Annotated in this window: 54 protein-coding genes, 3 tRNA genes and 2 pseudogenes (1 of these 59 cut by a window edge); 31 read left to right on the forward strand and 28 right to left on the reverse strand. The window is 41.0% G+C overall.

Annotated elements, in window-relative coordinates; all coding sequences use genetic code 11:
• Positions 1-591: the 3' portion of a metalloprotease PmbA gene (pmbA, locus tag B8983_RS03135; RefSeq protein ID WP_143736078.1), read on the forward strand. The gene continues 774 nt to the left of window position 1, outside the view; only the last 591 of its 1365 coding nucleotides appear in the window; its start codon lies off the left edge, out of view; it ends in the stop codon at positions 589-591.
• 9 nt (positions 592-600) lie between these two features.
• On the opposite strand, the gene B8983_RS03140 is transcribed toward pmbA, so the two are convergent.
• From B8983_RS03140 to fdxA, 4 genes are all read right to left on the reverse strand, one after another.
• Positions 601-1134, reverse strand: a complete 534-nt coding sequence (locus B8983_RS03140) for a dihydrofolate reductase (protein ID WP_200806863.1) — start codon at positions 1132-1134, stop codon at positions 601-603.
• 6 nt (positions 1135-1140) lie between these two features.
• Complete coding sequence (locus tag B8983_RS03145; protein ID WP_084282589.1) at positions 1141-1935, reverse strand: thymidylate synthase; 795 nt, start codon at positions 1933-1935, stop codon at positions 1141-1143.
• A 39-nt stretch (positions 1936-1974) separates the two neighbouring features.
• The gene (locus tag B8983_RS03150; protein ID WP_084282591.1) at positions 1975-3048 is read right to left on the reverse strand and encodes an NAD(P)/FAD-dependent oxidoreductase; all 1074 of its coding nucleotides are present in this window, start codon (positions 3046-3048) and stop codon (positions 1975-1977) included.
• Positions 3049-3170: 122 nt separating this feature from the next.
• Positions 3171-3494: a ferredoxin FdxA gene (fdxA, locus tag B8983_RS03155; protein WP_084282593.1), complete on the reverse strand. Its 324-nt coding sequence runs from the start codon at positions 3492-3494 to the stop codon at positions 3171-3173.
• Between the two features lie 160 nt (positions 3495-3654).
• On the opposite strand from fdxA, the gene B8983_RS03160 reads away from it, so the two are divergent.
• Positions 3655-4647: a 2-hydroxyacid dehydrogenase gene (locus tag B8983_RS03160; RefSeq protein WP_084282595.1), complete on the forward strand. Its 993-nt coding sequence runs from the start codon at positions 3655-3657 to the stop codon at positions 4645-4647.
• On the opposite strand, the gene B8983_RS03165 is transcribed toward B8983_RS03160, so the two are convergent.
• From B8983_RS03165 to B8983_RS03185, 5 genes are all read right to left on the reverse strand, one after another.
• Positions 4648-4965 carry a hypothetical protein gene (locus tag B8983_RS03165; RefSeq protein ID WP_084282597.1) on the reverse strand — a complete coding sequence of 106 codons (318 nt, stop codon included), beginning with the start codon at positions 4963-4965 and terminating at the stop codon, positions 4648-4650.
• A 66-nt stretch (positions 4966-5031) separates the two neighbouring features.
• A complete protein-coding gene (moeA, locus tag B8983_RS03170) occupies positions 5032-6357 on the reverse strand; it encodes a molybdopterin molybdotransferase MoeA (protein ID WP_084282599.1) in 1326 nt (441 codons plus the stop codon).
• Positions 6354-6959, reverse strand: coding sequence for a molybdenum cofactor guanylyltransferase MobA (gene mobA / locus B8983_RS03175; protein WP_234986870.1), 606 nt, complete (start codon positions 6957-6959; stop codon positions 6354-6356). The genes moeA and mobA overlap by 4 nt, the downstream gene beginning before the upstream one ends.
• Positions 6959-8080, reverse strand: a complete 1122-nt coding sequence (gene moaA, locus B8983_RS03180) for a GTP 3',8-cyclase MoaA (RefSeq protein WP_084282601.1) — start codon at positions 8078-8080, stop codon at positions 6959-6961. Before moaA ends, mobA begins: the two co-directional genes overlap by 1 nt.
• A gap of 27 nt (positions 8081-8107) precedes the next feature.
• Positions 8108-10735 carry an Rne/Rng family ribonuclease gene (locus tag B8983_RS03185; RefSeq protein ID WP_084282603.1) on the reverse strand — a complete coding sequence of 876 codons (2628 nt, stop codon included), beginning with the start codon at positions 10733-10735 and terminating at the stop codon, positions 8108-8110.
• A 500-nt stretch (positions 10736-11235) separates the two neighbouring features.
• Between B8983_RS03185 and B8983_RS03190 the strand changes: the two genes are divergently transcribed.
• The 3 genes from B8983_RS03190 to B8983_RS03200 all read left to right on the forward strand — a co-directional run bounded on the left by B8983_RS03190 (position 11236) and on the right by B8983_RS03200 (position 13896).
• Positions 11236-12183 carry an RluA family pseudouridine synthase gene (locus B8983_RS03190; protein WP_084282604.1) on the forward strand — a complete coding sequence of 316 codons (948 nt, stop codon included), beginning with the start codon at positions 11236-11238 and terminating at the stop codon, positions 12181-12183.
• A 33-nt stretch (positions 12184-12216) separates the two neighbouring features.
• Positions 12217-12876: an HAD family hydrolase gene (locus B8983_RS03195; protein WP_084282606.1), complete on the forward strand. Its 660-nt coding sequence runs from the start codon at positions 12217-12219 to the stop codon at positions 12874-12876.
• A gap of 81 nt (positions 12877-12957) precedes the next feature.
• Positions 12958-13896: a S49 family peptidase gene (locus B8983_RS03200; protein WP_084282608.1), complete on the forward strand. Its 939-nt coding sequence runs from the start codon at positions 12958-12960 to the stop codon at positions 13894-13896.
• A 14-nt stretch (positions 13897-13910) separates the two neighbouring features.
• Here B8983_RS03200 and B8983_RS03205 read toward each other — a convergent pair whose 3' ends face one another.
• Together B8983_RS03205 and B8983_RS03210 are read right to left on the reverse strand one after the other, a co-directional pair.
• Positions 13911-14663, reverse strand: coding sequence for an SAM-dependent methyltransferase (locus tag B8983_RS03205; RefSeq protein ID WP_084282610.1), 753 nt, complete (start codon positions 14661-14663; stop codon positions 13911-13913).
• On the reverse strand, positions 14656-15267 hold the full coding sequence (locus tag B8983_RS03210; RefSeq protein WP_084282612.1) for a Maf family nucleotide pyrophosphatase: 612 nt from the start codon (positions 15265-15267) through the stop codon (positions 14656-14658). The genes B8983_RS03205 and B8983_RS03210 overlap by 8 nt, the downstream gene beginning before the upstream one ends.
• Positions 15268-15283: 16 nt before the next feature.
• Between B8983_RS03210 and B8983_RS03215 the strand changes: the two genes are divergently transcribed.
• The 17 genes and pseudogenes from B8983_RS03215 (at position 15284) to nagZ (ending at position 30403) form a co-directional block, all read left to right on the forward strand.
• Entirely contained in the window at positions 15284-15889 is a 606-nt protein-coding gene (locus B8983_RS03215) for a YceD family protein (RefSeq protein WP_084282614.1), read from the forward strand.
• Between the two features lie 65 nt (positions 15890-15954).
• Positions 15955-16134: a 50S ribosomal protein L32 gene (gene rpmF, locus B8983_RS03220; protein WP_084282616.1), complete on the forward strand. Its 180-nt coding sequence runs from the start codon at positions 15955-15957 to the stop codon at positions 16132-16134.
• Positions 16135-16250: 116 nt separating this feature from the next.
• A complete protein-coding gene (plsX, locus tag B8983_RS03225) occupies positions 16251-17351 on the forward strand; it encodes a phosphate acyltransferase PlsX (RefSeq protein ID WP_084282617.1) in 1101 nt (366 codons plus the stop codon).
• 19 nt (positions 17352-17370) lie between these two features.
• Positions 17371-18357 (forward strand): beta-ketoacyl-ACP synthase III, encoded by a 987-nt coding sequence (locus B8983_RS03230; protein WP_084282619.1) that lies wholly within the window; start codon positions 17371-17373, stop codon positions 18355-18357.
• A gap of 92 nt (positions 18358-18449) precedes the next feature.
• Positions 18450-19394, forward strand: coding sequence for an ACP S-malonyltransferase (gene fabD / locus B8983_RS03235; protein ID WP_084282621.1), 945 nt, complete (start codon positions 18450-18452; stop codon positions 19392-19394).
• A gap of 23 nt (positions 19395-19417) precedes the next feature.
• A complete protein-coding gene (gene fabG / locus B8983_RS03240; protein ID WP_084282707.1) occupies positions 19418-20176 on the forward strand; it encodes a 3-oxoacyl-ACP reductase FabG in 759 nt (252 codons plus the stop codon).
• Positions 20177-20232: 56 nt separating this feature from the next.
• Positions 20233-20472, forward strand: a complete 240-nt coding sequence (gene acpP, locus B8983_RS03245; RefSeq protein ID WP_084282622.1) for an acyl carrier protein — start codon at positions 20233-20235, stop codon at positions 20470-20472.
• A 3-nt stretch (positions 20473-20475) separates the two neighbouring features.
• Positions 20476-21720: a beta-ketoacyl-ACP synthase II gene (gene fabF / locus B8983_RS03250; protein ID WP_084282623.1), complete on the forward strand. Its 1245-nt coding sequence runs from the start codon at positions 20476-20478 to the stop codon at positions 21718-21720.
• 45 nt (positions 21721-21765) lie between these two features.
• A pseudogene (locus B8983_RS03255) lies at positions 21766-22935 on the forward strand (Do family serine endopeptidase); the annotation flags it as partial.
• A 97-nt stretch (positions 22936-23032) separates the two neighbouring features.
• A complete protein-coding gene (gene lepA / locus B8983_RS03260; RefSeq protein ID WP_084282627.1) occupies positions 23033-24841 on the forward strand; it encodes a translation elongation factor 4 in 1809 nt (602 codons plus the stop codon).
• Positions 24838-25716, forward strand: a complete 879-nt coding sequence (gene lepB, locus B8983_RS03265) for a signal peptidase I (RefSeq protein WP_084282628.1) — start codon at positions 24838-24840, stop codon at positions 25714-25716. The genes lepA and lepB overlap by 4 nt, the downstream gene beginning before the upstream one ends.
• A gap of 20 nt (positions 25717-25736) precedes the next feature.
• A complete protein-coding gene (gene rnc / locus B8983_RS03270) occupies positions 25737-26513 on the forward strand; it encodes a ribonuclease III (protein WP_200806864.1) in 777 nt (258 codons plus the stop codon).
• Between the two features lie 2 nt (positions 26514-26515).
• Entirely contained in the window at positions 26516-27421 is a 906-nt protein-coding gene (gene era, locus B8983_RS03275; RefSeq protein ID WP_084282632.1) for a GTPase Era, read from the forward strand.
• Positions 27422-27424: 3 nt separating this feature from the next.
• Positions 27425-28141: a DNA repair protein RecO gene (gene recO / locus B8983_RS03280; protein WP_084282634.1), complete on the forward strand. Its 717-nt coding sequence runs from the start codon at positions 27425-27427 to the stop codon at positions 28139-28141.
• Positions 28142-28143: 2 nt separating this feature from the next.
• Positions 28144-28902: a pyridoxine 5'-phosphate synthase gene (pdxJ, locus tag B8983_RS03285; protein ID WP_084282636.1), complete on the forward strand. Its 759-nt coding sequence runs from the start codon at positions 28144-28146 to the stop codon at positions 28900-28902.
• A complete protein-coding gene (gene acpS, locus B8983_RS03290) occupies positions 28899-29303 on the forward strand; it encodes a holo-ACP synthase (RefSeq protein ID WP_084282638.1) in 405 nt (134 codons plus the stop codon). Before pdxJ ends, acpS begins: the two co-directional genes overlap by 4 nt.
• Positions 29304-29317: 14 nt before the next feature.
• Complete coding sequence (gene nagZ, locus B8983_RS03295) at positions 29318-30403, forward strand: beta-N-acetylhexosaminidase (RefSeq protein WP_084282640.1); 1086 nt, start codon at positions 29318-29320, stop codon at positions 30401-30403.
• 150 nt (positions 30404-30553) lie between these two features.
• Here nagZ and efp read toward each other — a convergent pair whose 3' ends face one another.
• Both efp and earP read right to left on the reverse strand, forming a co-directional pair.
• Positions 30554-31114 carry an elongation factor P gene (gene efp, locus B8983_RS03300; protein ID WP_084282642.1) on the reverse strand — a complete coding sequence of 187 codons (561 nt, stop codon included), beginning with the start codon at positions 31112-31114 and terminating at the stop codon, positions 30554-30556.
• Between the two features lie 33 nt (positions 31115-31147).
• Complete coding sequence (gene earP / locus B8983_RS03305; protein ID WP_084282643.1) at positions 31148-32260, reverse strand: elongation factor P maturation arginine rhamnosyltransferase EarP; 1113 nt, start codon at positions 32258-32260, stop codon at positions 31148-31150.
• On the opposite strand from earP, the gene uvrC reads away from it, so the two are divergent.
• The 4 genes from uvrC (at position 32259) to B8983_RS03325 (ending at position 35145) form a co-directional block, all read left to right on the forward strand.
• Entirely contained in the window at positions 32259-34157 is a 1899-nt protein-coding gene (gene uvrC, locus B8983_RS03310) for an excinuclease ABC subunit UvrC (protein WP_084282645.1), read from the forward strand. The two genes, earP and uvrC, sit on opposite strands and share 2 nt — an antisense overlap.
• Positions 34158-34183: 26 nt before the next feature.
• Positions 34184-34756: a CDP-diacylglycerol--glycerol-3-phosphate 3-phosphatidyltransferase gene (gene pgsA, locus B8983_RS03315; protein WP_084282647.1), complete on the forward strand. Its 573-nt coding sequence runs from the start codon at positions 34184-34186 to the stop codon at positions 34754-34756.
• 133 nt (positions 34757-34889) lie between these two features.
• Positions 34890-34965, forward strand: a tRNA-Gly gene (locus B8983_RS03320).
• 106 nt (positions 34966-35071) lie between these two features.
• A tRNA-Cys gene (locus tag B8983_RS03325) sits at positions 35072-35145 on the forward strand.
• 455 nt (positions 35146-35600) lie between these two features.
• On the opposite strand, the gene B8983_RS03330 is transcribed toward B8983_RS03325, so the two are convergent.
• From B8983_RS03330 to B8983_RS14445, 5 genes and pseudogenes are all read right to left on the reverse strand, one after another.
• Positions 35601-36404 carry an amidohydrolase family protein gene (locus B8983_RS03330; RefSeq protein ID WP_084282650.1) on the reverse strand — a complete coding sequence of 268 codons (804 nt, stop codon included), beginning with the start codon at positions 36402-36404 and terminating at the stop codon, positions 35601-35603.
• 3 nt (positions 36405-36407) lie between these two features.
• Positions 36408-37385, reverse strand: coding sequence for a quinone oxidoreductase family protein (locus B8983_RS03335; RefSeq protein ID WP_084282653.1), 978 nt, complete (start codon positions 37383-37385; stop codon positions 36408-36410).
• 13 nt (positions 37386-37398) lie between these two features.
• On the reverse strand, positions 37399-38382 hold the full coding sequence (locus tag B8983_RS03340; protein ID WP_084282655.1) for a Bug family tripartite tricarboxylate transporter substrate binding protein: 984 nt from the start codon (positions 38380-38382) through the stop codon (positions 37399-37401).
• A gap of 8 nt (positions 38383-38390) precedes the next feature.
• Positions 38391-38768 carry an enoyl-CoA hydratase-related protein gene (locus B8983_RS03345; RefSeq protein WP_084282657.1) on the reverse strand — a complete coding sequence of 126 codons (378 nt, stop codon included), beginning with the start codon at positions 38766-38768 and terminating at the stop codon, positions 38391-38393.
• 13 nt (positions 38769-38781) lie between these two features.
• Positions 38782-38829: pseudogene (locus tag B8983_RS14445) on the reverse strand (hypothetical protein); the annotation flags it as partial.
• Between the two features lie 570 nt (positions 38830-39399).
• Between B8983_RS14445 and recQ the strand changes: the two are divergent.
• The 3 genes from recQ to B8983_RS03360 all read left to right on the forward strand — a co-directional run bounded on the left by recQ (position 39400) and on the right by B8983_RS03360 (position 44386).
• Positions 39400-41247: a DNA helicase RecQ gene (gene recQ, locus B8983_RS03350; RefSeq protein ID WP_084282659.1), complete on the forward strand. Its 1848-nt coding sequence runs from the start codon at positions 39400-39402 to the stop codon at positions 41245-41247.
• Positions 41248-41507: 260 nt separating this feature from the next.
• A complete protein-coding gene (locus tag B8983_RS03355) occupies positions 41508-43448 on the forward strand; it encodes a GGDEF domain-containing phosphodiesterase (RefSeq protein ID WP_084282661.1) in 1941 nt (646 codons plus the stop codon).
• 80 nt (positions 43449-43528) lie between these two features.
• Positions 43529-44386 carry an alpha/beta fold hydrolase gene (locus tag B8983_RS03360; RefSeq protein ID WP_084282663.1) on the forward strand — a complete coding sequence of 286 codons (858 nt, stop codon included), beginning with the start codon at positions 43529-43531 and terminating at the stop codon, positions 44384-44386.
• 79 nt (positions 44387-44465) lie between these two features.
• Here B8983_RS03360 and B8983_RS03365 read toward each other — a convergent pair whose 3' ends face one another.
• The 5 genes from B8983_RS03365 to B8983_RS03385 form a co-directional block, all read right to left on the reverse strand.
• Positions 44466-46847: a penicillin acylase family protein gene (locus B8983_RS03365; RefSeq protein ID WP_159460798.1), complete on the reverse strand. Its 2382-nt coding sequence runs from the start codon at positions 46845-46847 to the stop codon at positions 44466-44468.
• A gap of 244 nt (positions 46848-47091) precedes the next feature.
• The gene (locus B8983_RS03370; protein WP_084282667.1) at positions 47092-47814 is read right to left on the reverse strand and encodes an ABC transporter ATP-binding protein; all 723 of its coding nucleotides are present in this window, start codon (positions 47812-47814) and stop codon (positions 47092-47094) included.
• A gap of 29 nt (positions 47815-47843) precedes the next feature.
• Positions 47844-49781, reverse strand: coding sequence for a branched-chain amino acid ABC transporter ATP-binding protein/permease (locus B8983_RS03375; RefSeq protein ID WP_084282708.1), 1938 nt, complete (start codon positions 49779-49781; stop codon positions 47844-47846).
• A gap of 5 nt (positions 49782-49786) precedes the next feature.
• Positions 49787-50665, reverse strand: coding sequence for a branched-chain amino acid ABC transporter permease (locus B8983_RS03380; protein ID WP_084282669.1), 879 nt, complete (start codon positions 50663-50665; stop codon positions 49787-49789).
• A gap of 123 nt (positions 50666-50788) precedes the next feature.
• Positions 50789-51997 carry an ABC transporter substrate-binding protein gene (locus tag B8983_RS03385; RefSeq protein ID WP_084282670.1) on the reverse strand — a complete coding sequence of 403 codons (1209 nt, stop codon included), beginning with the start codon at positions 51995-51997 and terminating at the stop codon, positions 50789-50791.
• A 145-nt stretch (positions 51998-52142) separates the two neighbouring features.
• Between B8983_RS03385 and B8983_RS03390 the strand changes: the two genes are divergently transcribed.
• Together B8983_RS03390 and B8983_RS03395 are read left to right on the forward strand one after the other, a co-directional pair.
• Positions 52143-52231 (forward strand) — tRNA-Leu (locus B8983_RS03390).
• A 158-nt stretch (positions 52232-52389) separates the two neighbouring features.
• The gene (locus tag B8983_RS03395) at positions 52390-53361 is read left to right on the forward strand and encodes a tripartite tricarboxylate transporter substrate binding protein (protein WP_084282672.1); all 972 of its coding nucleotides are present in this window, start codon (positions 52390-52392) and stop codon (positions 53359-53361) included.
• A 29-nt stretch (positions 53362-53390) separates the two neighbouring features.
• Here the strand turns inward: B8983_RS03395 and B8983_RS03400 are convergent, their stop codons facing one another.
• The 5 genes from B8983_RS03400 to B8983_RS03420 are packed head-to-tail and all read right to left on the reverse strand — an operon-like array spanning position 53391 to position 57610.
• Complete coding sequence (locus B8983_RS03400; protein WP_084282674.1) at positions 53391-53804, reverse strand: ExbD/TolR family protein; 414 nt, start codon at positions 53802-53804, stop codon at positions 53391-53393.
• 1 nt (position 53805) lies between these two features.
• A complete protein-coding gene (locus B8983_RS03405) occupies positions 53806-54519 on the reverse strand; it encodes a MotA/TolQ/ExbB proton channel family protein (RefSeq protein WP_143736079.1) in 714 nt (237 codons plus the stop codon).
• A 26-nt stretch (positions 54520-54545) separates the two neighbouring features.
• A complete protein-coding gene (locus tag B8983_RS03410) occupies positions 54546-55268 on the reverse strand; it encodes an energy transducer TonB (RefSeq protein WP_084282676.1) in 723 nt (240 codons plus the stop codon).
• Positions 55265-56059 carry a glutamate racemase gene (murI, locus tag B8983_RS03415; protein ID WP_084282678.1) on the reverse strand — a complete coding sequence of 265 codons (795 nt, stop codon included), beginning with the start codon at positions 56057-56059 and terminating at the stop codon, positions 55265-55267. The genes B8983_RS03410 and murI overlap by 4 nt, the downstream gene beginning before the upstream one ends.
• Positions 56060-56089: 30 nt before the next feature.
• Positions 56090-57610 (reverse strand): fumarate hydratase, encoded by a 1521-nt coding sequence (locus B8983_RS03420; protein WP_084282680.1) that lies wholly within the window; start codon positions 57608-57610, stop codon positions 56090-56092.
• Between the last annotated feature and the right edge of the window lie 61 nt (positions 57611-57671).

The raw sequence follows: 57671 nt of genomic DNA on the forward strand, positions 1-57671 counted from the left end.
AGTTTTGTGCAGGCTGTATCAGGTGGTTCTTTATACAGAAAATCGAGTTTTTTATTAGACTCACTGGGAAAACAAGTGTTTCCTAAGCATATTCAAATCGATGAGGATCCTCATCGCCCAAGGGAAACTGGTAGTACGCCTTTTGATGATGAAGGTGTCAAAACTAAACAAAGAGTCGTCGTTGATGACGGTAAGTTACAAGGATATTTCTTGTCTACCTATTCGGCTAGAAAATTAGGCATGCAAACGACGGGTAACTCTGGCGGCTCTCACCATTTAAAGTTGCGCAGTAATTTGACTCCGCTAAATCACACCTTAGATGACTTATTGAAACAAATGGGTACTGGACTTCTGGTTACGGAAGTAATGGGACAAGGCGTGAACTATGTAACAGGCGATTACTCACGGGGTGCTTTTGGGTATTGGGTTGAAAATGGACAAATTTGTTACCCCGTTGAAGAAATTACTATTGCTGGGAATCTGAAAGATATGTTTATGAATATTGCGACCATCGGTGGCGATGCCTTGGTTCGCGGAACCAAAGAAACAGGCTCAATCCTTATCAACGAAATGATGATTGGCGGTAATTAAGGAGCCAGTTTAGTTCCTAGGCGAATCACCTGGGACGCGTTGATAAGTAATAAATGAATAGGCAGGGTATGTTTTACCTGCTTGATCAGGTTGAGCCAGATGATGTTCTTGAGGATGATCTTCTTTCGCCACAATGTGCCAAGAGTTATCTAGGCTTGGGAAAAAAGCATCACCATCCACCTCAATATCTACTTCAGTAATGATCAATTGGTCGACCAGTGATAAAGCTTGCTCATAAATTTGTGCACCGCCAATGATAAACACCTCTGGTGCATCTTGGCATGCTGCAATCGCAGCTTCCAATGACGAGAAACACTCAGCACCTGCTAAATCTAGTCCCGTTTGGCGAGAAATCACGATGTTTCTTCGGTTTGGCAACGGTCGACCTAGCGAGTCCCAGGTTTTTCTACCCATTAGGATGGGGTGACCACTGGTGATTGCTTTAAAGTGCTTTAAATCGGCTGGAAGGTGCCAAGGTAGTTGGTTATTGATGCCTATAACACCAGACTTTGAGCGGGCAACAATAATGCTAATTGTCAAAATGTTGTCCTAGATGGCCACAGGCGCTTTGATTGCCGGGTGACAGGTGTAGTTAATCACCTCAAAGTCTTCGAATTCATAATCAAAAATGGAGTCAGGATGGCGCTTGATCACTAGCTTGGGCAACGGGTAGGCCTCTCTGGAGAGTTGCAAGTCGACTTGTTCTAAGTGATTCAGGTATAAATGACAATCGCCACCGGTCCAAACAAAATCACCCACCTCTAAATTCGTTTGTTGAGCAATCATGTGGGTTAATAAAGCATAGCTAGCAATATTAAAAGGTACTCCTAGGAAAATATCAGCACTGCGTTGATACAACTGACAGGATAATTTGCCATCAGCTACATAGAACTGGAAAAATGCATGGCAGGGTGCCAAGGCCATTGAGGGAATATCTGCCACGTTCCACGCGGAAACAATTAATCGTCTGGAGTCTGGGGTTTTTTTAATTTGGTCAATTAACTGACTAATTTGATCAATATGTTCGCCATTTGCAGTTGGCCAAGAGCGCCACTGGTAACCATAAATGGGGCCAAGTTCACCATTTTCTTGAGCCCATTCGTTCCAAATTGAAACACCACGTTCTTTAAGCCAATTATTGTTGGTACTGCCTTTGAGAAACCAAAGGAGTTCATAAATAATGGACTTCAGATGAACTTTTTTTGTGGTAACCATTGGAAAACCTTTGGATAAATCAAAGCGCATTTGATGTCCAAAGACCGAAAGGGTACCTGTACCAGTTCGGTCTGTTTTCTTAGTACCATGTTCTAAAACATGGCGCATCATGTGTAAATAAGAGTCCATGACTTATTCTAATTGATTAACCAATCTCTCATGGAGAAATCAATCAAAAGTAGGGGTTTCCACGCCTAAGACTTTATGTAATTTAGGCGAGGTAGTGGTGTACTGTAAATGGACTTTTTTATCAGGATACATATACTCTTTAGCCGCAAAAGCTGCCAAAGCTGCTTCATGAAAGCCTGACAAAATGAGTTTCTTTTTACCTGGATAAGTATTGATATCACCCACTGCATAGATGCCAGGAATGTTTGTCGCAAACTTTTCTGTATCGACCACGAGTTGTTTACGTTCAATATCAAGCCCCCAGTCTGCAATCGGACCGAGTTTTGGCGATAAGCCAAAGAACACAAGCAACATATCCAAGGGGAGGCGACGCGTAACGCCATCAGCTCCTGTTAATTTAATGTGGGATAACTGTTCACCATTTTGCTCAAAGCCAGTAATTTGTCCGACTTCAAATTGCATTTCATACTGTTCACAAAGTTCTTTCATCTTTGCCACAGAAGCAGGGGCTGCTTTAAAGCCGTCACGACGGTGAATCAAAATCACGCTCTCTGCTTTACCAACAAAATTGAGAGTCCAATCAAGTGCTGAGTCTCCACCACCAACAATCACGAGATTTTTACCTGCAAATAAGTCAGGATTTTTTACGCGGTAAAAGAGTTGTTTATTTTCAAACTGCTCAATGCCATCCACTTTAATCGTTCTTGGTTGGAAAGAGCCAACACCTGCAGCAATAAAGATCGTCTTTGTTAAAAAGCGAGTGCCGAGTGAAGTAACTAATTCAAAACGACCATCTTCCTGCGGGGTGACTTCAACCACTTCTTGATTGAGATGAAAGGTTGGACCAAATGGTTCGATTTGCTTTAACAAATTATCCGTTAGCTCCTGACCCGTACAAACAGGGACGGCAGGAATGTCATAAATTGGTTTGTCTGGATAGAGTTCTACGCATTGACCACCTACGACAGGTAAAGAATCAATGACATGGGCCTTGATTTCTAAGAGACCTAATTCGAACACCTGGAAAAGTCCGACTGGACCTGCGCCAACAATGACAGCTTCAGTTTCGATTAAATCAGTTGAATTGAATGGAGAGGTGTTGAGTTCTGACACGAAATATTTCCTAAATAGACAAAATAGTAAACAATTTGCTTAATTTAAAGCAAATTGTAGATCTATAAATATGGGTACCTACTTAAGCCCAAATTAATATTTGGGCCGCTCGAGAAAAAGTCTTAGCGAATGAGTAGCGCAAGCTTATTTTTAACATCCTTAAACTCTTCAGCTTCCGGCAATGAGCCCTTCGATTTAGTAATCGATTTCCATTGACGGGAAAGTTCAGTATTGATTTTAATAAACTCTTGCTGATCGCCAGGAACGTCATCTTCGGCGTAGATTGCATTCACAGGACATTCTGGAACACAAACGGCACAGTCGATACACTCGTCTGGGTCAATCGTTAAAAAATTAGGACCTTCTCTGAAACAGTCGACCGGACAAACATCTACACAGTCGGTATATTTACATTTGATACAAGCTTCGGTGACAACGTAAGTCATTTGATGTATAAAGTGTGTTAAAACGATTATTTTAGCTGAGAAAATTCTATTTTCGTAAAATAACGGCTAAATTTGTTATACATTGTGGTGATTTAGATATTCCCCCACCTTGATTAAAAGTCAATTCCAATTAAAACCCTTTATTTGAAAGTTAAAAATCATGAATTCTAGTAATGCTCGCCCCAAAATTCTAGTTGCTCGTAGGATTTTCCCTGAGGGAATTGAGCGACTTGAAGCCGTTTGTGATGTTGATTATGTCGATCAAATAGAGCCACTATCGAAAGAAGAGTTAGCCAGGCGCTTGCTCGATAAAGATGGAGCGTTAGTCACCGGTAGTGAAAGGGTTGATGCAGAGACAATAAAAAATGCTAGTGCATTAAAGATTGTTTCTAATATTGCCGTGGGATTTAACAATTTTGATGTTGAAGCGTTAAATCAACGGGGGATTATTGGTACAAATACCCCTGATGTTCTGACGGATACGACAGCAGATCTTGGGTTTGCATTACTCATGGCTATTTCAAGACGTTTGTCGGAAGCTGAAAGATGGCTTCGAGATGGTCAATGGCATCATTGGGAGATGGGGCGCATGTTGGGGGTAGATATTCATCACTCCACGTTAGGCATTATGGGCATGGGGCGCATCGGCCAAGCAATTGCCAAGAGAGGTTTGGCATTTGGAATGAATGTGATTTATTACAATCGCCGACCTTTATCTCCTGAACTAGAACAAGCCTGCCAAGCGACCTACGTAGACAAAGAGACTTTATTAAAAACGGCCGATCATGTCATGTTAGTGATGCCATATTCACCGCAAAGCCATCATTTCATTGGTGCCAAAGAGTTGTCGATGATGAAGCCGACAGCTACCTTGGTGAATATTGCTAGAGGGGGGATTGTGGACGATAACGCCTTGGTGGAAGCACTGCAACAACAGCGTATTTTTGGCGCTGGACTAGACGTTTATGAGGGCGAGCCTCATTTGCACCCAGGCTTATTAAATTTGCCAAATGTTGTCCTCGCCCCACATATTGGCAGTGCAACTGAGAAAACACGCTATTTGATGATGAATCTTGCGATTGATAATCTGTTAGCTGGACTAGCCGGCAAAAAACCGAAAACGATGATTAATCCAGAGATTTGGCAAGATTAATTAAGTGACGTCACTTAAATCTTCTTTGGGGGTAGTATGTTCAACGGGTATTTCTTTGAGATCCAATTCAATACCCCCAAACTTTCCAGCTACCCAGTTATACACTTTGCATGCTAACCAAAGAATAGAAAAGCCAAAAATAACGTTCAGAAATACCCCGTAAAGAACCACGAATAAGGGAATTTCTCCATACCGAAAATAGGCGTCAAAGAAAAATAAGCCAATAATTGGCAATGAAAAACACAGATAAACTAAAACTAAAGTTTTAGCAGTGTGAATGGGATCTACCGAAATAATTTCTCTTTTACTACTACTCATGACAACAGTCCGGTCCGTGATAACACTAGCGTTATAAAATTTGTTGTTTGAATTATATTAGAAATGTCACATTAGCATTTCTATATTTACAAAACTACCACGCTCGACGACTGAATCGTCAGCCTCTAATACAATTAAACAGTCCGCTTGACTCATCGAGCTGAGGACTCCAGACCCTTGATTCTTATGGGGTTCTACCCAAATTTGTCCACTTGAGTCGGAACTTAATCGAGCCCTTAAAAACTCCGTCCGCCCCGCACGTTTTTTTAAGTCAGTACTTAACTTGGCAACGAGCGATATTTTTTTTGTCGCTTTTGAACCACTTAAATACTCGATCATGGGGCGAACAAACTGTAAAAACGTAATCATAACTGCCACTGGATTACCTGGTAACCCAAATAAAATAGACTCTTTTTTATGATCAACAATTTTGCCAAAGGCCATTGGCCTGCCTGGCTTAATCGCTAAGGTCCAAAAAGCAACATCTCCTAATTCTCTCATCACTTGTTTGGTAAAGTCTGCCTCACCAACGGATACACCACCCGAGGTAATGATCAGATCTGCTTGCTGGGCTGCCTTAGCAAAAGTAGTCTTAAGTGCTTGCGCATCATCTTTGACGATACCAAAATCGAGTAATTGAATATTCAGTTCTTTTAATAAACCAATTAATGTAAATCGATTACTGTCGTACACACGACCAGGTAAAAGAGTTTCTCCAACTGCCGTAACTTCATTACCAGTAGAAAAAATTGCAACCTTTAATTGTTCAAAAACTTCGACGTGGCTCAGTCCCATTGAGGCTAGCATGCCCATATCGCTGGCTTTCAATCGTCTACCTTGAGAGAGAACGATTTCTCCAATTCGTAAATCTTCACCCATCATCCGACAGTTTTCTTTGGCACGAATTTTATTCGGAGCAAAAGTAATTCCAGTCTGATCAAGTTGAATCCACTCTTGTGGAATCACCGTGTCACACTCCGGTGGCAGAAGAGCACCTGTGGTGATTTGAATGGCGTGTATGGCTGGCGTAAAGTTAGAGAATTTTTGTAAACTGTCACCTGCCAGTTGCTTACCAATCACCTGTAAGTGAACTTCAGATGCGTCAGTCCTTAAAGCCTCATGATGAAATGCATAGCCATCCATCGCTGAGTTGTTGGCTGCTGGGACATTGATGAGTGCTTTGACATCTACCGCTAAAACTCTCCCGAAAGCATCTTCTATTGGAATGCTAACTTTCTTAAGGTTCAGAAGACATGCTTCTGTATAAGAACGCATAAACTCTAATGCTGCATTTAGTCCTAATGCTTTAGGATTGAATAAGTCAGAGCTATGATGGTGTTGCCAGTCCTCTTGAAAGGCGTTGAGTGATGGTAGTTGATTAGGAGTATTCATAACAATTGTTCAATGTGCATTAACTCTTCTGGAGTATTGATATTGAGAAATGCAGTTGGATCATCAAACAATACTTTTTGATGTGAAAGCTCAGAGAACCATCGATCAATCTTTCTTTGGCCAGTGCCTAAAAATAAGTTCAAACTTTCCAAAGCGGATCTTTTTAAGAGGCAAAAAACGGGATGGGCTTGTTCTACTCCGTCTTCCATCGTTACCGCATAGGTGCACTCGAGGTTGTTTTGCAACATCGCATCCGCTAATTTCTCAGCCAAATTACTCGGGAATAAAGGAGTATCACAGGGCATGACCAACACATAAGGTGTGGTTGAATGCGCTAATCCCACCTGAAAGCCGGCGAGGGGACCAGAAAAATCTTGCTTAGCATCACGCAAGGTGGGCCAACCATACTGTTGGTAATCTTCAATATGGCGATTGGCGTTTAATATGATTTGACCGACTTGATTGTGACAACGCTCAATCGTCCATGCGACGAGTGCTTTATCACGCAGCAGAATGAGCCCCTTATCTTGCCCACCCATCCGTTGAGCTTGGCCACCACACAAGATGAGTGCGGTAATCTCAGCTTTATCAATCTTCTCCACTAGCCACCTATATAAGACATTTCTACTTTTGCGTGAGAAATTTCTCCCGCTTGAATTTTTCCGCGCAGTTCAGAATAACGATCTTGTCGGCCTTGCCAAATATTAGCAATCACATTACTAATTTCTAAGTCGCTGACATTCGTTCTTAAGAGGTGTTTCAGATCAAAACCGGTGTTGGCGAATAAACAAAGGAATAATTTACCTTCCATTGAGATTCTTGCCCTAGTACAAGAACTACAAAATGCTTGAGTAACGCTAGAAATAACGCCAATTTCTCCCGCACCATCATTAAAGCGCCATTTTTGGGCGACTTCTCCAGAGTAGCCTTGAGAAACGGGTGAAATCGGGTAACGCTCATTAATCAGGTCAATGACGGATTGCGACGAAACAACTTCTGACATTTGCCAACCATTGGTGTTACCTACGTCCATATATTCAATAAAACGTAAAATCACACCCGTATTCCGAAAATGTTCAACCATGGGTAGGATTTCGTGCTCATTCGTACCTTTTTTTACTACCATGTTGACTTTGATGTTTTGAAAGCCAACCATTTGGGCTGCTTCAATACTGTCTAAAACATCTTTCACGGGGAAATCGACATCATTCATTTGTCGAAATACGTCGTCATTGATGCCATCAAGGCTTACAGTGACCCGATTAAGTCCTGCATCAAAAAGGGCTTGGGCTTTTTTCTTTAAAAGACTGCCATTCGTTGTTAAAGTGAGATCAATCGCATTGCCTGAAGGAGTCGATAAGGCACTCAACATCTGGACTAAATCCTCGATACCTTTTCTCAGTAAAGGCTCTCCACCAGTGAGACGAATTTTTTCTACACCATGGGCGACAAATAGCTTTGCTAACCGAGTAATTTCTTCGAAATTTAGTAACTCGGATTGGCCTAAATAGTTGTATTGCTTAGTGAAAATTTCCTTTGGCATGCAGTAAGAACACCGAAAATTACAACGATCGGTAACAGAAATTCTTAAGTCATGTAAGAGTCTACCTCGAGTGTCCTTTAAGAAACCCTCGGCAGGACGCAAGTTTTCAGGAATTAAAGGCAGGGTGGTAAAACTACTCTTTAATTCATCGAGTGAAGTAATAGGAATAGTTTTACTCATTTGTACAATCTTTTGAAGATTTAATCGTTATTGCAATTCAATCGTCCGCTCTTGACCACCGGTTTCAATGAGAATCATTGGCCCCACTGGTAGTTCAGCTTTCGGTTTGATTGCTCTAGGAATATGGATTGGCTTTGGTTCTGCGGCAATTTGAGCTAATACTTCTTCATGTTTAACAGGATTTGTATCCACCCAAACCAGTCCAACTTGACTTAGTACACCTTCTAAACTTTCACGATCAAGCATTGCTGGCACAACTTTTGGTAATTCTCTGACTGGCAATTGGACTTGCTCAGACTTCGGCGTCGGCGCAACGATAGCAACTGGAGTAGGTATGACTGGCGTTTCAGTTTTTACTTCGTTTGGTACAGAACTTGTTTGAACAAAGCTTTCTGTTTTTTGTTCTGTAACTACGATAGGATCATTCGCATTCTGTCCTGATGATGGGGTTGCTATGACTTCAATTGCGACAGGAGTTTCCATTCTTGGGCTATCTGTAACTGAATCGTTACTTGCTTGGACTACCTCTGTTGACGCTTCTGGGTTTGCACGGTCAGCTTTGTCACGTCCACGATTTCTATTCCTACGATTACGACCTTTGCGTTTTTCTTCACCGCCCTCATTAACCGCAGAGTCAGTGTTTTCGGTAGCTGCAATGCTAGCACCTTCAGTATTGGCGTTATCCGAAGCAGAAGCGACTGCTTGGTTTCTACGCGCATCATTTCGTGGATGTTGGTTACGACGTGTTGATTGTGAATTAGTCGTTTCTGATTTTTCAGCACCAGTTTCATTGGTAGCAGTTTCAACTTGACCATCCTCACTAAGTACCTTATTGGGACGATTTCCTTGGTTACGACCTTTACCTTTTCCTCTTCTCTGATTTGGGTGTTTAGGCTTAGGAGCCTCTACAACCTCGACTGGAGCTGGTACTACCGTCTTATTGCCACCAAAAAGTTTTTTGATGAAAGCAATCACACCACCAGAACTATTGTTCGTAGCTATTGGTTTAGAAGACTCTTTTGGTGCTGAAGCGGGAGCAGGTTGACTTGGTGTAATACCTTTTACTGCAGCAACTGGACTTGGTTTGATATCTTGGGCTCGGCGGCTCACAATCGTATCTTCTTCCATTGCTTTTGAAACTTCATCAGCAATGGCGTAACTCGCTTGAATATTATCTAAGCGTGGATCATCATGTTTGAGGCGTTCAAGTTTGTAATGCGGCGTTTCTAAGTATTTATTTGGAATTAATAAGACATTGACCTTAGAACGGGATTCAATCTTAATCACTTCAGAGCGTTTCTCGTTTAATAAGAAAGCAGCTACATCAACCGGCACCTGGCAGTGAATCGCAGCGGTGTTCTCTTTCATACTTTCTTCTTGAATAATCCGCAATACTTGTAAAGCAGAAGATTCTGTATCCCGAATATGGCCTGTACCAGTACATCTCGGACAAGTAACGTGGGTACCTTCAGACAATGCTGGGCGAAGTCGTTGGCGTGAAATCTCCATTAAACCAAATTTAGAAATTTTGCCTGTTTGTACTCTGGCACGATCATGTTTCAACGCATCTTTGATACGATTTTCTACATCTTTTTGACTCTTTGGAGACTCCATATCAATAAAGTCAATCACAATTAAGCCACCAAGATCGCGTAATCGCATTTGTCTTGCAATTTCGTCTGCCGCTTCTAAATTGGTTCTAGTAGCAGTTTCTTCGATGTCAGAACCTCTTGTCGCACGCGCTGAGTTGACGTCAATAGAAACTAATGCTTCCGTATGGTCAATGACAATTGCACCACCTGAAGGTAAATTGACCGTTCTTGAATAAGCCGTTTCAATTTGATGTTCTATTTGAAAGCGGGAAAAGAGTGGAATATCTTCTTGATATCTCTTTACCCGATTCATGTTGTCTGGCATCACTACCGACATGAAGGATTGCGCTTGTTCAAAAATATCTTCTGTATCGATCAAGATTTCGCCGATATCTGGCTGGTAATAATCTCGAATCGCACGAATCACTAGACTGGATTCTAAATAGATTAACAGGGGGGCAGAGTTTGATTGGGCTGCAGAATCAATCGCTGTCCAAAGTTGCATTAAATAACTCAAGTCCCACTGTAATTCTTGGGCATCCCGACCGATACCAGCGGTTCTAGCAATAATACTCATCCCATTAGGGATTTCTAGTTGCCCCATTGCTTCACGAAGTTCCTGGCGATCTTCACCTTCAATTCGGCGAGAAACTCCACCACCTCTAGGATTGTTCGGCATTAATACTAAATATCGACCAGCAAGCGAAATAAAGCTGGTGAGAGCGGCGCCTTTATTGCCACGTTCTTCTTTTTCTACTTGGACAATAATTTCTTGACCTTCTTTTAAGGCTTCTTTGATCGTTACTTTTTTAACGTCAACACCTTCAGCAAAATAACTACGAGCTACTTCTTTAAATGGTAAGAACCCATGACGCTCTTCACCGTAATTAACAAAGCATGCTTCTAGTGATGGTTCTATACGAGTAATAACACCTTTGTAAATATTTCCTTTGCGTTGCTCACGACCTGCGGATTCAATATCTAAATCGACTAGTTTCTGACCATCTACAATCGCTACGCGTAACTCTTCCTGTTGAGTTGCGTTGAATAACATTCTTTTCATTTCATTTCCTTAATAGAAAGTAGAAAGGGCATGTGACTAGAAGAATGTTCAACAGATACATCTTCGCAGTTTGCGAAACGCACTTTGCGAAATATAGCAAGACAGTGATGAATTGACCACTCGTCTTGCAAGTGCTAATAAATATTCTTGAATCTATTAGCGGAAGGATGCTCGCCCAGTTATCTTAATCTTGTTATTAGTAACTTGATGGCGTTCAATTAAAATCTGTTAACAACTCTTTGCTGGCAACATGCTAGCTTTCATTTCTTCTCCTCATTTCAACAAGGGAGGAGTTACCTTGGGGAAATATTTGCCTTCCCTAGCTATAATGTTATTTTTTGGTCTAATGCAGTGAGAACACAATGATCTTACAATTGATCCTGTTTGTTCTCTATCGAATACATTGCCTTGACAATAACGCTTTGATTATATGTCAAAGTGACACTGAAAAGTAAATCAATTCCAATTACCATATTAATATTAGTCTAAAAAGTCCAACTATGTCCGAAAACTCCGTCCAATTTATTACGATTACCCCCGAAGAAGAGGGGCAAAGATTGGATAATTTTCTGATGAAATGGGGAAAAGGTGTCCCCAAAAGCCATATTTATCGAATTATTCGCTCTGGAGAAATCCGCATTAACAAGAAAAGGGCGGATGTAACGAGCCGAATCGTAGCTGGTGACGTTCTCAGAATTCCACCTATTCGAGTAGCAAGCCCAGAAAGCCCAGCGGTTTTGTCAGCGGTTAGCCTACAAAATGCTGAAAAAATTGTCCAAAATTTGCCGATTCTTTATGAAGATGATGCTTTACTCATTGTTAACAAACCTTCCGGCTTAGCTGTGCATGGTGGCTCAGGCATTTCATTAGGATTAATTGAGGCACTAAGAATCGCGAAACCCCAACTGAGGTTTTTGGAACTAGTGCACCGATTAGATCGCGATACCTCAGGAATTTTGATGTTAGCGAAGAAACGGAGTGCTTTAACAATCCTGCACGAAGATATTCGTAATGGCAACATGGATAAACGTTACATTTTTGTTGCGCACGGACCATTTACAGAGGGGCTAGGACATATTGCACTTAAGTACCCATTGCATAAGTATTTGTTAGCAAATGGGGAAAGAAGAGTCCGGGTTGAAGATTTCGGTCAAGAAAGTCATACAGTGATCAAATTTTTGGGACAAGCTCAAGATGGCAAGAGTTTTGTTGGTGAGGCCCAATTAAGAACTGGTAGGACACATCAAATTCGGGTGCATTTGCAACATCATGGCTATCCAATTTTGGGGGATGATAAATACGGTGTCTTGGAGATGGATAAGCTAGTCAAAGCAAAAAGATTAATGCTCCACGCCTATAAATTGGTAATTACCCACCCTTTAAGCAAGGAGAAATTAAATATTTCTGCTCCAGCACCAAAGGGCTTTGAAATTCAAAATAAAATATAGTTTCATCATTTAGTCAAAAACAAGAGAGAAGTAATGACCTTAAAAAATAATAAATTTGAAATGGTGATTTGGGATTGGGATGGGACTATTATGAATTCCACTCCAACGATAGTAGAGTGTATGCAGCAGTCTTGTCGTGATTTAGGTATGCCGGTTCCCTCTGATCAAATTGCTAGTCACGTGATTGGACTTGGGATTATTGAGTCCATCCGAATTGCTATGCCGACAGTCGCGGAAGCAGATTATCCTTTGGTATTGGAGAGATTTAGGCATTATTACCTAGGTAAAGATCATGAACTCACGATGTTTGAAGGTATCCGAGAGCTATTAAGTGATTTGAAGGCCAATGGCCATATTCTTGCGGTTGCCACAGGAAAGCCGCGAGTTGGCCTGAATCGGTCCCTTAATAATCACCAATTAGACGATTATTTTCATGACTCCCGAACTGCTGATGAGACTCGTTCAAAACCAAATCCACAAATGCTTTTAGAGTTGATGGAAAAATGGGCAATTCCTGCCCATAAGATTGTCATGATTGGTGATACGACGCATGATTTAAAAATGGCTAAAAGCGCTGGAGTCAGTGCGATTGCCATGTCTTACGGAGCTCATTCTGCTGAAGAGTTGTTAGCGCATCAACCTTTAGCTTGTTTTAGTAAAGTTGAGGACCTTAGACATTTTTTACTCAGTTAAATACTGGGTTAGAGACCAAACGACTAATAAATAGGCAAAACCATCAAAATATTTAACATTGAGCAAATACAGGAAGAAATAATGAGTACAAATGATGCGAATTGGGAAAAAACTGCTCTTGAGAATTTGTTAAAAGAAAATTTAAAAGAGCGTCAAAGCAATCGCCGCTGGCGAACCTTTTGGCGCCTAGTTGGATTATCGCTAACGATTTTAGTGGTCTATACCTATTTTGCTCCTTTTAAAAAGAGTGCGTCAGTCCTTTCTCATCACACTGCTCTAATTAAGTTGGATGGTGAAATTTCTAGCGGCACAACCGCGAATGCTACAGATATCATGACGGCATTACAAGCCGCATTCGAAAGTCCAGAAGTCGGTGGGGTGATTTTAAGAATTAATAGCCCAGGGGGCTCTCCAGTTCAGTCCGGCATGATTTATGATGAAATGATGCGACTTCGTAAAGCGAATCCAGAAAAACATCTATATGTTGTTATCGAAGATATCTGTGCCTCGGGCGGTTACTATATCGCAGCTGCAGGTGAAAAGATTTTCGTGGATAAGGCAAGCTTAGTGGGTTCTATTGGCGTCATTATGTCTGGTTTTGGTTTTACAGGTTTGATGGATAAAGTTGGTGTAGAGCGTCGGGTACAAACTGCTGGGGACAATAAAGCGATGTTAGACCCCTTTATGAAACAGAACCCCAAAACAACTCAATCAATCCAAGCAATGTTAGATGAGATTCACCAACAGTTTATTAAAGCGGTTAAAGATGGACGCGGAACACGCTTGAAAGAGACTCCTGAGATGTTTAGTGGCATGGTCTGGAATGGCTCAAAGGCAGTTGAACTAGGGTTGGCAGATGGTTTTGGGACCGTCGACTCGGTAGCCAGAGTGGTGATTAAGTATAGTGATATTGTTGACTACACCCAGACTGAGAACGTTGCGGAGCGTTTAGCAAAAAGATTTGGCGCAACAATGGGACAGACTTTTGTGAGTGCCTTGAAACAAGTGGAGTTAAAGTAATTTCTTGTAAATAATTAAGCCTGCAGTAGAAATACTGCAGGCTTTTTTTCTAGAAACTTGATGTAAGGAGATTGACCCGCCCATGCTTTACGCCATTCACTAATCGTCTGACTGACGATTAACTCATCGGGCAGGGTTAAGTGGGTTGCAATACATAATTGCGTATTGGCTTGAAGATTCTCAATACAACTTTCGAGCATGCCTAAATTTCGATAAGGTGTTTCAATCCATAGTTGCGTTGCATGATTTTTTTTGGATTGTACTTCGATGGTTTTCAACTCCTGAGCTCTCTCTATTGGTTTAATGGCCAAATAACCATGAAACATAAAGCCTTGACCATTCATGCCGCTAGCCATTAAAGCCAGCATAAGTGAACTAGGTCCGGTGAGAGGTTTAACCGTGATTTTTGAGCGATGGGCGGCGGCAACGATTTCTGTGCCAGGATCAGCCACTGCCGGTAACCCCGCCTCGGAGAGTAACCCTAGATCATTACCTAACAATAGGGGGCTTAGTAAGTCCTTGATATCTACTTTTGCGTGGGGGCCTGACCATTCCACCATCTTAATTTCTTGCAAGGGTTTGATGAGTGGGTAAATTGTATTTACTGCTTTCAAGAATGATCTGGCTGTTTTGGCATTTTCAACAATCCAAAATTCTAATTGACTAGCTTTTTTTGCCACTTCATTAGGCAGTACATAAGGTAGTTGGATATCCCGTGGGTCATCCCCAAGGGTATTTGGCACTAGAAATAAAGTCCCTTTAGTCATGGTGTGAATTCTTCTGTTCTTGAAACAATTGAAAACCGACGGATATTAGTAAGCCCGATAACTCAATGAGGGGTAATCCAATAATCGCAGTAGGGTCGGTGGATTTAATCGCAGATAACAGGCCAATCCCTAAGCCTTCTGCTTTAGCACTACCAGCGCAATCATAGGGTTGCTCTATTCTTAGGTAGTTTTCGAGAGTAGCTTCATCAAACTCTCTGAAGGTGACCTCGGTATCTACATTTGTATAAAGCGTCGTATTAGAATTCAAGTGCATTAGACACATGCCTGTTCTAAATATGACCGTTTGTCCTTGCATAAGTTGTAATTGTGCCAACGCTCGTTCGTGAGTAATGGGCTTGCCAATGGCTGCCCCCATAAAGTCTGCCACTTGATCTGAGCCAATAACCCAAGCATCTGGATATTTTTCACTAATATGACGGGCCTTTAAGTGAGATAATCTCTCAACAAGTTGTATCGGGGATTCACCAATATTTGGCGTCTCATCAACGTCTGGAGAGTATACGGAAAAGGGCAGATGCAAACGCTCCAGTAATTCTCTCCGGTATTTAGAGGATGAAGCTAAGATTAGAGTCTGTTCTTTCATTTAAGGACTTAATTATATGAAGCAAAAACAAATTATCGCTCAAGAACTGCATTCTACTCAGAGTGCCTTGTCAAATGTAGATCTTAAAAGTGGTCAAACTTTTACGGGGAAAGGCGCTTTCGCCATTGATTGTTTCCCGCGTTTGCTTGAAGAGATGCACCAAATCCCCCACCAAGAAATGACTCAAGTGCATTGGGAGATGTTGTCATGGATTGATCTATTACCTACTGGTCAAGAACAATATCGGTTAAAAATAGTTGCTAACACCACAATTCCTTTAGTCTGTCAGCGTTGTCTGGGAGACTACCCACAGGCCATAGAAGTGAATTCGCAATTTGTCTTACTGAACACCCAAAATGAGGTAGACGATTTTCCTCTCGAGAATGATGATGAAGATGCACTATTAAACTCTTATGAGTTCAACTTATTCGAACTTCTTGAGGATGAATTATTATTGGCATTGCCGATAGTGCCGAAGCATCAAGACGAAAATTGTCAAGGGCAACTATTGAAGGTTGTAGACAATATGAATGACCAATCAGGTGAAAATATCGATTTAATTGACCCTAAGACTGGTAAATTAAACCCTTTTTTACAACTTAAGAAGCTCAAATTAAACTGAGCGATAAAATTTCTGACTAAAAGTCTCAAGTAATGCTAAAATATCGGATTGTTTAGGAGTTAAATATGGCCGTTCAACAGAATAAAAAATCCCCATCAAAGCGTGGCATGCACCGTGCACATGACTTTTTAGAAAGCCCTTCATTGGCTGTAGAGCCAACTACAGGTGAAGCTCACTTGCGTCATCACATTAGCCCAAATGGCTACTATCGTGGTCGCAAAGTTGTTAAAACTAAAAACGATTAATTCCGCTTAGCCGTTTAATTTATTTACGGTGAGAACGAATTAATGAATTCTCAAATAGAATTCATAACATCTTTAGAGCAGCTTTTTACGCTGCTTGATGTTTATCCTTTATTGCGATGACAGTCACTATCTCCATTGATGCAATGGGTGGTGACCATGGTGTCTCTGTCACTGTTGCTGCTGCTATTGATTTGTTAAAAGAGCATCCTAACTGTAGGATTCTTTTAGTTGGTCAATTGGCAGCGATACACCATGCCCTAAAGAAGATTCCTCATGATCTAAGAGATCACGTCACAGTTGTGGAAGCAACTGAGGTTGTTGCTATGGATGATTCGGTTGAAGTCGCATTAAGAAAGAAAAAAAATTCTTCGATGAGAATTGCTATAGAGTTGGTGAAAGATGGCCAAGCTGACGCAATTGTTTCCGCGGGTAATACTGGCGCTCTCATGGCAATTTCTAGATACCTCTTGAAAACACTTGCGGGTATTGATCGTCCTGCTATTGCTACTCGGATGCCTAATCAAAAGGGTACTGGAACTACGGTGTTAGATTTGGGTGCCAATAGTGATTGTGAAGCCTTTCATTTGTTGCAATTTGCGCAAATGGCAGATGTGATGGTTCGAGTCATTGACGATAAAGATAAGCCGACGATTGGCTTACTCAATATTGGTGAAGAGGTAATCAAGGGTAATGAGGTGGTCAAGCAAGCGGGTGTTCTGCTGAGAAATAGTAGTCTGAACTTCCGTGGAAATGTCGAGGGGAATGACATCTTTAAAGGCACAACAGATATTGTCGTCTGCGACGGTTTTGTTGGAAACGTGGCTTTGAAGACCAGCGAAGGCTTGGCGAGCATGATTTCTCAAATGATCAAAGAAGAGTTTGGCAGATCGTTATTTACTAAGTTTTTGTCCTTTTTAGCGCTTCCAATCCTTTTGCGGTTTAGGAAGCGGGTAGATCATCGCCGTTACAACGGTGCAATGTTATTAGGTTTAAGAGGACTCGTGATTAAAAGTCATGGTTCAGCCGATCGCTATGCATTTTATGTGGCTTTAACGAGAGCTTATGAAGCTGCTAATAACCGTATGGTTGAAAAAATTGCAACTGCCTTTGATTTGATTGAAAAACAAAAGCTTACAGAAGTTGTGAAGACAGTTCCAAACAGTGGCTCAGAGAATACATTAGCCCTGCAATCCACTCCACCGAACGCTACCACATAATTTTTAAGATCCTTTATTTATGGCTATTTTTGCAAAAATTGCTGGAACAGGAAGTTATCTTCCAGAGCATCGAATCGATAATCATCAGCTCGCCGAAATGTTGTCTAAAGATGGTATTGAGACAAGTGATGATTGGATTTTTTCCCGTAGTGGAATTAAAGCAAGACATTTTGCCCAAAAAAACCAAATGGCAAGTGACCTAGCTGTCCTCGCGGCACAACAAGCATTGACTGACGCAGGGCTTGAGCCTAATCAAATAGATTTAATTATCTTAGCGACCTCGACTCCTGATAATCTTGGTGGTTTCCCCAGCACAGCAAGTTCAGTTCAACATAAACTAGGTATTACCTCAGGATGTGGTGCTTTTGATGTCCAGGCAGTTTGCTCAGGTTTTATTTATGGGACCCATTTGGCAAACGCTTTAATTAAGAATGGTGATCATCAGCGCATCTTGGTGATTGGGACCGAAGTATTTTCAAGAATTCTTGATATGAAAGACCGTACCACTTGTGTTTTATTTGGTGATGGTGCTGGAGCTGTAATCTATGAAGCTTCTGACGAACCAGGAATTATTAGTTCGGCAATTCATTCAGATGGATCTCATCAGCAAATTTTATGTGTTCCAGGGTACATCGGTCACGGTACTATTCAAGGTTCGGCCTATTTAACGATGGATGGCCAAGCTGTTTTTAAATTGGCTGTCAAAATGCTCGAAAAAGTAGCAACGGAAGTACTTGAAAAAGCCAAGTTGACCACTACTGATATTGATTGGTTAATTCCACATCAAGCAAATATTCGGATCATGGAGGGAACTGCTAAAAAATTGGGTATTCCTCTCGAGCAAGTGATTGTTACCTTAACTGAACAAGGCAATACTTCAGCCGCCTCCATCCCACTCGCTCTCGATGCAGGAATCCGAGGTGGTAAAATTACGCGTGGCCAACATCTACTCCTTGAGGGGGTTGGCGGTGGGTTTACATGGGGCGCAGCTTGCCTTCGTTACTAATTTAATCAAGAACTAATAAGTTATTTAATCTCAAAATGAATTTCAGGGATTTTTTATTAACTTTATTTGTATAAAAGAATGGTTTTAAATAAATGACTCAAAAATTAGCATTCGTTTTTCCTGGGCAGGGATCTCAATCCGTTGGGATGTTAAATAGTTTTGCGCAAGATGTCGAAGTGCAGAAGACTATTGAGCAGGCTAGTGCGTCTTTAGGGCAAGATTTAGGCGCATTGATTCAGGATGGTCCGGCCGAAGCTTTGGCTTTAACTGAAAATACTCAACCAGTGATGTTACTTTCTGCGGTGGCTGTTTACCGTGCTTGGCTTGCAGCAGGAGGGCAAGTTCCAGATTTGATGGCTGGGCATAGCCTAGGGGAATATACCTCTTTGGTTTGTGCTGATAGTTTGGATTTCGCTCAAGCGGTGCCATTAGTTCGTTTTAGAGCGAGAGCCATGCAAGAGGCAGTACCTGTCGGCTCTGGTGGCATGGCCGCAATTATTGGCCTGAGCGATGATGTGACAAAGACTTTATGTCTTGAAATCTCTCAAGAGACAGGCTTTTTGGTTGAGCCAGTTAATTTTAATGCCCCGAATCAAGTGGTAGTTGCCGGACATACCCAAGCGATTGAACAAATAATTTTGAAAGCAAAGCCTGCTGGTGCTAAGTTGGCGACGAAACTTCCCGTCTCCGCACCTTTTCATTCGAGCCTACTACTGCCCGTTGCCGCACAATTAGAGCAATATTTAGTTGATGTGCAATTGCGAACGCCCTCAGTTCAGGTAATTAATAATGTGGATGTAATGATTGAGGAAGATCCAGAAAAGATTAAAAATGCCCTAATTCGTCAAGCCTATTCGCCAGTAAGGTGGGTAGAGACGATTGAAAAAATGGCTAATTTGGGCGTTACTCACATTGTTGAGTGTGGCCCAGGCAGGGTTTTAGCAGGACTTGTTAAGCGAATTGCTCCACAAATTAAGATTCTTGGAATTTCTGATCCACAAACAATTCAAAACGTTTTATTAGAATTGAAAAATTAATTGTTAAAATTTACAGCTAAATGATGAATAATATATTTGAAGGTCAAATTGCAGTAGTAACCGGTGCTTCACGAGGAATCGGTAAATCTATTGCCCAACACTTAGCCAACCAAGGTGCAACCGTGATTGGCACCGCAACTACAGAAGCTGGCGCGCAAAATATTTCAGAGTATTTGAAGAGCAGTGAAGCGATCTTGACTAGCGGTCTTGGTGAAGTCTTGAACGTGACAGAGCCACAAGCCTGTGAAAATTTTATTGATAAAGTCGTTAAGCAATTTGGTGGCATCAATATTTTAGTGAACAACGCTGGTATTACTCAGGATCAGTTGGCCATGCGTATGAAAGATGATGAGTGGAACTCAGTCATTGATACGAATTTAAATGCGGTTTTTCGACTCTCTAAAGCTGTTCTAAGACCGATGATGAAAGCGAAGTCAGGTCGAATTATTCATATCACCTCGATTGTTGGTCACAGTGGCAATCCTGGACAAGCAAATTATGCCGCAGCGAAAGCCGGTGTTGCTGGCATGAGTCGTGCATTAGCAAGAGAAATTGGTAGTAGAGGCATCACGGTGAATTGTGTCGCACCTGGTTTTATCGATACAGATATGACAAGAAGTTTGACTGAAGATCAGCAAAATGCATTAAAAGTTAACATCCCATTAGGCAGACTTGGTAGTCCTGAAGATATCGCTCATGCAGTGTCTTTCTTGGCTTCTGCGAATGCAGGATACATCACCGGCACGACTTTACACGTCAACGGTGGTTTATATCTAGCCTAATGACTTTTGAAAATGATAAAATAATTTTAATTTAACAACATCCCCGGAGGGAAAGCATGGATAACATTGAACAACGAGTAAAGAAAATTGTCGCTGAGCAACTTGGCGTAACTGATGCAGAAGTTAAAAATGAATCCTCATTCGTTAATGACTTAGGCGCAGATTCACTTGATACCGTTGAATTAGTGATGGCTTTAGAAGATGAGTTTGGCATTGAAATTCCTGACGAAGAAGCAGAAAAAATCACGACTGTACAGTTAGCGATTGATTTTGCATCATCAAAGGCTCAAGGCTAATCCGTGCCTTATCCGAATAACCGACGACGGGTCGTTGTCACCGGTTTAGGTCTTGTCAGCCCAGTTGGAAATGATGTAAATTCCGCATGGGATAATTTGCTTCTTGGTAAATCAGGTATTGCCACTATTTCTAAGTTTGATTCTAGTGGTTTATCGGTTCACTTTGCTGGCGAAGTAAAGAACTTCAATATCGAAGACTATATTTCGGCCAAAGAAGCAAGACATATGGATACATTTATCCATTTTGGCATCGCTGCTGGGACACAAGCCTTTAAAGATAGTGGGATTGAAGTGACTGAAGCCAATTCTGAACGAATTGGTGTTTTAGTTGGTTCTGGCATTGGTGGTTTACCAATGATTGAAGATACCCACCAAGAGTTAATCACTCGTGGTGCGCGACGTATCTCTCCATTTTTTGTACCTGGTTCAATCATCAACATGATTTCAGGGCACCTCAGTATCAATTTGAACCTCAAAGGTCCAAACTTGTCTGCTGTTACTGCTTGTACTACTGGGTTGCATAGTATTGGTTTAGCCTCTAGGTTGATTCAATACGGCGATGCTGATGTCATGATTGCTGGTGGTGCTGAGTCTACCGTTTCCCCCCTTGGTATTGGTGGTTTTGCAGCCGCTAGGGCTTTATCATTACGCAATGATGACCCTGCAACTGCTTCTAGACCTTGGGATGTAGATCGTGATGGATTTGTATTAGGTGAAGGCGGCGGTGTAGTAGTACTCGAAGAGTATGAACATGCAAAAGCTCGCGGAGCCAAAATATACGCTGAAGTTGCTGGATTTGGGATGAGCGGTGATGCCTATCATATGACGGCACCGAACATGGATGGACCTAGAAGATGTATGTTGAATGCTATCAAAGATGCTGGCGTGAATCCTGAGGAAATTGGGTACATTAATGCTCATGGCACATCGACACCACTAGGCGATAAAAACGAAACTCAAGCAATTAAAGCGGCATTGGGTGACCATGCTAAAAAACTAATTGTGAACTCTACGAAGTCGATGACTGGTCATTTACTGGGTGGAGCAGGTGGACTTGAGTCCGTATTTACTATTTTGGCACTTTATCATCAAAAGTCACCTCCAACCATTAACATTTTTAATCAAGATCCAGAATGTGATTTAGATTATTGTGCTAACACTGCACGAGATCTTAAAATGGATGTTGCCGTTAAAAATAACTTTGGATTTGGTGGTACGAACGGTACGCTAGTTTTCAAAAGAATTTAAAATAGTTGATTATTAACAACTATTTTTTGATTAAACTACCGCGCTATGAATAAAGTTAGTAAATTCAATAAGTTATCCAATGGCTTGATCGTTATATTCACAACGCTAATTTCGATTAGCGCTGTTAATGCACAAAGTGACAGCTCGAATAACCTTAATAATCAAAGTTCAAGTGCCAGAAGGTTCATTGACTTTGCCGATTTAGTTGAAAAAGCTAGCCCTGCTGTTGTAAACATTCGTACGACAGAGAAGGTGATGGTCTATCAAATGCCTTCCAATATTACACCGCAAGATCAAGCTGAATTTTTTCGACGGTTCTTTGGAATTCCATTACCCGCACAGCCTCAACCTGCACCACAGCAACGTCCACAGCAACAACAGGCTCCTCAAGCTCAAGAACAGAACCGTGGTACTGGATCTGGTTTTATTTTAGACTCCAGTGGCTATATCCTCACCAATGCGCATGTGGTTGAAGGCGCTACCAATATTTATGTGACTTTAACGGATAAGCGAGAGTTTAAGGCAAAGTTGATTGGGTCAGATCCAAGAACAGACGTAGCTCTAGTCAAAGTTGAAGCTAAAGATTTACCTAAATTGCCAGTTGGTGATTCATCAAAAGTAAGGGTTGGGGAGTGGGTCTTAGCGATTGGCTCTCCCTTTGGTTTGGATAACACGGTCACAGCTGGTATTATTTCTGCAAAAGGGCGTGAAACAAACGACAGCATTACCCCTTTTATTCAAACCGATGTGGCAATTAATCCAGGCAATTCTGGTGGGCCATTAATTAATACACGCGGTGAAGTCATTGGTATTAATTCTCAGATTTATAGTAAATCCGGTGGGTATATGGGAATATCCTTTGCAATTCCTATTGATGAGGCCATACGTATTTCAGAGCAACTCAAGACCAACGGTCGGATTGTTAGGGGTCGAATTGGCGTCACGATTACCGAATTGACTAAAGAGTTATCTGAATCAATCGGTTTTACCTTGAAGTCAAAAGGTGTTTTAGTGCGTGGTATTGAAGCTGGAGCCCCTGCCGCCATGGCTGGTATAGAGGTTGGTGATGTAGTCGTCAAAATTAACGATCGTGAGATTGAAAAATCATTAGATTTGACCAGAACGATTAGTGATGTTAAGCCGGGTACTCGGGTAAAACTTCAAGTCTGGCGAAAAGGTAGCATTCGAGAAATAAATGTAATGGTCGTTGAGGTAGATATGCCTCGTCGTTCCTAAAGCATTACAATAGAACGAGACGTCTTATTGCAGCACGACATGGTGTTGTGCTACAGCAAGACGTTCTAAGGAACCCATGAAACACATAAGAAATTTTTCAATCATTGCCCATATTGACCATGGGAAATCCACCCTAGCTGATCGTATTATCCAACTTTGTGGCGGCCTCTCCGAACGCGAAATGGAAGCCCAGGTTCTTGATTCAATGGACATTGAAAAAGAGCGTGGTATTACAATCAAAGCCCAGACTGCGGCATTAAGTTATCGTGCACGCGATGGTCAAGTTTATAACCTGAATTTAATCGATACGCCCGGTCATGTGGACTTCTCCTATGAAGTGAGCCGATCACTCTCAGCTTGCGAAGGAGCTTTGCTCGTTGTGGATGCGAGTCAAGGGGTAGAAGCTCAAACGGTCGCCAATTGCTACACAGCGATTGAGCTTGGGGTCGAAGTGGTGCCCGTTTTAAATAAAATTGATTTACCCTCTGCTGATCCAGATAAAGCAAAACAAGAAATTGAAGACATTATCGGTATCGACGCGACGGATGCTGTGACCTGTTCGGCCAAAACCGGGCTTGGCGTAGAAGATGTAATCGAGCGCTTAATTGTTGAAGTACCGCCACCGGTAGGTGATCCTACTGCGCCATTACAGGCTCTCATCGTGGACTCTTGGTTCGATAATTATGTTGGTGTAGTCATGTTGGTTCGAATAAAAAATGGTACGCTCAAGCCTAAAGAGCGCATCTCTTTGATGTCCAACAAGTCGATGCACTTAGTAGACCACGTCGGGGTGTTTACACCTAAATCCATTGATAAACCTGAACTGACAGCTGGTCAAGTAGGTTTTATTATTGCTGGCATTAAAGAATTAAAGGTCGCCAAGGTAGGTGATACGATTACCCATGCTCCAGGACAGCAGGGGCGTATTCCGGCACTTGAGCCATTACCTGGTTTCAAGGAGGTCAAATCGCAAGTTTTTGCAGGCTTGTATCCTGTAGAGGCTAATCAATATGAAGCCCTTAGAGAATCTTTAGAAAAATTAAAGCTGAATGATGCAGCTCTGCAATATGAGCCTGAAGTGTCTCAAGCCCTTGGCTTCGGTTTTAGATGCGGTTTCTTAGGTCTCTTACATATGGAAATTGTGCAAGAACGTTTAGAGCGCGAATTTGATATGGATTTAATTACGACAGCTCCAACAGTCGTATATGAAGTCGAGTTAAGTGATCACACGAAAGTGATTGTCGACAATCCTTCAAAAATGCCTGAGCCTAGTAAAATCGACACAATTTTTGAGCCGATTGTGGTGGTCAATTTATATATGCCTCAAGAATATGTGGGAGCTGTCATTACGCTTTGTACGGGTAAGCGTGGCATTCAAACAAATATGCAGTACCTTGGTCGACAAGTGCAATTGACCTATGACTTACCGATGGCAGAAATTGTGATGGACTTTTTTGACAGACTTAAATCGATTTCTAGGGGCTATGCTTCGATGGATTATGAGTTTAAGGAATATCGTCCGTCGGATGTGGTTAAAGTGGATATTTTGATTAACGGCGACAAAGTGGATGCTTTATCCATTATTGTTCACCGCACCAATAGTCAGTATCGTGGTCGTGAAGTTGTTGCGAAGATGCGTGAAATTATTCCACGTCAAATGTTTGATGTAGCCATTCAAGCGGCGATTGGTAGTGGCATTATTGCGCGTGAAAACGTGAAAGCTTTGCGTAAAAACGTTCTTGCCAAATGTTATGGTGGCGATATTTCGCGGAAGAGAAAACTGCTTGAAAAGCAAAAAGCAGGTAAAAAACGGATGAAGCAAGTGGGTAATGTGGAGATTCCACAAGAAGCATTTTTGGCAATTTTACAGGTTGAAGATAAATGAGTATATGGGCTTTAATTGGACAGCAGTTTGCTAAAATTCTTTTGGCATTGTTTGTTATCTTTGGTATTTTGTGGACTTTAGATAAGTTAGTCCTCAGCAAGCAAAGAAAGGCTCTAGGCATTGTCAAGAGACCTATTTGGTTGGAGTTTACTGCGGACTTATTTCCAGTAATTGCCTTTATTTTTGTCTTACGCTCATTCTTGTTTGAGCCTTTTAAAATCCCATCAGGATCAATGATTCCGACCTTACAAATTGGTGATTTTATTTTGGTGAATAAGTTCACCTATGGCATTCGGTTTCCAGTAATTAATAAAAAGATGATTGAAGTTGGCGAGCCAAAGCGTGGAGATGTGGTTGTTTTCCGATATCCGGTCGATGAAAGTGTTGATTACATTAAGCGTGTCGTTGGTGTGCCGGGTGATGTTGTGCAGTACGCGGATAAACGCTTAACGATTAATGGTCAAGCATTTAATTATGAGCAGATCAGTAAAATCCCTCAGGTTGGTGAGGCAGATAATCAAGGGCTCTTTGGAGCGATCCCTGACTTTTTAAAAACAAGGCACTTTAAAGAAACGTATCCTAGTGAGTTAGGTGGAGTTTCGCACTTTATCGAAAATGATCCTCAACGTGCTAGCGGGTTTGCTAGTACCTTTATTCAGGAGAATGCCTTTCCTCAAATGGAAAATTGTGAATATAACGCATCTGGTTTTACTTGTAAGGTGCCAGCCGGTTCATATTTTATGATGGGCGATAATCGTGACAACAGTCTAGACTCACGTTATTGGGGTTTTGTACCAGAGAAAAATTTAGTTGGTAAAGCCTTTTTCATTTGGTTGAACATTGGCGACTTACACCGCATAGGGCGTTTTAACTAATCATGAATGCTAGAACCACAATTGATACCAAGCTATTAGAAGAGCGCTTAGGTTATCAGTTCCAAAAGCATGACTTATTAGTGCAGGCCTTGACTCACCGAAGTCATGGCAAAAAAAACAATGAGCGTCTAGAGTTTTTAGGTGACTCTGTGCTGAACTGTATTGTGGCTGAAATTCTGTTTGATAAATTTAATCACCTGGATGAGGGAGATCTCTCAAGGGTGAGGGCCAATTTAGTAAAACAGCAAGCCTTGTATGAGATTTCGCAAAGTTTGTCTTTATCAGACTACCTCCGCCTAGGAGAGGGTGAGTTAAAAAGTGGCGGCTTTAAGAGGCCGTCTATCCTAGCCGATACCTTGGAAGCGATCATCGCGGCCATCTTTGTTGAAGCGGGTTTTTACAAGGTTCGTGAAATTTTGCGTAAGCTTTACAGTTTGATCCTAGAAAATGTTGATCCGAAAACACTGGGTAAGGATGACAAAACTTTGTTGCAAGAGTATTTACAGGGTCATCAATTACCCTTGCCGGTTTATCAAGTGACAGCTACGACAGGTGTTGCACATAATCAAAATTTTGAAGTAGAGTGCTGTGTTGAGCCGCTAGACATTCGGGTGTCTGGGACTGGGACTAGTCGGCGTGCAGCTGAACAATGTGCTGCCAAACTGGCATTGATTCGCGCGCAAAAGGCCTTGCCACAAATCTTAAAACCCTCTAAGAAATTACAGGCCAGAAAGAAAAAAAGTCTTCTTGAACCGAGTCAAGGTGATGAACAACTGAACTTAACTTTAAAAGGCTAATCATGACATTTAAATGTGGCTCCATTGCCCTCGTCGGTCGTCCCAATGTAGGCAAATCTACGTTGTTGAATGCCTTAGTTGGTCAAAAAATCAGTATTACCTCTAGAAAAGCGCAGACTACCCGGCATCGTATCGCTGGTATTAACACCACGGAGAGTGCGCAGTTCATCTTTTTAGATACGCCAGGTTTTCAAACGCATTTTGTTAGTGCGTTGAATAAATCTCTGAATCGTACGGTTACTAATACCCTTGGGGATGTGGACGTTATTTGCTTAGTGATTGAGGCAGGTAACTTTTCTAAAGACGATGCGCAAGTTTTGGAGATGCTGCAAGGAGATATTCCGGTCATCTTAGTGGCAAATAAATTAGATGTGTTTGCTAGTCGTGCAGAAACACCATCCGATCGTGATTATTACTTGCTGGAATTTTTGAAAGAAATGTCTGGAAAATTTGAGTTTGCTGAAATCGTGCCGATGACCGCAAAACATCCGGATGATGTAGTACGTTTAATGGCTACGATTGAGTCTTATTTACCTGAACGTGAAGCAATCTATGATCCGGACACTCTAACGGATCGAAGTGAGCGCTTTTTAGCGGCAGAAATCTTACGGGAAAAAGTCTTTCGCCATACTGGTGCTGAGTTACCCTATGCGAGTTCTGTCGTGATTGATAAATTTGAGCTAGACGGAAAAATGCGTCGTATCGCAGCAACTATCCTAGTTGATCGAGACAGTCACAAGCCAATGATTATTGGTGAGAAGGGTGAACGTCTGAAAAGAATCTCGACAGAGGCTCGGGTAGATATGGAAAGACTTTTCGATGGAAAGGTTTTTTTAGAGACCTGGGTCAAAGTGAAAAGAGGTTGGGCAGATGACCGAGTTGCTTTAAGAGAGCAAGGATTGGAGTAAGCGATGCGGGTGTTTGAAGAGCCTGCATTCGTATTGCATTCGATCGCTTATAAAGAAACAAGCTTAATTTTAGATGTTTTCACGAGACACTATGGGCGAATCGCCCTAGTAGCGAAAGGTGCCAAAAGGCCTCACTCCCCTCTTCGCCCGGTTTTACAACAATTCCAACCATTAGAAATCCATTTCACTGGTAAGTTAGAGTTAAAGACTTTAACGAAATCTGAGTGGACTGGAGGTGTGGTTCCCCTAGTCGGGGACGCTCTATTATGTGGTTTTTATATGAATGAATTGATTGTAAAATTCTTGGCACGAGAGGATGCTCATGAATCTTTGTTTGATGATTATCATCAAACCATTGCTCAACTATCGATGGCCACCGAGCAGTTTGAAAAAATCTTGCGGCCTTTTGAAATTAGGCTTTTACAAGAAACTGGCTATTGTGCACCACTCGATATTTGTCAAGAAACCGGTGCTGCTTTAGATCCAGAGCTAGATTATGTATATCAACCAGAAGTTGGCGTACGACCCCATGGGCTTCATGACCCCCTCTATTGGCCGATTTTGAAAGGTAAACATTTCTCAGCATTAGCTAGATTTTATTTGGAAGATCCTGAAACCTTACAATTAAGTAAACCTTTAATGCGATTTTTGTTAGGACTACATCTTCAAGACCAAGTCTTAATGACACGGCAAATTTTAATAGATTTAAAAAAACTATAGGAATGACCATGATTCAAACGATCGATTTGGGAGTTAATATTGACCATATAGCAACACTTCGTAACGTTCGCGGTGTGAGTTATCCAGATCCAATCAGAGCAGCCTTGGAGGCCGAAGAGGCTGGTGCTGATTTGATTACCCTACATTTGCGCGAAGATCGTCGCCACATTAAAGATGAAGATTTATTTGCAATCCGTCCCTTACTCAAAACGCGCATGAATTTAGAGTGCGCAATTACTACTGAGATGCTAGAAATTGCCTGTCGTGTTCAACCTCAGGATGTTTGTTTAGTTCCTGAGAAAAGAACTGAGGTGACTACCGAAGGTGGTTTGGATGTTTTGGGTAAATTCAATGAGGTGAAATTGGCTCTCAAAATTCTAGGTGAAGCAGGTATCAAAGTGTCTTTATTTATTGATCCTGACAGGGGAGTTATTCAGGCGTGTCATGATCTTGGGGTGAAGATTGTTGAATTGCACACCGGAGCCTATGCTAATGCGTCGGGCTCTAAGCAAGTAGCAGAGTTACAGCGAATTAAAATAGCTGCTGCATTTGCCCATGAAATGGGTATCAAGGTGAATGCAGGCCATGGTTTACATGAGGGGAATGTTTGGGAGATTGCGCAAATTTTACCGATTAGGGAATTAAATATCGGTCATGCTTTAGTGGCTGAGGCCGTTTTTAAAGGCTGGAAAATTGCGATTCAAGATATGAAAGCATTAATGCAAGCAGCTCGTAATCAACCATCGGGTAGCCTTGCATGATTTATGGGATTGGCAATGATTTGCTGCTAATTGCAAGGATGGAAAAAACCTTTGAAAGAACGGGTGGCCGGATTGTGCAACGTATTTTGGGGCCTAATGAAATACAAGTTTATGAAGCGCGTCGTAAAAGAAATCAGCGACGAGGCTTAGCTTACTTGTGTACCCGATTTGCTGCCAAAGAGGCATTTTCTAAAGCGATTGGATTGGGCATGCATGCGCCGATGACATGGCGCTCTGTGGAAGTGTTGAACGATTCTACTGGTCGACCTTATCTCATTTACCACGGCCCTTTAGCAATCATGATGCAAGAAAAAAACCTACATGGACAAGTTACTTTAACGGATGAAGAAAATATGGTGAGCGCTGTAGTGATTGTGACCAGTTCATCCATCAATGTTTGAATGGAGTTGATTGAATGAAGAGAAAAAATTTTACACCGGGACCTGTTGTATTGGATGTCCTTGCGGATGAGTTAACCCTTGAAGATGTAGAACGAATTAAACATCCCCTCACGGGTGGCGTGATTCTATTCGGTAGAAATTTTCAGAGTAGAGCGCAACTAACAGCCTTAACAAAGTCGATTAAAAAAGTTCGTGAGGATGTACTGATTGCGATTGACCATGAAGGTGGTCGAGTGCAACGTGCAAAGACCGATGGTTTTACCCACTTACCTGCTATGCAACGTTTAGGAAATATTTGGTCAGGTAAGCAGTTGCCATCTGGTCGATATACCGCCTCAGAAACCGCCCTCATGGCGATGAACGCAGCAACTGCAGTAGGTTATGTGCTAGCAAGTGAGCTGAGGGCTTGTGGAGTTGATTTTAGCTTTACGCCTGTCCTCGATTTAGATTACGGTAATAGCCAAGTGATTGGTGATCGTTCTTTCCATCAAGAGTCAAGTATTGTGACGATGTTGGCACGTAGTTTAAATCATGGGCTCTTGTTAGCAGGGATGAAAAATTGTGGAAAACATTTCCCTGGTCATGGTTTTGCCAGTGCAGACTCTCATGTAGAGATACCAACCGATACTCGCAGCCTGGTTGAGATTTTGAAGAAGGATGCTAAGCCTTATTTAGATCTTGGCTTAACGCTAGATTCTGTGATGCCAGCCCATGTGATTTATCCAGCGGTCGATAAAATGCCGGCGGGTTTTTCGAAAATTTGGTTGCAAGATATTTTGCGTCGTAAGTTAGGTTTTAATGGGGTTATTTTTAGCGATGACTTATCGATGGAAGGCGCATCTGTTGCTGGGAATGTTGTTCAAGGAGCACAAGCCGCATTAAGTGCAGGCTGTGACGCCGTCCTAATTTGTAATCGTCCTGATTTGGCTGATCAATTACTGCACGAATTGAAAATCCATGAAAAATTATTTGCTGTTTCTAGACAGCGTTTGATTCGTTTGTTTCCCCAAAGCCACTCTTTGAGCTGGAAAGAATTACAAATGGAGCAACAATATGCTGAAGCAAAAATGCTTTTACAAACCTATGGCTTGATTGCTTAGTAGTCAGTCTTTCGTTAGTTGAATACCAAAATATAATTTGGCAGTCCAAGAAAAAGGCCTCAAAAAGATATTTTTTGAGGCCTTTTTAATCGAACAGTCTAAAACCGAAAAGGTAAATTTTTCCTGTTTCAGAATCTTAAGCAGGGAATATTAATTGGCGCGACTGCGATATTCGCCAGTACGAGTGTCAATTTCAATTTTGTCACCGGTACCACAGAACAAAGGCACTTGTAATTCGTAACCGGTTTCAATTTTTGCCATCTTCATGACTTTTCCTGAACTCGTGTCACCTTTGACTGCTGGTTCTGTATAGATGATTTCACGAATAATCATAGTAGGCAAGTCAACTGACAATGCTTTACCTTCATAAAAAACTACTTCAACGGCCATGCCGTCTTGCAGGTAGTTCAGCGCATCACCCATGTTGTCAGCTTCAACTTCATATTGATTGTATTCAGTATCCATAAATACATACATTGGATCTGCAAAGTAAGAGTAGGTACACTCTTTCTTTTCTAGAACAACGATATCAAATTTGTCGTCTGCTTTATAGATTCCTTCGTTCGGGGCATCTGTAATCAAATTCTTAAATTTCATTTTTACAACAGCAGAGTTACGACCAGAACGGTTATATTCAGCACGTTGCACAACCATTGGCTCAGTACCAATCATTACAACGTTACCTACACGAACTTCTTGAGCAGTTTTCATCCGACTTTTTCCTTGAATTTCAAACCTATGATTTTAACCTTTTTTTAATAAAGGTTTAGCGAATTTCAATAATCGATCTCCCAAGTCCCCATCCAATTGGCGAGTTGCTAAGGTGTTTTGCCAATCTAGGGCATGTTGGCGAATGCTTGATAGCCCATCCCACCATTCGTTAACTGGTTGATTTGTCATCATTTTTCTGGTTTTTTCGGTGAGTCCGAGATTGTTTTTTGGTAAGTAGATATTTAAAAAAGCGTCTAATTTTTCTAAATGGACTAGATCTTCCTGCGGATAAATATCCCATATAAAGGGTTTGGCAGCCCACTGTGCTCTGATAAATGAATCCTCGCCTCTCACCCAATTCAAGTCACAATACGCTAAAAGTTTGTCGTATTCATCTTGTGGCATGAATGGCGTCGGTATTAAGCGCATCTGACCAACATCGATTGTTTCTGTAAAAGCTTGATGAAGCCATCTAGCTATTGCAGTTTGTGGCTTACCAGAGCAAATAAATAGATCTACTTTTGTATCTAACTCGATGAGTTGATTTAAAAAATCAATTAATTTCTGATCCCCGTAATTAAACACAGAGATCTTCGTTGAAGAGGGACGTGTTTGTTGAAACAGATCATCGATGATATGGGAGGGTGTGCACAACAAATGACTTTGCTCGGTTTTGCCAAGAAGCCCGCCAGTTTTTTCATTGAAGCCGGGATAATAAAAATATCTTTTAGCTTGCTTCGAGTCATTAGCTAGAGTGGCGAGGCCATGCATGTCCTCGACCCATGGTTCAGCACTCAAATACTCAACATTAATCAGGAGGCTGTTGGTGATTTGAGTGATGTAATGCTCAGGTAGATCGCAAGAAAATGTTTCCAATACCAGATCCGGGACGTCATCTGTCAGAATCATCGCTTCACTTACTTGCCATGGATGAAGTTCTAAGCCCAGTTGAGATAAATTTGACAGTGTAGTTTTACCCGCGAGTTGATGGATCAAAGACAGATCGTCACAAAATAATCGTATGTTATGGCCGGAGACCGTAAAATGATGGTTTGCAAGAATTTCTGTCAAGCGCCTAGCGAGACGCCAACAAAATCCAGCATCGCCGTAGTTATCAACGACCTTACAAAAGATATCAATACGCATGACAACGTCTCAACCTGAACAGTATTTTGAACAACTCCAAGAAGAGGTCAAGCAATTGACGGAACTGCCAGGGGTGTATCGATTTTTTGATCAGAGTAACCATATTTTGTATGTTGGGAAAGCAAAGAATCTTAAAAAAAGAGTCAGTAGTTATTTTCAGCGTACTCAATTATCTCCTCGAATTGAGAGGATGGTACAAAAAATTGCTCGCATGGAAACGACTGCAACTAGGACGGAAACAGAAGCTTTAATTTTAGAAAATAATTTAATTAAGGCACTAGCTCCACCCTTTAATATTTTATTTAGAGACGATAAATCTTATCCTTATTTGATGATTACTGGACATACTTTTCCGCGGATTGCCTCCTACCGAGGAAAGGTGGATAAGAAAAATAAGTATTTTGGACCTTTTCCTAATTCTTGGGCGGTCAAAAGTAGTGTGCAAATTTTACAAAAAGTATTTTTATTAAGGACTTGCGAAGATACGGTCTTCAAAAATCGTAGTAGGCCTTGTTTGTTACATCAAATCCATCGTTGTAGTGCTCCTTGTGTCGGGCTCGTCTCAACGTCTCAATATCAAGAAGATGTGGGTAAAGCAGTATCATTTTTAGCCGGTAATCATGCTAGCGTAATGAAGGATTTAGAAAAGTCGATGTTGGCTTTTAGTGATGCATTGGAGTTTGAAAAAGCTGCGTCAGTGAGAGATCGTATTACGGATTTATCGAATGTCTTGCAACAACAATCGATGGATGCAGTGGCAGATGGTCAAAACAATATTGATATTATTGCGGTAGCCGAGCAGCATGGCCATATTTGTGTGAACTTAGCCATGGTCAGAGGGGGACGGCATCTTGGCGATCGACCTTATTTCCCAATCGTCGTGAGAAATGATACGGGCGCAGCCTCAGAAATTTCTGAGTATTTACTGTCGTTCATGGTTCAAAGGTATTTGGATGATGTGGATCTAAGTGATGGTAGTGATTTGCAAAAATTAGTACCGACTGTATTTGTTATGAGTCATCCCTTGGGCGATGATGAAGGCTTATTAATAAAGTCCTTAGAAGAGCGTTTAGGAAAAAAAGTTCAGTTTATTACCCACCCACAAGGACAGCGAAAACATTGGTTGACGATGGCGCAAGGTAACGCACAGATTGCCCTAGCAAAGCGGATTAGTGAACGAAGTGGTGCTCAAGCTAGAACGATTGCCTTAATGGAACTTTTACAGCTAGATATTGATGACTCAGAGTTATTTCGAGTCGAGTGCTTCGATATTAGTCATACTTCAGGTGAAGCAACTCAAGCATCTTGTGTGGTCTATCAAAAAAATGACATGCAAAATAAAGAATATCGTCGATTTAATATTGAGGGGATTACTCCAGGCGATGATTATGCAGCAATGCGGCAAGTGCTTGAACGTCGTTACGCAAACTTCTTAGAGTTGCCAGAAGATAAAATCCCTCATGTCATTCTGGTCGATGGTGGAAAAGGGCAAGTAGAAGCCGCAAAAATGGTATTGAACGAACTAGGAGTTGATAATCGCTTAATTGTAGGCGTTGCTAAAGGAGATGGTCGTAAGGTCGGGTTAGAAACCTTGATTTTTGCTGATGATCGAGCACCACTGTTATTAGGGGTGGATAATATAGCTTTAATGTTGGTAGCACAAATTCGTGATGAGGCACATCGGTTTGCAATCACAGGGATGCGTGCTAAACGACAAAAAACGAGAAATGTTTCTAGACTTGAAGAGATTGAAGGTATCGGGGCCAAACGTAGACAAAAACTATTATCAAGATTTGGTGGCATCAAAGGTGTCGCCGGAGCAACTATCGAAGAGCTCTCCCAAGTTGAAGGAATTTCTCAATCTTTAGCAGAACAAATATATAAACAATTACACTAGCACTATCTTTTATTGAAATAAAAACTATGCCATTTAACTTTCCTATCTTTTTAACCTGGTTAAGAATTGCTGTAATACCACTTTTGGTGTGTATTTACTACGTGCCAGAGGGACTGTTTACCTTAGGTGAGAAAAATCTGATTGCTACGATTTTGTTTGTCTGCGCGGCAATCACCGATTGGTTGGATGGTTACTTGGCGAGGAAGTGGGCACAGTCCTCTAGTTTTGGTGCTTTTTTAGATCCGGTGGCAGATAAATTGATTGTAGCCGCGACCTTGCTTGTTCTTCTCAATTTTGATCGGGTTCCTGTTTGGGTGGCGTTAATTATTATTGGTAGAGAAATTACGATTTCCGCTTTAAGAGAATGGATGGCACAGTTGGGAGCCTCGGCCAGTGTGGCAGTTCATTTTTTAGGAAAAGTAAAAACAACCATGCAATTAGTGGCGATTAGTTTTTTGTTGTATGACAATACTTTGTTTGGTGTTATTCATACGGGGATTTTAGGAAAGTATCTAATTATCATCGCAGCCATGCTAACTTTATGGTCCATGGTTTATTATTTGCGTAAAGCTTGGCCAGTGATTGCAGATAAATCTTAAGAAAATAGCAATTGCACTAGTCAGATTAAAAAAAGTTTGTTACAATAATCTTCTTGGTTAATTCAGCAGATATTTGCTAATAATCATTAAGTAGTAAAATGGCAGTACAGCATAAGTTTTAGTTGTAAATTATGCGGGATTAGCTCAGTTGGTAGAGCGATACCTTGCCAAGGTATAGGTCGAGAGTTCGAGTCTCTTATCCCGCTCCAAATTTAAAAAAGGGAAGCTGCGCTTCCTTTTTTATTTCGTAAGCAGCATACAGTTTTTATAAGTAAAGATTTATAATTTCAGTTTGTTACTTATCGTAAATGCAGTGGCGCGATGGCCGAGTGGTTAGGCAGAAGCCTGCAAAGCTTTGAACGGGGGTTCGATTCCCTCTCGCGCCTCCAAAAACTCTCCAATTAACACCTTTTATTGCCAATAAAACCCAATAGATATATGGTTCTTATCATTTTATGGGTGTTCATGGCTAATCCTTGCAAATAAGTGTGGTATCAGTTCTTAGTGGGTAAATAGGCGGGCAAATTTTTTGCTCCAAAGAATTACCTACAAAAACAAAAAAATTAACTGATTCCTTTATGAAAGCGATTAAGCCTCAAGTCTCACAAAAAAATCCCGATGGTGGTGGCCTAGCTCGGTTCTCCTATCCTAACGGACTTTTGTCTTGGTGATATAGGTACAGATTGAATGGCAAAGAAAAGATGCTTTTAATTGGAAGCTATCTTGAAATTAGTTTATAGGAGGCGAGAAACACTCACACCAGCTAAGTGCTAACACTTAGCTATTTTGCAAACATCCTCAGACTAAGGCCTGATTTATAACTTACTCCTATTTCTGGGGATGATTATTCCCAGTATAACCACTGCGCAATTGCTTTACCCATCACTAGCTCAATTTCTTCAGGGCTAATCCATTGGTATTCATTAACAAACAAATCAATTGACTCACGCCAAGTACATTTCAGTTTGGTAATATCGCTTCCCCAAAAGAAACGCTCTGGTCCAAAATAGCTATAAATTTGCTGAACGTAGTGCTCAATGCTTTTGTAAGGGTAAGGGTCATTAGCGTACGCTGGAACTGCAGTAGCCTTCATGGCGATATTGGAAAAGGTAGCCAATTCTTTTAGGATGTCCATCTGTGCAAACGCTGAATCGCCGGTAGCATCTATAGGTACCCCTAGATGATCAACGATGAGCTTTAACTCTGGATAACGCCTTGCAATCGAAGCAAAAACTTCGAGATGACTACTGGCGGCTATGGCAATCGGAATTGCGTTTTCCTGAGCTCCAGACCACAGCCAATCTAATTCACTACCCATCATCCAAGTTTTATGTTTGGGGTCATTAAGAATATATCTCAGCCCCAACATACCTGGTTGTTGCTTCCAATGCTTCAAAATCGATTTCGGATCTTCACTATCTAATGGGAAATTTCCTAAAATACCAAATCGTTGCGGGTATTTTCTTGCTGCCTCAATAGCAATTTGATTAGCATTAAGATCCCAAGCTGGGGGTTGAATGATGGCTGCATCTACCCCAGCGAATTGCATATCCTCTAATATTTCTGTAGATGAATATGGTTCTTGACGGTGGGCTCCACGAGGTTTACCACTTTCCCAAATATGCACATGCGCATCAATAATTTTCATATATTAGTGCTCCGGAATAAATACATGCATACCATTTGCCAATCCATCTTGAACAGCTTTATAAACCCCAATAGCATTTTTAAGTGCATGGGTTTGTATATGTTGAGGTGGGTGCAGAAGGTGCTGATCAAAATCTTTCGCAAGCCCATTAAAAATGGCTGCACATTCACTCCCCGAATAGAGTAATGAATTTACGCCGATGATACTTGCCCCATTTCGATATAAATCTCTTACTGAAATGGTGACTTGTCCATTCCCTGGCGCAACGATTACCGCAACTTGACCAAATTTACCTATTGCGGATATTGAACCAGGCAACCAATGGCCAGTGGTGTCAAAAATCACATCAGGCCCTTCTGGAAAGTATTTCCAAATTAGCCTTTTAAGTGCTTTCTCATCTGAAGCATTTGGTAAGAGATCTGCAAATATTTCTTGTTCTTTTATGGTCGCTAGATGTTCTTCTGTACGTACCAAACCTAACACAGTAGCTTTATTTTTTTTGGCTAACTCTACAGCAGCATTACCAACCGCTCCATTTGCACCAATAATAACGATTCGCGTACCGTCTTTTACATGACAGGATTGAATAGCTCCCCAAGCAGTGATATAAGGAGTCCCGCAATTAGCCGCCTCAACAAAAGACAAGGCTTGTGGCTTCATCGAAATCGCACTTTGATGAACTTTCATATACGCAGCATGACTGCCGTCTTGAATAAAACCATTTTCTTTGCCCGTTCCCCAAACTTCTTTACCAATGAGTTCGGCAGGACCCTGCTGAATAATCCCAGAATAATCACGCCCCGGAGTTCTTGGAATGGTTGTATATGGTAGTCGACCCATGACGTTAGATATATCGTTTCTGTTCAACCTTCCTGCTTTAACTTCAATTAAAACTTCATCTTTACCTAAAGATGGGATAGGCATTTCAACAAGCTCTAAATTATTTAAATCTCCAGTTTGATTAAATCGTAATGCTTGCATGATTCTTCCTTATTTATTCGATCTTAATACCAGCTTTTTTTACTAATTTTGACATCCGCTCTGTTTCTTCGCGAATAAACTGACTAAATTCCTGAGGTGAGTTTGATGCGGGCTCAGATCCTTGTGCATAAAACTGTTCTTTAATTTCTGGTGAGCTTATCACTTTGACAATTGCAGCATTTAATTTATCAATAATGGCTTTAGGAGTTCCCGCAGGTGCGAGTAATCCATACCAATTTTTCATCTCGTAGCCTTCAATGCCAGCTTCTTTCACGGTAGGTACTTCTGGCAAAATTGCTGAACGAACATTTCCGCCTACTGCAAGAGCTCTTAACCTACCCGATCGAATCAATGCAATCGGCCCTTGCATCGGTGTAAAAACCCATTGTGACTCACCAGATAATAAAGACATGACTGAAGGTCCAGCCCCTTTATAAGGAATATGTACCGCGGATACATTTCCCATGGAGGTCAGCATTTCTCCTGCTAAATGGCTGGTTGATCCAATTCCTGCTGAGGCCATATTCAAACTATTAGGATTAGCTTTTATGCTCGCAACCAAATCTTTGACGTTCATAAACGGTGATGTAGCTGCAACCGCTAATACGTTTTGACCAACTGCAAAAATAGAAATCGGAGCTAAATCTTTTTGTGCGTCATAACTCAATTTGCTATACACATGCGGGGCAATGGTAATCCAAGAGGTTGCGCCAATTAATAAGGTATATCCATCTGGTGCAGATTTAGCAACATAATCTGCGCCAATAATGCCACCTGCACCTAATTTGTTTTCTAAAATAAGCGCTTGCCCCAGTTGCTCGGTTAATTTAGGAGCAATGAGACGAATTAAGGTATCTGTTGCTGACCCCGAACTTTGAGGAATAATAATCCGGATTGGTTTCGTGGGGTAATTGGTCTCAACATTTTGCGCTTGAGCAAAAGAAGCTAGTAATAGGAGAAAAAAACCAATTAATCTTTCTATGAATTTGGCGCTCATCTATATTCTTACTTTCTGAAATTAGGCTTACGTTCTTCTAAAAAAGATTCTACACCCTCTTTTGATTCCTCAGTTTCATAAAACAACTTGATAACTTGCATCCCAAGTGAGCCAATGCCTTTAATGAAATCTGAAGCCGCATGAAAAGATCCCCTGGCAATACTGATTACTGAAGGGCTAATGGCAAAGATTTCTTGATACCACCTCTCTAGTTCAGCTTGGGGAACAACCGCATTTACAAGCCCCCATTCCAAGCCTTCCTGTGTTCTATATTTCCAACTGACCTCGGCTTCGTAGTTTTTTGTCTTCAACACGACGCTTGAGTTTGAGGCGGTGAAGCTCCAACAGTCTTCCATTAATTGTCTTGAAATAAACAGTGAGCGCATCAGTTCCTGCTAGTTCAGTTGTAAAAATTCGAACGACAGGACCTGGTTCTATTCTGGTAATTGCGGTATTCTTTTTTCATTTCTTCAAATCTCAACAACATACAGGATCTTTGGATATGTAAATCAATAAGGTGGTCAGGCTTTGTGCTATTCAACCCCATTTTTCATTATTAAGATTAGAAATATGTAAAAATAGCTAAAAATTATTTATGTCATTAAATAATCTTAGATTAATGTAATGTCATAAATTAAACAATAGTAATTAAACTACTGCCAATTTAGTATCATTAAGTTTCGCATTTTGACCTAATAGGGGGAATCTCAGTTTATGAGTTTGAGTTGCAGGGGGGGCACAATTCCCAAAAACCAAAAAGGCTTTCAAGTTTTTTAAGCAAAGGTGTCCAAACTTCATGAGTAGAATAGGATATTGGAGGTGATTTTAGTTGGGGAATTAAAAGTATTTACTTCAATCAATTGCTTACCTATCTAATATGATTCCCTCTTGCGCCTGCAGTAATCTTTCCTTTTAGTATTCTTAAAACACATTGAATTGGTTCAATATATTTTCATTTGTCCATCGTTGATCAGTCAGTAATCGTCATTTAATCATCAAGTTTTCACTCACCGGACTATGGATAAGATTCATCAAGTATTGCTAAATGTTTTTGGCTTTGAACACTTCAGAGGAGCTCAGGAAACGATAGTCCAACACATTGTGCAGGGTGGTGACGCCCTAGTTTTGATGCCAACTGGTGCTGGAAAATCAATTTGTTATCAACTACCATCCCTTATTCGGAATGGTGTTGGTGTCGTTGTATCTCCTTTAATCGCTCTCATGCAAGATCAAGTGGATGCATTAAAGCAGTTAGGTGTTCGGGCTGCGTTTTTAAACTCTAGCTTAGATTTCGAAACTTCTCAAAAAGTTACGAAACAGTTATTGGCTGGAGATTTAGATTTAATTTACGTAGCACCTGAGCGACTGTTAAGTTCAAGTTTCTTATTACTTTTAGAGCGTTTGAATCTGGACTCAAAAATTGCCTTATTTGCGATTGATGAGGCTCATTGTGTGTCGCAATGGGGCCACGATTTTCGTCCTGAATATCGCCAATTAACTGTTTTACAGGAACGTTTTCCCCATATTCCAAGAGTAGCTTTGACCGCGACCGCAGATGCTCCAACGCGTGCGGAAATTATTGAACGATTATCTTTAGAGTCCGCGAAACAATTTGTCTCAAGCTTTGATCGTCCCAATATTCGCTATCGGGTTTTACAAAAAGATCATATTAAGCAACAGTTAGAAGCATTTTTAGATGCGGAGCATACCAATGACTCTGGGATTGTCTACTGTTTATCTCGGCGTAGTGTAGATGAAACTGCGCAATGGTTAAAAGATCGTGGTTGGGATGCAATGCCTTACCATGCAGGTTTAAGTACGCAAGTACGTGACTTCAATCAAAGACGCTTCTTACGGGAAGAGGGTGTGATTATGGTTGCGACGGTTGCTTTTGGCATGGGGATTGATAAGCCGAATGTTCGATTTGTGGCTCATCTCGACTTGCCTAAAAGTATGGAAGGCTATTATCAAGAAACAGGTAGAGCGGGTCGTGATGGGTTGCCAGCTAACGCATGGATGGCCTATGGCTTTGGCGATGTCGTGAGTCTTCGACAAATGGTCGACTCTGGGGATGCCTCCGAAGATCGGAAGCGGGTAGAACGTCAAAAGCTAAATGCCTTATTAGGTTACTGTGAGTCGATTACTTGCCGTCATCAAAGTATCTTGCGCTATTTTGGGGAAGATCACCCTGGATCTTGTGGGCATTGTGATAATTGTTTAGAGCCTGTTTCCACATGGCTCGCTACTGCTGAAGTACAAAAAGCCTTATCTTGTGTGTATCGAACAGGGCAGCGCTTTGGAGTGACCCATCTGATTGATGTCTTACTAGGCAAAGAAACTGTCAAAGTGAAAGAGTTTGGGCATGATACAGTCAGTACCTTTGGCATTGGTAAGGAGCTCTCTCAATCTGAGTGGAATAGTGTTTATCGTCAATTAGTCGCCGGTGGATTTTTGAATGCGGATATTGCGTTATACGGTGGTTTAAAACTAGTTGATGAATTGGCGTTGCCAGTTTTAAGAGGTCAGCAAGAAATGTGGTTACGGAAAGATGCTGGTAAAACGAAGAGTCAAATTTCTAAAGTTAGTAATTTAAAGAAGGCGCAACATGTGGTTACTAACTCTGCTGAGGAGCAGCTCTTTATTGCTTTAAAAGCACAACGCACGGAGTTGGCTCACGAACAGGGGGTGCCTCCCTATGTTATTTTTCATGATAGTACTCTTCTAGAAATGATGAAATTAACACCAACAAACTTAGAGCAGTTCAAACGTTTAAATGGTGTTGGTCAGGCTAAATTAGAAAAATACGGCCGTCAATTTATCGAAGTGATTCAATCTTTTCAAGATCAACTGGATCCTGAAAACTAACTAAAAATGGTTCTCTTCTCAGAAAAGCCAGTTCATTGCGCTTAAATCTTAATAATCAAGCCAGAATTTTCATAAGTTATTGAAATTTATTTAAAATAAATGTGGTTATTCGCATTAAATGAGTGAAATTGGTTGACAGAGATAGCGGTGTAGAAAATAATGTATTGTCGAATAAATTACCATAACATTCAAACCTTTATCAACAATACTTGTAGTTATATCTCTGAAATTAGCATGAGTTTCATTCTTGGCCCAGACAATTGAAAAAATTTAGTAAAGATACAGAAGAGAAGTTAATTAAAGAAGCGGAAAGCCTATCAGGCCTCCTTCGTAATCTTCATCAAGGTCAGTTTCAGATCAGAGAACAAACGCTTCGCGTTTTAAATATTTTCTTTGTCATTGCATTTGTGGTCATTTGTATTTTGTCGCATACCTTTTCCCTGGATATTCACAATACCATCCTACTCTCTGGAGGCTTAACGCTCACCCTGCTGGTCTTGTTTGCATTATTTAAGATTCAAAAGTTGCAGTTTAATCAAGGTGCCGGATTCATCATTGTTTTGAGTTGTCTCTTCTTTTATGTATTGGCCATTGTTGCCAAAGGCTCTGATCCATTGTTTTACCTCCCATCATTACTAGTATTAATTTCTATCATGATTAATCCTAGATGGTCCTTGATCTTTAATTTAGGTTTAATTGGCTTAGCCACTTACACTTTATTTGTTTCCTCGATTGATGAGAAACAATCAGCTCGAATGTTAATTGACTTCGTGACTGTCCTTCTGATCATGCAAGTAGTGATGCGTGAAAGAGGATTTCTGGGCGAAAAAACTGCCATGATCTTGGATAGTTTGAGTGAGTTATCTTCCAGGTTGTCGGTAAATTTGGTAGAAATCACTAAGGAGCGGAATGATGCTTTGTTAAGAGATTTTCAAACCGGACTTTTAACACCTAATTCGATGAGAAAAGAGTTAGGGCTTTATATGGAAAAAAACCCCAGTGAAGATTTGGTTCTTTGCAGCTTAAGAATATTGCAGCTGGACGAGTTTTTAATTATTAATAACAGTAAATTTGATGACTATATTTTAGATAATTTAGTCAAAAAAATAGGGAATCTGTTTAGACCAGAATTAACGGCGAGAACATCAAAGGGTGAGTTTGTTGGAGTGTTGAATAACATAACTGGTGAGCAGTTTACCGAAGCCAGTATTCAAAAAATATTTACTAATTTTCAGGCGAGTTTTGATATTAAAAATGAGTCTTTACTTTCTATTCAACGGGTAGGAATTGCATTTTGGCCGGACGATGGAAATAATGTTGATGAGTTAATCAGTAACTCTAATATGGCTTTATTAAAAGCCATTGAACTAGATACGATAAATCCAGTTTATTTCCATCATCAAATGTCCACGGATCTACAAAAGACCGTCAAACTCGCTAGTGAAATAGAAGAAGCAATTCTTGACAATCAATTTGAATTATTTTTTCAACCAATTGTTTTTAGAAACCCACATCAATTTTCAAAAGTTGAAGCTCTTTTGCGGTGGAATCATCCTCAATTAGGGTTGTTAGGTCCCAATTTGTTTATTCCCTTGGCAACTAATAATGGCAGTATTATCAAGCTGACAAACTGGGTCTTTGAGCAATCTATTGAAAAACTAAAAATTTTACAGAGCGAAAACTCAGCGGAATTCCGAGTCAGTATTAACTTCCCACCTGAGTGCTTAAACTATTGTGTCTCTAATCCAGAATACATCCATTACTTCAAGAGTTTTGGTAACGACATCCAAGGGATTGTTTTAGAAATTACTGAAGGCGCCCTGTTGTACGTTACTCCTGAAATCTTGAAAGTGATTCATGAACTGAAAGAGATTGGCTTTCAACTAGCTCTGGATGATTTTGGGATTGGTTATTCTTCATTGTCACAATTGAATCAGTTACCCTTTGATTATTTAAAAATTGATAAATCCCTGATTGATAATATTGAATCTAGTTCTAAATCTTTATTAATTTGTAAGTTTATTACGCAACTTGCCCATGAATTTGATTGCGAGGTCATTTCAGAAGGTGTTGAAACCACCCAACAATTATCTTTACTAGATGATGTAGGGATGGATTTTATACAGGGATATGTTTATTCAAGACCAATTCAGTTTGATGCCTTAAGAAATTTTGTAATTGATCCAAAATTGATTAAATAACTCGAATTCCTCACTATTCAAGTTCACCGCTGAATGATGATGGATAATATTAATTATTTACATTTCCATTAGCATAAGTTATGAACTCAATTCTCACTCCACATGCCCTTTCCACGCGCTTAAAAAGACACCAACTCACTACGCAAAGCGGTGATGTTGTATGGTATGAAATGGGGGTCGGTAAGCCTCTTGTTTTATTGCATGGTGGTTTTGGTAATCACCTGCACTGGGAAAAAAATATCGAGTTTTTTGGAAAAAATTACCGTGTTCTTGTTCCTGATATGCCAGGTTTTGGCGAGTCAGATAAAGCCCCTGAGCATACCATCGAGTCTTTATTAGTCCCTTTGATGGAGAGTCTTCATCAACTTATCAAGCCTGAGGATGAAATTGATGTTGTCTGCTTTTCATTTGGCGGATTAGTCGGCAGTCAACTAGCCATTGATCGTGGAAATGTTCGGCATTTAGCCATCTTAGGCGCAGTAGGTCACCATGTAGAGCGAAGACCAAGAGGGGAACTGATTAACTGGAAAGACGCATTTGCTAAACAGGATATGACTGCTTTATATGATTGCATGCGCCACAATTTATTAATGCACATGATTTATCAGGAGTCTGTGGTTGATGCGAATGCAGTTGATATTCAGACTCGTGCTTGCACAACTTGTCGCTTTAAAAGTAGAGAAATTTCTTGGTCTGGTGGACTATTTGAAAAATTAGAAAAAATTCAGGCATCTGCGTCCACTCAAATTATTCTTATTTGGGGTGAGTTTGATGTCACTGGAGATCCAAAAATATTAGAAGAAATTACTTTAATGAGACTTCCAACCGTAAGGACTCGAGTGTGCTTTGGAGCGGGTCACTGGATTCAGTATGAAAAGGCCGATGAAATAAATCAATTGTTGGCAGAGTGGTTGACAATACCTCCTATCAAAAAATAGGAGTCATCCTCTCTTTGCAATCATGATCGAGAGTCTTTCGGTCGATAGACGCGGGTACTTTAGACCCGATTGCTTCAATTTATTTGGCTTTTAGCAAGAAGCTCGCTTGATTTGCTGCAGATGAGTTAGTCGATAAAGGTAAATAATTATCGGCACTCCAAAGCCCCAAATATTCTCGATAGCGCTTACTTTGTACCCAACCAGATTGCCCACCAATGCCCATAAAAATCGATTGATCTAAGTTACTTAAATCATAAATCATTCTCATCCCTGGTGCTAAGTTAGCAGCATACGGCTCCTCTGGATTACTGTAATTCATCCGTCCTACATTGACCGTAAAGGTATCACCTGGGATTGGGGTATGTAATTCAAAAAGGCTCTTTAGAAAAGGTACGTTGCTCATTGGATGATGTTGACTAATGGCAGTATGAGCTCGACCCCATTTCCAAGCATTGGGGCTGTCCCCGTAACGTCTCGATACATAATCTAGCGTGAATTTTAATGCTTGAGGACTTAAATCTTTGCAAAGTTCTTTTTTCTCAGTCGCCGGCACATCACACCAGGAAGAGTCAGGATCATTCAGAATTTGAATGAGACCCTCTCTTAAATTTCGCTGACGATAAATCTCTTCAAAGAAAGTGCCTAGTTTTGGTTTGAAAACCAGCCTTGTCAATTGATCAACCCAAACATTAAAGATTAATGCACCCCCGTCATCAACTTTCATCTCACCCTGAAATCTGTCGAGCAAAGGCACCATTTTTTGGAAAGCAGGCTCTTGCCTTGCAGTTTCTTTGAGTAACTCTATCAGTGGTTGTGCAGCTAATGAGAGCGTATCTGCTTGAATCGCCATATTAGATGCCATGTCATGTTTTGGTTTAGCTTGAATGAGTTGATTGATTCGATCAAAACGATAGGGTGAAGACCAGTCTGCAGTTAAAGAGTATTGCGAATGATCGCCTTGGATTTTATGATTTGCCGTTGCAATCCCATTGGGATTCGAGGAAAAATCATGGGGTAATTCTTCCATAGTGAGATAGGCTCCCCATTCGTTTTTAGCCTCCCAGCCAAAAACAGGAGCTACTCCGGCCATACTATTTTGAGCTGTCCTCTTTGGAGCAACCCCCGCCGCCATGAAGCCAATATTGCCGTCTACATCGGCCATTACGATATTTTGCATGGGAGCATAAAAGTGACTAAAGGCTTTCTTTAAATCTTCGATCGAATTTGATTGATTGACATGAAGTAGAGCAAGGATGGATTGATTCTTTTTATCTAGAGCACTCCATTTCAAACTGACGACATACTTATCTGTATTAATTAACTTTTTTAAGGGTTCAAAAACATCCGAAATGACAGGGCCATGTTGTGTTTCTCGAACCAATAAGGAGACTGACTTCTGTCCTTTGACACTGATCGTTTCTCGACGAACTTTAAAAAACTCAGAACCAGTTGCTGTTACATATTGGCTAGGATTAGAAGTTTGAATCTGATCGATAAATAAATCTTGTACATCCGCGCCTGTATTGGTAAATCCCCAAGCTACCTTAGAGGTGTGGCCTAAAATCACACCTGGTAGGCCTGGCATTGAGCCACCAATAATGTTCATATCTTTGGATTTGAGGTGAACAAAGTACCAAGTGGAGGGGGTTGATAATCCTAGGTGAGGATCATTCGCTAGAATCGGTTTACCAGAAGTCGTTTGGGTACCTGAAAGTACCCAGTTATTTGAACCTTTACCATCTTGTCCCATCGGTAATAGGTCTTGAACTTGATAACTGTTGCTAGCTAGGGTTTCGACACTGTTTGAACTAGCCTGATAAATTCCTCGATCTTTGTATAGTTTGGCGAAATCAATCTTTGTCGCGGGTTGATCACCAGGATAGGGAGGTAAGATCTGCCAAATTTCATCGGTCGTCAAAACGCTGGCAAGTTGTAGCCGGATCACCTCCTTCGACCAGTTATCCCCTAGGTCTAAGGCCATCATCATCATCCAACTCATGCTGTCGATTGGTGTCCATAAACCTGGCTTGGTACCGAGTAGTATGAACTCTACTGGAAGAGCCCAACCAAGATCTGCGAAACCAGCATTAATGCCATTCGCATAGGCCTCGAGTGCGAGTTTTGTCTCACTTGGTAACTGTTCATATTGATTACGCGCAGCAGAACGAATCCCTAAAGTACGAATAAATTGATCAATCCGTAGCGATTTCTCCCCCAAAATTTCTGATAAGGAGCCAGAAGCTAGTCGACGATTAAACTCTAATTGCCAGCCTCGCTCTCTTGCATGCAGATAGCCTAAAGCATAGAGTGCATCATTGGTAGATTTTGCTTCAACATGAGGGATGTCACTTTCATCAAACGCAATCATGACCTCATCCCGAAGACCGGCTACGGTACTTTTGCCTTTCATGCTGGATTTAGCGGAATACAAATAAACCCCTAGCACTGATCCAATTAACATCAATAGAAAGAGCAAGCCTAAAAAAAAGTATTTAAAGAGTTTATTAATACGAGGATTGAAAAACTGATTTCGCATGGGTATTCTGATTTTCTCTTACTGATGATGTTGAACAGATGAACGTGGAGTCAATGATCTGTTTAGGCAAGCAAAATTGAATTTGATTCGAACAATGTCTATTGTAAAGTCTAGAAAGAAAAATGGCCTCATTACATACAATGAGGCCATTGTTGAAGTAGTCCGTGAATTAGTGACTACCGCCTAAATAGGCAGCAATAACAGCAGGATCATTTTTCAATTGGTCAGCGGGTCCATGTACCTTAATGTGACCGTTTTCCATCACGTAGCCATAATCTGCAACGGCTAAAGCCGCAGCAGCAAACTGTTCTACCAGTAACATCGTGACCCCTTGTGACTTCAAACGTTCAATGATGCGGAACACTTCATCCACTAATATTGGTGCAAGGCCCATTGATGGTTCATCGAGTAGAATCACTTCTGGGTTGAGCATGATGGCTCTGGCCATTGCTAACATCTGTTGTTCGCCACCTGAGAGCGTTCCAGCCAATTGATTTCTACGTTCTTTTAGACGTGGAAATAACTCCATCGCTTTCTCTAAATCGCCTTTTACATCCCCTTTAGGCCTACTAAAAGTTAAGCGAGGGAAGGCACCTAAGATTAAATTATCCGTCACTGACATGGTAGAAAACACTCTTCTACCTTCTGGTGAATGGGCAAGTCCTAAGCGAGCAACCTTAAAAGAGTCTGCCCCAGTAATATCTGTTCCATCCAAAAGAATTTGGCCACTGGTTGGTTTAATCATCCCAGTAATCGAACGCATCGTTGTCGTCTTACCAGCTCCGTTGGAACCAATGAGAGTAATGACTTGACTCTTCGGTACTTCAATACTGATGCCGTGTAAAACTTGAACCTTACCGTAACCAGCTTGTAAATTTTTAATTGATAACATATTTATTCCTTCGTATTAGAAATGATGGCTTAGGCTGGAGAACCACCTAAGTAAGCTTCAATCACTTTTGCATTACTCTGAATTTCAGAAGCAACTCCTTCAGCAATTTTTTCACCAAAGTCTAAAACAGAAATCTTGTCACAGACACTCATGACAACGTCCATATGATGTTCGATCAAAATGATCGTAATACCATGATCGCGGATTTTACGAATCACCGTCAACAACTCTTTAATATCAGGAGCCGTTAAACCTGCTGCAGGCTCGTCTAGTAATAACAAATTAGGATCTAAAGCTAATGCTCTAGCAATCTCTAACATCCTTTGTTTCCCGTAGGGCAGGTTGCGTGCCTCTTCATTGGCTAATGACTCTAATCCGACAAACTTTAGTAAGCCAAGTGCACGATGTCTAGCGCTACTTTCTTCTCTCAAGTAACGAGGTAGATGCAAAGAGACCTCAAACAAGTTCGACTCAAAAGAATGGTGCAGGCCAACTAAGATATTTTCAAGAGCAGTCATTTCACCAAATAACTGAACGTTTTGGAAGGTTCTAGCGATACCTGATAGGGCAATCTCAGAGGATGTTTTACCAACGACGCTTTGATTTTCAAATTTAACATCACCAGCAGTGGGGATATAAATACCGGTGAGGACGTTCATCATCGTACTTTTACCTGAACCATTCGGGCCAATTAAGCCATGAACAGTGCCACGTTTAATAGAAATATCCACTAAGTTAAGCGCTTTCAAGCCACCAAATTGCATTAAGATGGACTCGATATTTAGAATATTTGGCCCCTTATCAGCGGTATCGGCTTGACTAATAATGTTGTCGTAATTCTCATTCGTAATGACGGACTCAGTAATCGCTTCTACTTTTTTACCAAATAGGGAGATATAGAAGTTTCTAAAGAAACCGACAATACCATCTTGTAGGTAGTAAACAACGAGGAGGATCATGACTCCAAAAATACTCAGACGCCAATCAGTAATATTGTCTAGCCACAATGAAAATAGTGCTAAAGCAACTGTACCTAGAACTGGAATCGAAACTTTTTTCAAGTTGGTAATCCCTTTCGAAATTGCCAAAATTGAGCCTAAAGTAACGAGCGTTGCGAGCGTAATCGAAACGATTCTAAACAGACCAATATCATCAAGTAACTTCGGGAGCAGAACAATAATGGTTGCACCTAAGATTGCACCTAAGCGTGATTTACGACCACCCATGATGATGCCAAGGAGGAATAAAATGGTCAATTCGTTGTTATAGGTATTTGGCGAAATATATTTTTCTGAGTAAGAATACAGAGCGCCAGCAAATCCAGCAAACCCAGCACTTATCACAAAAGCGTACACTTTGAATCGATAAACTGACACACCCATACAGTCGCACGCGACAGGGCTATCTCTCAAAGCTTCAAAAGCACGACCAAGTTGTGATTTTAAAATGCGATGAACAACCACTAAGGCTAATAACATGGCTAAAGCAGCAATCCAGAAAAATTCTTTTTCTGATGCTTCATGACCAAATATCATGGGTTTAGTCAGTTTGATTCCTAACGGTCCTTCCGTTAAAAAACTCATTTCATTAATGAGAATCTGTAAGATCGTACCAAAGGCTAAGGTGACCATCGCTAAGTAGGGGCCAATTACCTTTAAAGCGGGAAGAGCTAACAAGCCGCCAAAAATTGCCGTCACAACAATCGCTGCAGGAACGGTTACATAAAAAGGCAAGCCCAAATGGAAGAAGAGCACACCAGCAGTGTAAGAGCCGACACCAAATAGACCAGCATGGCCCAGAGATACTTGACCTGTGTAACCCACCACGATATCTAATCCAAAAAGGAGAATGATATAAATCAAAATGGTTGAAGCCAAATGAATGTAGTAGGGGTTGTCAAGCACTAAAGGAAAGCACAGTAGCGCCACAACTGCCAACAATAAAGGGATTAATTTATTAATTTTCATCATACTTATACTTTTTTAATTGCTGTTTTACCGAATAGTCCAGAAGGCTTTAAGGCAAGGACTAATAGGAGTAATAGAAGGCCAGGTACATCTTTGTAGCCTGTGGAAATATAAAAGCCAGTCGTAGTTTCTGTAATTCCAAGGATCAGACCGCCAATAATGATTCCGAAACCACTCGATAGTCCACCAATAATTGCCACGGCAAATGCTTTTAAACCTAATGAAGCACCCATTGTGGCCCCAGTTAGAGTTAAGGGAGCAACTAATACTCCAGCAAAGGCCGCAGTTAATGAGGACAGAGCATAAGAGAACATAATCACAATACCGGTATTGATCCCCATCAAACTTGCTGCATCACGGTCGTTCGAGGTTGCTACGACTGCTTTACCGTAAATGGTTTTACGATTGAACCATTCAACCATCACCATCATCAGAATTGCCCCAGCAACCACTAAAATTTCCATTGGTAATATATTTGCACCTAGAAAAGGGATTGGGTCTTCACTGATGGGGGATGGGAATCTTAAATCGTCTCTGCCCCAAATATTTTCTGCTACGTTCTTGAAAATAATTCCTAAAGCGATGGTCGACATAATCCAACCAAATTCAGATTTGATTTTGATCGCAGGGCGCACACCTATAGCCTCTACAAAGCTACCTTGGAGCGCACCAAAGATACAAACGATAGGAATCATCAACCAGTAGTTGATGCCAAAATCCTCTACACAGGTAAGACCCACCAATGCACCAAGCATGAGCGCCTCACCCTGACCAAAGTTGAGCGTGCCTGATGTTGCAAACGTTAGTTGATATCCAAAGGCAATCACAGCATAAATCATGCCGAGTGCGATGCCGCTAAAGATTAATTGAATCAGAATTTCCATGGGATAACCAAAAGTTAGTTAATTAATGAACAACAGGCTATTATAAATAAAAAAGAGCCTTAAATAGACTAAAGGCGCTACAAAGGTAGCGCCTATTTTTACAACTGATGAGATATTAAAGAATTACTTCTTCTTTTTCAAGCGGATATCTGCACCTTTTTCAGCATCTTCCTGATAGGCATAAACCACACGACCATTTTTAACTTCACCCATTACTGGGATATTGTCAGTCACAGCTTCATGATCGGTCTTAGAAAATGGCTTGTCATAAACAGTCACAATACCTTCAACCTTGGTATTTAGATTTTCTAACGCATCACGAATTCTCTCACCATCTGTTGAGCCAGCTTGTTTAATCGCAGCCGCTAATAGATAGATTGAGTCGTAACCTTGAGCCGCTGAAACTGGCGAATCAATACGGCCATTTTTCGGTTTGAAGGTTTTTAAATAGGAATCAATAAATGCTTTACGTTTTTGCGTGTTGGCTTCTTGAATGAAGGTTTGTGGCATACGTGCACCTTCACCATTTTTACCTGCGGTATCAATGAAGTTAGCCATTGATAAAGTCCAGCTACCAATCATTGGTTTTTTCCAGCCAAGTTTTGCCATACCGTTGGCAATTTGTGCTAACTCAGGTCCAATAGCGTAGGTAAGAATAACTTCTGCGCCGGCTTCTTTTGCTTTTAACAACTGTGAAGTCATATCCACATCTTTAATGTTGAATTTTTCAACCGCAACAGGAGTAATGCCTTTTTCTGCGAGTGCTTTCAATAAGTCAGCTTTACCAAGTTCACCGTAGTTAGTGGAGTCAGCCAAAATAGCAACTTTTTTGAAACCACGTTTTTCAATCGCTTCTTTAACAATCATCGGTGCTTGAATTTCATCACGTGCTGCATTTCTAAAGATATAGTTATTTGGTTCTTTATCAAATTGCTTAGTAATGATCGTTCCAGTCGCCACGTTATTAAATACCGGAATTTTCGCATCTTGATAAATTCTTTGTGCAGCTAAAGCCACACCAGTATTAATAAAGCCAACGTCAGCAATAATTTTTTCGTTATTAACTAATTCTTGAGCAATTGCCACGCCGCGAGCATTTTGTGCTTCATCATCACGTTCAACCAATTGGATTTTTCTGCCAAAAATACCACCAGCAGCATTAATTTCTGTAGCAGCCAAACGAACGCCATCACGCATGCTGACCCCCATTGAAGAGGAGCCGCCAGTAAATGGTCCTGTGACGCCAATCTTAATCGTCTCTTGTGCCATTGCAGTGCCTACTAACAACGCACTTGCTAGTGCAATTGCTTTTAATTGGTTTTTGAATTTCATCTTCTCTCCAAGTTAAACGTTAAAAATCCTAAAAAAATGCTAAAAAACAATTTATCACAGTTCTGAATTCTAATCACAAGTAAATTTTTAATCACTAGGGGTTTGCCCTTTGAGATAAGTTTGTGCTATTATCTTTCTTTCGCGTGCCCGAGTGGTGAAATCGGTAGACACAGCAGACTTAAAATCTGCCGACTCAAAAAAGTCGTGCCGGTTCGATTCCGGCCTCGGGCACCATCTTTAATCGAATACCTTCACTGTATTCACTAGACTTTTTATAAGTCTTTTCTTAGCGTTGACTCCAGCGCATATCTCATCTGTACGCACATTCAACTTAACTCACAGTAAAATCGTGGGTGAAAATATAATGCAATCTTTTACTGAGTGATCTTCCCATGAAGCCTAATTTAATTCAAACTTTAATGACAGTTATTGCGCTGACTCTGTGGAGTACAACTGTTATTGCCAAAGATTTTCCGCAAAAACCTATTAATTTAGTTGTACCTTTTGCTCCCGGTGGTGGAACAGATAGCATTGCCCGTGATTTGGCAAAGAATTTAACGGAACAGTTGGGCCAAGCAGTGATTGTCGATAACAGGGCTGGTGGTGGGGGGGCTATAGGTGCTCAAATGGTAGCTAAAGCGGATCCTGATGGCTATACCTTGTTATTTGTGACTTCTACTTTTATTACGCATGCTGCTACAGAAACCACCTTAACTTATGATGTCATCAAAGATTTTTCCCCGATTGCGATGATTGGTCGGGGTCCTTTGATGGTGGTTGCAAATTCTGAATTGGGTCTCAATTCTATTCAGGATCTGATTAAATACACAAAATCTAATCCGACGGGAGTTAATTTTTGTTCGGCTGGACAAGGTAGCATTAATCATTTAGCGGGTGAGCTCTTTAAACAAAAAACTAGCTTAGAAATGACCCATGTGCCTTATAAGGGCAGTGGTCCAGCCACTCTTGATTTGCTTGCTGGTCGTGTACAAGTTTTTTTTGCGACCATGCCAACGATGTTGCAATATGTAAAAAGCAATAAAGTCACTTTGTTAGCGATGACGAGTGACAAAAGATCCAATCTTTTTCCACAAGTCCCGACCGTTGCAGAGTCTGGCGTTCCTGGATTTAATATCACTACTTGGTGGGGTGTTGTTGCCCCAGCAAAATTGCCCCCTGAAATTTTAAAAAAATTAAATCGAGAAATTCGTATTGCATCCGCCAAAGAGCCTTTAAAAACTAGGCTAGTCAATGAAGGTGCGACGCCTTTTCATACTGAGCCAGAAGAGATGCAAAACTTGCTAGAAAAAGAATTAAAAATGTGGCGAGAATTAGTAAAGACTGCAAATATTAAGGTCAATTAATGTCATCTACCTTTTATCAAGGTAATCCATTAATTGACTTCAGTTACAAAGCCGATCTTGGTTAAGCCCATTTTTTTGGAAGTACTTAGCACTTGCGCAACGATTTCATACATGACTCTTCGATCTGCCCTCAAGCTAACCTCTGGGGGAGGGTTGTTATTAGCAGCAGTTTGAGCTCTTTGTGAATATTCCGAAAGACTCACTTGTTCATTATTCCAATAAATCTGACTATTTTTATCAATCGAGACTTGTATCATTTCTGGTTTTGCAGCGCTCACCGAGCTACTAGCTTTGGGGAGTTCAATTTTGACTGAATGTTGAATCACCGGTAAGGTCACAATGAAGATGATCAGTAGTACCAACATAACATCAACAAAAGGCGTCATATTGATTTCAGCCATCAGTCCTTGATCGTCGTTATCGGAAGGGTTACTAAATGCCATATCAAGCCCTTTTATCCGTTGAAGTGGTCATCATAAAGGTATGTAAGTCTTCGGCAAAGTGCTTGAGTTCATTCACAATGTCACGATTGGCTTTGTTAAGTGCGTTATATCCAAGTACTGCGGGGATCGCAACGGTAAGGCCTAATGCGGTCATCACTAAAGCTTCTCCGATGGGACCTGCGACCTGATCTAAGGAGGCTGAGCCTGTCAAACCGATGGTCATCAGGGCATGGTATATACCCCACACTGTACCAAATAGACCAATAAATGGTGCGGTAGCGCCAGTTGATGCCAAGAATGCAAGGCCATTTTGTAGGTTTTTAATAATGGCATCTAGTTCTGATTTAATGGAACTAGCTAACCAATCTTCTGCAGTTAAATGCTTCGATAATGATTTATTACTTGCCAAGGCTTCAATCGATACTCGATGCTCTTGAGTGACGCGGTAGGAAGTCGTCGCCAATTGTTGGAATGGATTGATATCCGGTTTGGAAAAATAATTTAAACCATCCTGCCAAGAGGTTTGCTTCCAAAACTCACTTACTTCGGCGCTAAGTGATTTAATTTTCCAAAGATGAATGAATTTAGTCACTAATACAAACCAAGAGCCAATGGACATCAGAATCAGCAGAATAGCCACGAAATGGGATATGGTATCCCCCGAGGCCCAGAAATGGGCAATACCAAATTCGGATGAGGTCATAGTTGGATTCATAATTTTTTCTCAGTTAATATTTTAATTCAACGATTCATTTCAAATTTAATCGATATTCCGGCACTAACGCTAGTTGGATTGCCATCGACTAAATAGGGACTAAAGCGAATTCTGGAACACAACTCTTCTGCGGCTTTATCCAAGCGTTTAAAGCCGCTAGAGCGAAGGACCTGGGTTCTTGCAACGGAGCCAGTCTCGTCAATATAAAGAATGACACCTACTGTACCTTGTTCCCCAATATCTTTTGAAATTCTAGGATAAAAAACATTTGTGTCCGGTTTGTAAATCATTTTTAATTGACTTAACTTAATGGAGCCACCCTCTACGCCAACCTCGTTGTTACTTTGAGTTTGAGCAGCTTTACTCACAGGTGCGGCAATTTTAGTATCTTGTGGACTAGCAGTGGCCTCAGGAGCAGGCTCAGAAATTGTTTTTTTCTGTGAGATTTCTTTGACTGGTTCCGGCGTTGGCGTACTTAATGCTTTTGATTTTTCTGGAGCAATTGCAAGTATTTTTGGCGGTGGTGGCGATTTTTCCGGCGGCTTGGGCACTTCTTTTATCGGCTCAGGTGGCTTTGGCTTCGGGACGCTTGAAGGTGGAATTAACTCTGCTTGTAGCATTTCAACCTTCTCTGGAACTTGGCTATTTTTGTCAAATTGTTGTAAGGTAATCAGCAAAGCGGCATGCACTAAAACGACGATCAAAAAGATCACGAGATCGCGAAGATGTTTTGAGAAGACTTGCATCATAGGGCGACTGAAACTGCTTCTAACTGAGTATTGGGGTTTTGACAACCGATTAAATGATTCGTTTGATCTAGGATCAATTGGGCATCACCGGTTGTGAATAATTTTACTCGGGTAGTTTGTTGACTCGGCACTACCAGGATTTTCCGGGCTAATTGTTTAATGATGGCAGAGCTCGTATCAATCACCTGTAATTGATTTCCAAACTTCTTTTGAATCATAGGAATTAAGAATGGATAGTGCGTACAACCTAGAACTAAAGTATCAGCTCCAAAATCAACAAAGGTTTGAACGTATTTTGTAATTAATTCTTCCAGCTCAGGCGCATTCAAATTTCCCTTTTCTATCAGCGGTACTAGACCAAGTCCAGCTTGAGTGATAAATTGACAATCGCCCACTAAAGACTCCAGTAGGCGTTTAAACTTTTCACTAGATAGTGTGCTTTGGGTAGCTAAAACGCCTATTTTTTTATTGGGACTTAAAGCGGCAGCCGGCTTAATGCCTGGCTCAACACCAATAATAGGGGTACTTTGAAAATGATCTCGAATCATGGCGATTGCTTGGGCAGTAGCTGTGTTACAAGCGACAACAATTGCTTCACAGCTTTGTTCCTCAATCAACCAACTGCATAGTTTTAAACTGCGATTAGCTACCCACTCACTGGGGCGCTCTCCATAGGGCGTATTAGAAGAATCTGCCAAATAGACGTATTCATGTCCTGGTAATTGGCGTAATGCTTCATTCAAGACGGAAAGTCCGCCTATGCCTGAGTCGAATACGCCAATCTTAGTCAATGAATGATTCAGTTAGGATTGAGAAAAGATTTACATCACTTTGACTGGAATCTTACCAATCTTAGCTTGCCATTCTAAAGGCCCAGTATTGTGTACTGAGGTACCTTTTGAATCTACAGCTACAGTAACAGGCATGTCCTTGACTTCAAATTCGTAAATCGCTTCCATGCCTAAGTCAGCAAATCCAACTACCTTCGCCGTTTCAATTGCTTTAGAAACAAGGTATGCTGCTCCGCCAACCGCCATGAGATAAGCTGCTTGGTGTTTTTTGATGGCTTCAATAGCTGCTGGGCCACGTTCGGCTTTACCAATCATCCCAATCAATCCAGTATTTGCTAGCATCATTTCAGTAAACTTATCCATTCTGGTCGAAGTGGTTGGACCTGCAGGACCAACGGCTTCATCACGGACTGGGTCTACTGGTCCAACGTAATAAATGACTTTGTTTTTAAAATCAACTGGCAATGCTTCACCTGCCGCCAACATTTTTTCGATACGTTGATGGGCCGCATCACGGCCGGTATACATTTTGCCGTTCAGAAGAAGTGTTTGTCCTGGTGTCCAACTTGCAACTTCTTCTGGCGTTAATGTATCGAGATTGATTCGCTTCGATTTTTCTGTATCTGCTTTCCAAGCAACATCAGGCCAGTCGTCTAAATTTGGCACCGGTAAGATCGCTGGGCCTGCGCCGTTCAGGTGAAAATGAATATGACGTGTTGCAGCACAATTTGGAATCATCGCAACCGGTAAAGAAGCAGCATGGGTTGGATAATCTAAGATTTTCACATCCACTACTGTGGTCAAACCACCTAAACCTTGTGCACCAATTCCTAAAGAATTTACTTTTTCAAAGAGTTCCAAGCGTAACTCTTCCACTTTGTTTTGCGGGCCTTTTTCAATCAAGTCATGAATATTAATGGGGTCCATTAAAGATTCTTTAGCTAATAGCATCGCTTTTTCAGGTGTACCACCAATACCAATCCCTAAAATGCCTGGAGGACACCAACCAGCACCCATGGTAGGGAGCGTTTTTAAAACCCAATCAACAATTGAGTCTGAGGGATTGAGCATCACTAGTTTGCTTTTGTTTTCAGATCCACCACCTTTAGCCGCGCAAATCACGTCAACGGAATCCCCTTCAACGATTTCATAATGAATGACAGCCGGTGTGTTGTCCTTCGTATTGGATCTTTTACCTGCAGGATCTCTTAAGATAGATGCTCTTAACGGGTTTTCATGATTTCCGTAGGCACGTCTGACACCTTCGTTGACCATGTCAGTAACACTCATCTTGGCATCCCACTGAACATTCATCCCGACCTTTAAGAACACTACAGCAATACCTGTGTCCTGACACAAGGGACGTTTGCCTTCAGCACACATCCTGCTATTAGTCAAAATTTGTGCAATTGCATCCTTTGCAGCTGGGCTTTCTTCACGATCGTAAGCCTTCCCTAATGCTTGGATATAGTCAAGCGGGTGATAGTAGGAAATATACTGAAAGCCATCAGCGATACTTTTAATAAAGTCTTCTTGTCGGATAATTGTCATAGTAAGAATTAAAGAGGGTTTATATTAGTAGAGAGAAATTGAAATTGAATAAAACTAAAAC

Source organism: Polynucleobacter kasalickyi, assembly GCF_900176405.1.
Classification (GTDB): Bacteria; Pseudomonadota; Gammaproteobacteria; order Burkholderiales; family Burkholderiaceae; genus Polynucleobacter; species Polynucleobacter kasalickyi.

Excerpts from the sequence above, each read along its gene's own strand:
- B8983_RS03145 (WP_084282589.1), bottom strand. The coding sequence starts at position 1,935 with ATGGACTCTTATTTACACATGATGCGCCATGTTTTAGAACATGGTACT.
- fdxA (WP_084282593.1), bottom strand. The coding sequence starts at position 3,494 with ATGACTTACGTTGTCACCGAAGCTTGTATCAAATGTAAATATACCGAC.
- B8983_RS03160 (WP_084282595.1), top strand. The coding sequence starts at position 3,655 with ATGAATTCTAGTAATGCTCGCCCCAAAATTCTAGTTGCTCGTAGGATT.
- B8983_RS03165 (WP_084282597.1), bottom strand. The coding sequence starts at position 4,965 with ATGAGTAGTAGTAAAAGAGAAATTATTTCGGTAGATCCCATTCACACT.
- moeA (WP_084282599.1), bottom strand. The coding sequence starts at position 6,357 with ATGAATACTCCTAATCAACTACCATCACTCAACGCCTTTCAAGAGGAC.
- moaA (WP_084282601.1), bottom strand. The coding sequence starts at position 8,080 with ATGAGTAAAACTATTCCTATTACTTCACTCGATGAATTAAAGAGTAGT.
- B8983_RS03185 (WP_084282603.1), bottom strand. The coding sequence starts at position 10,735 with ATGAAAAGAATGTTATTCAACGCAACTCAACAGGAAGAGTTACGCGTA.
- B8983_RS03190 (WP_084282604.1), top strand. The coding sequence starts at position 11,236 with ATGTCCGAAAACTCCGTCCAATTTATTACGATTACCCCCGAAGAAGAG.
- B8983_RS03195 (WP_084282606.1), top strand. The coding sequence starts at position 12,217 with ATGACCTTAAAAAATAATAAATTTGAAATGGTGATTTGGGATTGGGAT.
- B8983_RS03200 (WP_084282608.1), top strand. The coding sequence starts at position 12,958 with ATGAGTACAAATGATGCGAATTGGGAAAAAACTGCTCTTGAGAATTTG.
- B8983_RS03205 (WP_084282610.1), bottom strand. The coding sequence starts at position 14,663 with ATGACTAAAGGGACTTTATTTCTAGTGCCAAATACCCTTGGGGATGAC.
- B8983_RS03210 (WP_084282612.1), bottom strand. The coding sequence starts at position 15,267 with ATGAAAGAACAGACTCTAATCTTAGCTTCATCCTCTAAATACCGGAGA.
- B8983_RS03215 (WP_084282614.1), top strand. The coding sequence starts at position 15,284 with ATGAAGCAAAAACAAATTATCGCTCAAGAACTGCATTCTACTCAGAGT.
- rpmF (WP_084282616.1), top strand. The coding sequence starts at position 15,955 with ATGGCCGTTCAACAGAATAAAAAATCCCCATCAAAGCGTGGCATGCAC.
- plsX (WP_084282617.1), top strand. The coding sequence starts at position 16,251 with ATGACAGTCACTATCTCCATTGATGCAATGGGTGGTGACCATGGTGTC.
- B8983_RS03230 (WP_084282619.1), top strand. The coding sequence starts at position 17,371 with ATGGCTATTTTTGCAAAAATTGCTGGAACAGGAAGTTATCTTCCAGAG.
- fabD (WP_084282621.1), top strand. The coding sequence starts at position 18,450 with ATGACTCAAAAATTAGCATTCGTTTTTCCTGGGCAGGGATCTCAATCC.
- fabG (WP_084282707.1), top strand. The coding sequence starts at position 19,418 with ATGAATAATATATTTGAAGGTCAAATTGCAGTAGTAACCGGTGCTTCA.
- acpP (WP_084282622.1), top strand. The coding sequence starts at position 20,233 with ATGGATAACATTGAACAACGAGTAAAGAAAATTGTCGCTGAGCAACTT.
- lepA (WP_084282627.1), top strand. The coding sequence starts at position 23,033 with ATGAAACACATAAGAAATTTTTCAATCATTGCCCATATTGACCATGGG.
- lepB (WP_084282628.1), top strand. The coding sequence starts at position 24,838 with ATGAGTATATGGGCTTTAATTGGACAGCAGTTTGCTAAAATTCTTTTG.
- era (WP_084282632.1), top strand. The coding sequence starts at position 26,516 with ATGACATTTAAATGTGGCTCCATTGCCCTCGTCGGTCGTCCCAATGTA.
- recO (WP_084282634.1), top strand. The coding sequence starts at position 27,425 with ATGCGGGTGTTTGAAGAGCCTGCATTCGTATTGCATTCGATCGCTTAT.
- pdxJ (WP_084282636.1), top strand. The coding sequence starts at position 28,144 with ATGACCATGATTCAAACGATCGATTTGGGAGTTAATATTGACCATATA.
- acpS (WP_084282638.1), top strand. The coding sequence starts at position 28,899 with ATGATTTATGGGATTGGCAATGATTTGCTGCTAATTGCAAGGATGGAA.
- nagZ (WP_084282640.1), top strand. The coding sequence starts at position 29,318 with ATGAAGAGAAAAAATTTTACACCGGGACCTGTTGTATTGGATGTCCTT.
- efp (WP_084282642.1), bottom strand. The coding sequence starts at position 31,114 with ATGAAAACTGCTCAAGAAGTTCGTGTAGGTAACGTTGTAATGATTGGT.
- uvrC (WP_084282645.1), top strand. The coding sequence starts at position 32,259 with ATGACAACGTCTCAACCTGAACAGTATTTTGAACAACTCCAAGAAGAG.
- earP (WP_084282643.1), bottom strand. The coding sequence starts at position 32,260 with ATGCGTATTGATATCTTTTGTAAGGTCGTTGATAACTACGGCGATGCT.
- pgsA (WP_084282647.1), top strand. The coding sequence starts at position 34,184 with ATGCCATTTAACTTTCCTATCTTTTTAACCTGGTTAAGAATTGCTGTA.
- B8983_RS03330 (WP_084282650.1), bottom strand. The coding sequence starts at position 36,404 with ATGAAAATTATTGATGCGCATGTGCATATTTGGGAAAGTGGTAAACCT.
- B8983_RS03335 (WP_084282653.1), bottom strand. The coding sequence starts at position 37,385 with ATGCAAGCATTACGATTTAATCAAACTGGAGATTTAAATAATTTAGAG.
- B8983_RS03340 (WP_084282655.1), bottom strand. The coding sequence starts at position 38,382 with ATGAGCGCCAAATTCATAGAAAGATTAATTGGTTTTTTTCTCCTATTA.
- B8983_RS03345 (WP_084282657.1), bottom strand. The coding sequence starts at position 38,768 with ATGCGCTCACTGTTTATTTCAAGACAATTAATGGAAGACTGTTGGAGC.
- recQ (WP_084282659.1), top strand. The coding sequence starts at position 39,400 with ATGGATAAGATTCATCAAGTATTGCTAAATGTTTTTGGCTTTGAACAC.
- B8983_RS03360 (WP_084282663.1), top strand. The coding sequence starts at position 43,529 with ATGAACTCAATTCTCACTCCACATGCCCTTTCCACGCGCTTAAAAAGA.
- B8983_RS03365 (WP_159460798.1), bottom strand. The coding sequence starts at position 46,847 with ATGTTAATTGGATCAGTGCTAGGGGTTTATTTGTATTCCGCTAAATCC.
- B8983_RS03370 (WP_084282667.1), bottom strand. The coding sequence starts at position 47,814 with ATGTTATCAATTAAAAATTTACAAGCTGGTTACGGTAAGGTTCAAGTT.
- B8983_RS03375 (WP_084282708.1), bottom strand. The coding sequence starts at position 49,781 with ATGAAAATTAATAAATTAATCCCTTTATTGTTGGCAGTTGTGGCGCTA.
- B8983_RS03380 (WP_084282669.1), bottom strand. The coding sequence starts at position 50,665 with ATGGAAATTCTGATTCAATTAATCTTTAGCGGCATCGCACTCGGCATG.
- B8983_RS03385 (WP_084282670.1), bottom strand. The coding sequence starts at position 51,997 with ATGAAATTCAAAAACCAATTAAAAGCAATTGCACTAGCAAGTGCGTTG.
- B8983_RS03395 (WP_084282672.1), top strand. The coding sequence starts at position 52,390 with ATGAAGCCTAATTTAATTCAAACTTTAATGACAGTTATTGCGCTGACT.
- B8983_RS03400 (WP_084282674.1), bottom strand. The coding sequence starts at position 53,804 with ATGGCATTTAGTAACCCTTCCGATAACGACGATCAAGGACTGATGGCT.
- B8983_RS03405 (WP_143736079.1), bottom strand. The coding sequence starts at position 54,519 with ATGAATCCAACTATGACCTCATCCGAATTTGGTATTGCCCATTTCTGG.
- B8983_RS03410 (WP_084282676.1), bottom strand. The coding sequence starts at position 55,268 with ATGATGCAAGTCTTCTCAAAACATCTTCGCGATCTCGTGATCTTTTTG.
- B8983_RS03420 (WP_084282680.1), bottom strand. The coding sequence starts at position 57,610 with ATGACAATTATCCGACAAGAAGACTTTATTAAAAGTATCGCTGATGGC.